Source organism: Actinomadura bangladeshensis (genome assembly GCF_004348335.1).
In the GTDB taxonomy this organism is placed as follows: domain Bacteria; phylum Actinomycetota; class Actinomycetes; order Streptosporangiales; family Streptosporangiaceae; genus Spirillospora; species Spirillospora bangladeshensis.
In genome coordinates, this window is the sequence record NZ_SMJW01000036.1 from 1 (window position 1) to 43,201 (window position 43,201).

General features: G+C 67.2%; 37 protein-coding genes and 4 pseudogenes. 13 read left to right on the forward strand and 28 right to left on the reverse strand.

What is annotated here, in order from left to right:
• From E1284_RS09795 to E1284_RS09820, 7 genes are all read right to left on the reverse strand, one after another.
• Window positions 1-195: superinfection immunity protein (locus E1284_RS09795; RefSeq protein WP_131938705.1), on the reverse strand; the 195-nt coding region annotated here is incomplete at its 3' end.
• 22 nt (window positions 196-217) lie between these two features.
• Complete coding sequence (locus tag E1284_RS09800) at window positions 218-1,099, reverse strand: hypothetical protein (RefSeq protein ID WP_131938706.1); 882 nt, start codon at window positions 1,097-1,099, stop codon at window positions 218-220.
• Complete coding sequence (locus E1284_RS09805) at window positions 1,096-3,087, reverse strand: toprim domain-containing protein (RefSeq protein ID WP_131938707.1); 1,992 nt, start codon at window positions 3,085-3,087, stop codon at window positions 1,096-1,098. The genes E1284_RS09800 and E1284_RS09805 overlap by 4 nt, the downstream gene beginning before the upstream one ends.
• Complete coding sequence (locus E1284_RS09810) at window positions 3,084-4,001, reverse strand: DUF2637 domain-containing protein (protein ID WP_165965199.1); 918 nt, start codon at window positions 3,999-4,001, stop codon at window positions 3,084-3,086. The genes E1284_RS09805 and E1284_RS09810 overlap by 4 nt, the downstream gene beginning before the upstream one ends.
• Entirely contained in the window at window positions 3,998-4,294 is a 297-nt protein-coding gene (locus E1284_RS41330; RefSeq protein WP_165965200.1) for a hypothetical protein, read from the reverse strand. Before E1284_RS41330 ends, E1284_RS09810 begins: the two co-directional genes overlap by 4 nt.
• 132 nt (window positions 4,295-4,426) lie before the next feature.
• Window positions 4,427-6,124 (reverse strand): relaxase/mobilization nuclease domain-containing protein, encoded by a 1,698-nt coding sequence (locus E1284_RS09815; RefSeq protein ID WP_131938709.1) that lies wholly within the window; start codon window positions 6,122-6,124, stop codon window positions 4,427-4,429.
• 114 nt (window positions 6,125-6,238) lie between these two features.
• Window positions 6,239-6,478 (reverse strand): hypothetical protein, encoded by a 240-nt coding sequence (locus E1284_RS09820; protein ID WP_131938710.1) that lies wholly within the window; start codon window positions 6,476-6,478, stop codon window positions 6,239-6,241.
• 315 nt (window positions 6,479-6,793) lie between these two features.
• Here E1284_RS09820 and E1284_RS09825 point away from each other — a divergent pair, with 315 nt between their 5' ends.
• Entirely contained in the window at window positions 6,794-7,318 is a 525-nt protein-coding gene (locus E1284_RS09825; RefSeq protein ID WP_131938711.1) for a hypothetical protein, read from the forward strand.
• Window positions 7,319-7,448: 130 nt separating this feature from the next.
• Here E1284_RS09825 and E1284_RS09830 read toward each other — a convergent pair whose 3' ends face one another.
• The 4 genes from E1284_RS09830 to E1284_RS09845 all read right to left on the reverse strand — a co-directional run bounded on the left by E1284_RS09830 (window position 7,449) and on the right by E1284_RS09845 (window position 12,637).
• A complete protein-coding gene (locus E1284_RS09830) occupies window positions 7,449-8,012 on the reverse strand; it encodes a hypothetical protein (protein WP_131938712.1) in 564 nt (187 codons plus the stop codon).
• 462 nt (window positions 8,013-8,474) lie between these two features.
• On the reverse strand, window positions 8,475-9,701 hold the full coding sequence (locus tag E1284_RS09835) for an MFS transporter (protein ID WP_165965201.1): 1,227 nt from the start codon (window positions 9,699-9,701) through the stop codon (window positions 8,475-8,477).
• Window positions 9,702-9,808: 107 nt separating this feature from the next.
• Window positions 9,809-11,605, reverse strand: a complete 1,797-nt coding sequence (locus tag E1284_RS09840; protein WP_131938714.1) for a S9 family peptidase — start codon at window positions 11,603-11,605, stop codon at window positions 9,809-9,811.
• 30 nt (window positions 11,606-11,635) lie between these two features.
• On the reverse strand, window positions 11,636-12,637 hold the full coding sequence (locus E1284_RS09845; protein ID WP_131938715.1) for a helix-turn-helix transcriptional regulator: 1,002 nt from the start codon (window positions 12,635-12,637) through the stop codon (window positions 11,636-11,638).
• 275 nt (window positions 12,638-12,912) lie between these two features.
• Here E1284_RS09845 and E1284_RS09850 point away from each other — a divergent pair, with 275 nt between their 5' ends.
• Entirely contained in the window at window positions 12,913-13,674 is a 762-nt protein-coding gene (locus tag E1284_RS09850) for a hypothetical protein (protein ID WP_131938716.1), read from the forward strand.
• Between the two features lie 52 nt (window positions 13,675-13,726).
• Here E1284_RS09850 and E1284_RS09855 read toward each other — a convergent pair whose 3' ends face one another.
• Window positions 13,727-14,269: an integrase core domain-containing protein gene (locus tag E1284_RS09855; RefSeq protein ID WP_207923663.1), complete on the reverse strand. Its 543-nt coding sequence runs from the start codon at window positions 14,267-14,269 to the stop codon at window positions 13,727-13,729.
• A gap of 23 nt (window positions 14,270-14,292) precedes the next feature.
• Window positions 14,293-14,655, reverse strand: coding sequence for a hypothetical protein (locus E1284_RS09860; protein ID WP_131938717.1), 363 nt, complete (start codon window positions 14,653-14,655; stop codon window positions 14,293-14,295).
• Between the two features lie 678 nt (window positions 14,656-15,333).
• On the opposite strand from E1284_RS09860, the gene E1284_RS09865 reads away from it, so the two are divergent.
• Genes E1284_RS09865 through E1284_RS09875 form a run of 3 tightly spaced genes read left to right on the forward strand, consistent with a single transcriptional unit; the run spans window position 15,334 to window position 18,112 of the window.
• On the forward strand, window positions 15,334-17,346 hold the full coding sequence (locus E1284_RS09865; protein ID WP_131938718.1) for a hypothetical protein: 2,013 nt from the start codon (window positions 15,334-15,336) through the stop codon (window positions 17,344-17,346).
• Window positions 17,343-17,813, forward strand: a complete 471-nt coding sequence (locus E1284_RS09870) for a RipA family octameric membrane protein (RefSeq protein ID WP_131938719.1) — start codon at window positions 17,343-17,345, stop codon at window positions 17,811-17,813. The genes E1284_RS09865 and E1284_RS09870 overlap by 4 nt, the downstream gene beginning before the upstream one ends.
• Window positions 17,810-18,112: a DUF7701 domain-containing protein gene (locus E1284_RS09875; protein ID WP_131938720.1), complete on the forward strand. Its 303-nt coding sequence runs from the start codon at window positions 17,810-17,812 to the stop codon at window positions 18,110-18,112. Before E1284_RS09870 ends, E1284_RS09875 begins: the two co-directional genes overlap by 4 nt.
• Window positions 18,113-18,401: 289 nt before the next feature.
• Here E1284_RS09875 and E1284_RS42440 read toward each other — a convergent pair whose 3' ends face one another.
• Together E1284_RS42440 and E1284_RS42445 are read right to left on the reverse strand one after the other, a co-directional pair.
• Window positions 18,402-18,725, reverse strand: a complete 324-nt coding sequence (locus E1284_RS42440; RefSeq protein WP_207923664.1) for an integrase core domain-containing protein — start codon at window positions 18,723-18,725, stop codon at window positions 18,402-18,404.
• A complete protein-coding gene (locus tag E1284_RS42445) occupies window positions 18,692-19,240 on the reverse strand; it encodes a helix-turn-helix domain-containing protein (protein WP_207923665.1) in 549 nt (182 codons plus the stop codon). Before E1284_RS42445 ends, E1284_RS42440 begins: the two co-directional genes overlap by 34 nt.
• Window positions 19,241-19,393: 153 nt before the next feature.
• Between E1284_RS42445 and E1284_RS41335 the strand changes: the two genes are divergently transcribed.
• The 4 genes from E1284_RS41335 to E1284_RS09895 all read left to right on the forward strand — a co-directional run bounded on the left by E1284_RS41335 (window position 19,394) and on the right by E1284_RS09895 (window position 22,761).
• Window positions 19,394-19,624, forward strand: coding sequence for a hypothetical protein (locus E1284_RS41335; RefSeq protein ID WP_165965198.1), 231 nt, complete (start codon window positions 19,394-19,396; stop codon window positions 19,622-19,624).
• Between the two features lie 121 nt (window positions 19,625-19,745).
• Window positions 19,746-20,132: an integrase core domain-containing protein gene (locus E1284_RS09885; RefSeq protein ID WP_207923666.1), complete on the forward strand. Its 387-nt coding sequence runs from the start codon at window positions 19,746-19,748 to the stop codon at window positions 20,130-20,132.
• 661 nt (window positions 20,133-20,793) lie between these two features.
• Window positions 20,794-21,762, forward strand: coding sequence for a hypothetical protein (locus E1284_RS09890; protein ID WP_131938721.1), 969 nt, complete (start codon window positions 20,794-20,796; stop codon window positions 21,760-21,762).
• Window positions 21,763-21,813: 51 nt separating this feature from the next.
• The gene (locus E1284_RS09895) at window positions 21,814-22,761 is read left to right on the forward strand and encodes a hypothetical protein (RefSeq protein ID WP_131938722.1); all 948 of its coding nucleotides are present in this window, start codon (window positions 21,814-21,816) and stop codon (window positions 22,759-22,761) included.
• A 459-nt stretch (window positions 22,762-23,220) separates the two neighbouring features.
• On the opposite strand, the gene E1284_RS43985 is transcribed toward E1284_RS09895, so the two are convergent.
• A complete protein-coding gene (locus E1284_RS43985) occupies window positions 23,221-23,535 on the reverse strand; it encodes an Arm DNA-binding domain-containing protein (RefSeq protein WP_424923480.1) in 315 nt (104 codons plus the stop codon).
• A 535-nt stretch (window positions 23,536-24,070) separates the two neighbouring features.
• Between E1284_RS43985 and E1284_RS41340 the strand changes: the two genes are divergently transcribed.
• Window positions 24,071-25,027: a GIY-YIG nuclease family protein gene (locus tag E1284_RS41340; RefSeq protein ID WP_165965202.1), complete on the forward strand. Its 957-nt coding sequence runs from the start codon at window positions 24,071-24,073 to the stop codon at window positions 25,025-25,027.
• A 276-nt stretch (window positions 25,028-25,303) separates the two neighbouring features.
• Here E1284_RS41340 and E1284_RS09910 read toward each other — a convergent pair whose 3' ends face one another.
• On the reverse strand, window positions 25,304-26,128 hold the full coding sequence (locus tag E1284_RS09910) for a hypothetical protein (RefSeq protein WP_131938725.1): 825 nt from the start codon (window positions 26,126-26,128) through the stop codon (window positions 25,304-25,306).
• Window positions 26,129-26,678: 550 nt separating this feature from the next.
• Here E1284_RS09910 and E1284_RS09915 point away from each other — a divergent pair.
• Window positions 26,679-27,539, forward strand: a complete 861-nt coding sequence (locus tag E1284_RS09915) for a PIN domain-containing protein (protein WP_131938726.1) — start codon at window positions 26,679-26,681, stop codon at window positions 27,537-27,539.
• 323 nt (window positions 27,540-27,862) lie between these two features.
• Here the strand turns inward: E1284_RS09915 and E1284_RS42450 are convergent.
• Together E1284_RS42450 and E1284_RS09920 are read right to left on the reverse strand one after the other, a co-directional pair.
• A pseudogene (locus E1284_RS42450) lies at window positions 27,863-27,973 on the reverse strand (sulfite exporter TauE/SafE family protein); the annotation flags it as partial.
• 129 nt (window positions 27,974-28,102) lie between these two features.
• A pseudogene (locus E1284_RS09920) lies at window positions 28,103-28,906 on the reverse strand (tyrosine-type recombinase/integrase); the annotation flags it as partial.
• A gap of 590 nt (window positions 28,907-29,496) precedes the next feature.
• On the opposite strand from E1284_RS09920, the gene E1284_RS09925 reads away from it, so the two are divergent.
• Window positions 29,497-30,036, forward strand: a complete 540-nt coding sequence (locus E1284_RS09925) for a hypothetical protein (protein ID WP_131938728.1) — start codon at window positions 29,497-29,499, stop codon at window positions 30,034-30,036.
• A 339-nt stretch (window positions 30,037-30,375) separates the two neighbouring features.
• Here the strand turns inward: E1284_RS09925 and E1284_RS09930 are convergent, their stop codons facing one another.
• The 8 genes and pseudogenes from E1284_RS09930 to E1284_RS09965 form a co-directional block, all read right to left on the reverse strand.
• Complete coding sequence (locus tag E1284_RS09930) at window positions 30,376-33,276, reverse strand: helix-turn-helix transcriptional regulator (RefSeq protein ID WP_243714375.1); 2,901 nt, start codon at window positions 33,274-33,276, stop codon at window positions 30,376-30,378.
• 741 nt (window positions 33,277-34,017) lie between these two features.
• A pseudogene (locus E1284_RS43990) lies at window positions 34,018-34,605 on the reverse strand (AAA family ATPase); the annotation flags it as partial.
• A gap of 69 nt (window positions 34,606-34,674) precedes the next feature.
• A complete protein-coding gene (locus E1284_RS09935; protein ID WP_131938730.1) occupies window positions 34,675-35,040 on the reverse strand; it encodes a hypothetical protein in 366 nt (121 codons plus the stop codon).
• Between the two features lie 354 nt (window positions 35,041-35,394).
• Window positions 35,395-35,586, reverse strand: a complete 192-nt coding sequence (locus E1284_RS09940) for a hypothetical protein (protein WP_131938731.1) — start codon at window positions 35,584-35,586, stop codon at window positions 35,395-35,397.
• 1,080 nt (window positions 35,587-36,666) lie between these two features.
• Window positions 36,667-38,013 carry a tyrosine-type recombinase/integrase gene (locus tag E1284_RS09945; RefSeq protein ID WP_243714376.1) on the reverse strand — a complete coding sequence of 449 codons (1,347 nt, stop codon included), beginning with the start codon at window positions 38,011-38,013 and terminating at the stop codon, window positions 36,667-36,669.
• A gap of 262 nt (window positions 38,014-38,275) precedes the next feature.
• Window positions 38,276-39,502: a site-specific integrase gene (locus E1284_RS09950; protein ID WP_207923668.1), complete on the reverse strand. Its 1,227-nt coding sequence runs from the start codon at window positions 39,500-39,502 to the stop codon at window positions 38,276-38,278.
• 323 nt (window positions 39,503-39,825) lie between these two features.
• Window positions 39,826-40,398: a hypothetical protein gene (locus E1284_RS09960; protein WP_131938733.1), complete on the reverse strand. Its 573-nt coding sequence runs from the start codon at window positions 40,396-40,398 to the stop codon at window positions 39,826-39,828.
• Window positions 40,395-41,798: a sensor histidine kinase gene (locus tag E1284_RS09965; protein WP_207923669.1), complete on the reverse strand. Its 1,404-nt coding sequence runs from the start codon at window positions 41,796-41,798 to the stop codon at window positions 40,395-40,397. Before E1284_RS09965 ends, E1284_RS09960 begins: the two co-directional genes overlap by 4 nt.
• Window positions 41,799-42,551: 753 nt before the next feature.
• Between E1284_RS09965 and E1284_RS09975 the strand changes: the two genes are divergently transcribed.
• The gene (locus E1284_RS09975; protein ID WP_131938735.1) at window positions 42,552-43,010 is read left to right on the forward strand and encodes a hypothetical protein; all 459 of its coding nucleotides are present in this window, start codon (window positions 42,552-42,554) and stop codon (window positions 43,008-43,010) included.
• Between the two features lie 6 nt (window positions 43,011-43,016).
• Here the strand turns inward: E1284_RS09975 and E1284_RS41345 are convergent.
• Window positions 43,017-43,201 (reverse strand): annotated as a pseudogene (locus tag E1284_RS41345) (hypothetical protein); the annotation flags it as partial.

Consider the following 43,201-nt stretch of genomic DNA (forward strand, 5'->3'; position numbering starts at 1 on the left):
GGGCCATGTGATGGCGGCGATCAGTGCGATGGGCCAGCCGAAGACGGTGGCGCAGCAGATTACGTTGACCAGGATGAGGTAGCCGATGTCGTCCGCGCCGCGGGCGAGCGCGATGAGTGTCGGTAGCACTGCGAGGATGGCCAGGAGGCCGATCGTTGCGAGCCAGAAGAAGGGGCTGTTGAGGAGGGCGGTCATCTTCTCGGTTTCCTTTCGGGGTTTAGAGGTTGCGTCGGCGGTTCCGCTCGGGCGTCTGGGGTGACGTTCGACGTTGAGCCGGCGCTTCGAAGGGTTGCTTCGCGCTCATCTCCAGTGCCTCGTTGATGGAGAAGGGGAAGTCATCGGCGGCCCGTTCGACGTCTCGGGTGGGACGAGGGCACGGGTCGGCCGGGACAGCTTTGGCGATGACGTGGTCGGGCAGGTTGGTGGTGATTTCCAGGACCACCCGCAACTCTTCCGGCTGCGGGTCGCGCCCTTGCGAGCGGAGATTGGTGCGTAGTTCGTCGGCGATCTGGGTCGCACGCTGTTCTTGGCGGGCCTCTTCCCATTCGGCGCGGTCGGGGCCGTGGACTCGCGCCGCCCACTCGGCGCCGGTGCCCTCGTGCAGTTCAGCGCGCTCGGGTGCCGGGTCGCCGGTGCGGACGTTGGGGTCTCGGCTGAAGAACGGCGCAGCCTGCTCCATCGCTTGGAGCGCGTCCGTGCCTTCGGCGCGCAACCGGTCGTAGTGGCTCATCGCGTGGGGGTGGAGGCGGCGCAGTCGCTCCTCGCATTTGCGGACGGCCAGGGCGGCTGAGGCATTGCCGTCGGCGTACGGGACGGCCGCTCCCCATGCTTCGGCGACGTCCAGCAGGTTCGCCTGGCGAAGCCACTTGTTGTCGTGGGCTCGGCCCCAACGTGAGCGGGCTTCGGCCAGTGCGGCCCGACGCAGTCGAGCTTGAGCCTGGTCGGCCTTCGCCTGTTTGGCCTGCCGGACGGCCTTGGAACGGCTCCGGCGCTGGGCGAAACTCTGCTGCACTCCGACGGCGGCGGACACGATCTGGACCATGCGCTGACCGCTGTGTTGGAGTCCTTCGGCGATCGGGTCGGGGTATTGCTGGCTCATGCTGTCCTCCGATGGGTGTCGGGGCGTTTGGACGGGGCTGCGTCACGAGGGCTGCGGACGTCGGGGGGCGGGGGTAACGAGACGTCCGGGCCCGTCGGAGCCGGATCCGGGCTGATCGCCGAGGCGACGAGGGCGGTGATCTCGGCTGGGGCCATGCCGGTGCGGGCGGCGACGCGGGTGACCTGGCGGCCGATCTGGTCGGGCTGGAGTTCGGCGATCATGGCGGCGGCCGCTTGGGCGGCGGTGACCCGCGATTCGACGAACTCCAGCGCTCCCCCGAACCTCTGGAGTTTCTCATCTACCAGCAGGTCAGCGAGGGGTGTTACAGAAAGTAGCGACTCGCGGACACTGGAGTGTCTCGTGGTGGACAGGAGTTCTGCTGGGTCCTGGCCTTGTGGCAGGACGGCCACGTCGACCGGGCCGGTGATGTTGCGGAGTGTGCGCCAGGCTCTGATCACTCCGGCTCGTCCAGCGGGGTCGCCGTCGAGCGCGATGGCCAACCCGGACGTTGGGAGGTCGGTGTGGGCGGCGAGCGTCTCGATGTGGGAGGTGGTGATGGCCGTTCCGCATGGTGCGATGGCGGCGTAGGTCTCCGGGAGGGTGGCGTTGACGGCGATCGCGTCGAGTGGTCCCTCGACCAGCAGCGGACGTGCGTTCCGTACGAGTTGAGCGCGCGCCTCGTGGAGGCCGAAGAGGACTACGCCCTTGCGAAAGACCTCTGTGTCGGGGGTGTTGAGGTACTTGGGGCCGGGGGCATCGTCGCGGCGGCGGCCGATGAAGCCGACGACCTCTCCGTCCTGGTCGCGGAGCGGGAACATGACTCGGTCCCGGAACAGGTCGAAGAGGTCTCCGTTGTCGCTTCGTTTGGCCAGGCCGGCTTCGACGAGCGTCTGCTCGTGGTGGCCCAGCTGCCGTAGATGGTGGAGCAGGGGTTGGCGGGCGCGAGGTGCGAGGCCTATCTCCCATTGCTCCTGCATGGTGGCGGTGAAGCCGCGGCGTATGAGGTAGCGGGCTCCCCAACTGCCTGGCAGGTTCCGTCGGAAGAAGTGGTGCGCGGCGGCAAGGGCAGCCTGAAGGTCGGCCCTAGCGACGTCTGGGTACTGTTGCGCGGACCGAGCGGGTGGTGCGTCGCCTTGCGAGTGCGCGGCCTTCTCGGGGATGAGTCTCGGGGATGCGTTGGCTGAACCGCTGTTGATCGCGGCGGCTTTTGTGAGTCGCCGTCTGATGCGTGTGCTCGTCCGGACGATCTGATCTCCGACTGCGCGGATCGCGGCGGACGAGTCTGAACGGACGTCCGTTCCGGCCCATTGCGATGCCGACGGGAACGACAGGTGCACGACCGGCAGTCCGAGCTCGGCGAGGACGAGGTAGGCGACCGAGTCGGCCATGACCCGCCGGACGCCATGGCAGGCGGCAGAGTCGGCGCTAACCGCATCAATGCGTCCCCCAGGGCACAGCGCGTGAGCGAGCTGGTGAGCGAGCAACGATGCCGCCGCCGACTCGTCCAGCTCTGGCGGGACCTGGATACGGCGGCCGGGACGCCCGAGATAGGTCCAGCCTTGACCCCGATCGACATAAAAATCGAGGTCGGCGGCGAGTCGGGACAGCCGGTGTAGCCCCTCGGCCGGAGTGCACTCGTTCCTCTCGATCGCCTGGCCGTTGGTCTGCTCGATGTCGAAGACGGTGCGCGGCTTTCCGCGCGTGGAGATGATGCGGATGTCGGTTTCGCCGCGGCGGACCTGCCGTCCCTGCTTCTGCCATGCGTCGTAGGAGCGAACGTCGGTCGCCGAGGGACGCTGGGCCGGGATCAGCAGGGTGTTGGTGAATCCATACCGTCCATGCCGGCTGGCGTGTGTCAGCCAGGTGTCCCATGGGAGACGTCCGTCGGCGAGGCTGGCGACAGCGTGGTCGGCTATCCCTTGGAGGACGCTGAGTCGGCGCCGCCGTTCTTCCGCCTGGGCGAGCTGCTCGTCCTGGGATGTGGTCATCGTGCGTCCCGTCCGGCCGACTCTTCGCGGACTGCCGCGATCATCTGCGTGAGTCGGTAGTTCGCGATCGTGAAGCCCGACTCGCGCAGGCGCCGGCCGAGCCGGTCCCGCCTGAGCTGGCCGCCTTCGCGTTCGACCTCGCGTTGGAGTTGCCGGGCGATGGCCATCATCTGGTCGTCCTGCCGGGCCTCCTCCGCGGTGTCGGAGTCAGCGGGCGGGCCCGGCGAGGCCTGGACGGGCATCCGGTTAAGGGCGAGCCGGTCGGCCAGCGGGGCACGCCATCGCCATGACCATCGCCCGTAGTCCTGCTGGAGTTGGGAGACCTCCAGCAGGTGGCGGTACTCCAGGTCGAGGCCCTGCCGGTACTCGGTGATGTGCCAGAGGATCATGCGCCGCCACAGCAGCAGGCTGGAGACCGGCGCGAGGAGCCATCGGGCGGTCGGGATCCGTTCCATGCGGCTGGCGGAGGTGAGCCCGACCCATCGGCGGATCAGGTGCCGGACGCCTTCGATCGCCGTGATGAACAGGACGGGCATGGCCGCGTGCATCACGCTGCCGACCAGACTTCCGTGCGCGGCGGAGACGTTCACCAGGACGGTGCCGGCGATGTAGACCCAGGCGACCCAGCGCAGCACGGGCCAGGGCAGGTCCAGGTACTCCATCAGCAGGTCCCAGGCCAGCAGGATCAAGATGCCGACGTCCATGCCGACCGGGACTATCCATGCGAGGTCGCCGAAGTGCGGCTCGGCCACCTGCCGGATGGTGGTGAACGACCCGAGGCCGCCGAGGACGGCCAGTGCTGCGATCAGCGGAGCGACTGCGGTGGTGACCCATTTGACGGCTGCGGGCTGCGCTGTCCGCCGATCCGCGTCCCTCGGCGCGGGCGGTGTCGGGAGTGCGGGCGGGGTGGTCACCGGGTGCGCCTTTGCACCATCCAGAGCAGCAGGCGGGCGACTTGCCGGGGCTCGTCGGTGCTGCCGAGCAGCCGTCCGTGGGCGGTGACGTAGGCGTAGGTGCCCTCGGCTCCGGCGCACAGGACGGTCTCGGACCATCCGTTGTGGCGGATGCGCAGGCGCCATCGTCCGTTGCGGGGTTTGCGCGCTCGGACGCGGACACCGATGCGCCGCAGTTCGTAGTGGAGCCGGAGGAGGCGGGCACGTCGTTCCGCCAGCTCAGCCTGTGTGGTGGTGGTCCCCTGCGTCGTCATCGTTCCCCCGGTGTCGGTAGTCGACGGAGTGAAACGTCCGTCAACTAGAATCCTTGATCAGGAAGATGCATCACGCCGAGACGTCGGTCAACTACAGGATGCAACTCGGCGTGCTGTCACTTGCGAGCATTCTTACGGGATGCGAGGACGGGGAGCCGGCGAGCGCCCTGTGCTGCGCGGCGGACTCGCCGGGCCAACGCTGGGGCCGGGAGCCCACGGGTTGGGGAACGCGGCCATGGCCAAGCGGACCTGCGACGGCACCTGAGATGCGTCCCGTTGGGATCCGGGCTGCGAGCCCGGGTCGGTCTGCGCCTGCTCAAGGTGGTGACGCGCGCGGCGCGCGGCATCCGCCTGCGCCTGGCGCTGTTGGAGCAGGCGGATTTGCGCGATCGTTTCCAGCAACGCCAGCAGGCGGCTGACCAGCAGGAGGATCGAGACCGTGGTGCGGTCCTGGACACCGGCAAGGGCCAGCAGCCGCGCCGCCGTACGCAGCGCGTTTCCTGCTGATGTGGGACGCGGGATGCGGCCGTACGGGGCGCGGGCCGCGCGCTCATAGGCATCGGCAGCCCGGCGCAGGTGCTGGTTGCCGGTGGCCTTGCCCGCGGCGTGCAGAGCGTCCGACGCCGCCCAGCACGCGTCCTCGGCGGCATAGGGGTCGGTGGCCAGGTGCCGGCGGATCTGCGACGTGGCGAAGGCGGCAGCCCGTGCCGCGTCGTCATAGAACGCCTGGCGTTCCTCATGCGTCAAGTCGTCCTCTGGTCGGACCTCGTCGCGCTCCGAGCCGTCCCAACGTCGTCGCAGGCGCGGCAGCGTGAGGTCGTCGGCGAGTTGGCCGCCGCTGCACCACAGTGGTTCGGCTTGGTCGGGCAGCGCGACGGCGTAGCCGGTGACCTCGTCCGGGTCGCTCTTGCTGTAGCGCGGCCGGACCAGCAACCCGTCCTGTTCCAGCCGGTTGAGGAACTCTGTGGCCGTCCGGGTGTCGTCCGCCGCGCGGCGGACGGCCGTCCGCAATACCGCCCGAGCCGTCCGCGGCGACATGTGCCGTCCAGACAGCGGACGAGACCCCGGGCCAGCGGCGCCGTCCGCGCTCCATCGGCGCCGCAATCTGGGCAGCGTCAGGTCGGCGGCCAGCTTCCCGCCGCCGAACCACACCGGCCGTCCGGACGAGGCGCAGTCGTCGGCCAGCGCGACGGCGTAGCCGGTGACCTGACCCGGTTCCCGGGTGCTGTGGCGCAGGCGGACCAGGACGCCCTCAGCCCTTAACGTCGCGAAGAACTCGGCTTCCGTCCGCGTCCCCGCCGCAGCCACGGCGACATGCCGCCGCAGCACGCCGCGAGCCGACTCACCACGCCCGACCCGCGCGGCCTTCTCGGACTCGCCGCGCTTGGGCCGCCGCGCCGCCGTCCGGTCCGCCGGAGCCGTCCGCCGCAGCCCGAACCGCCGCTCCACCTCCCGGCACGCGTCCCGGATCCGGTACCCGTCGTTCCACACCTCCGGCCGCGCCCCGTCCTCGCGCGCCAGGGTGGCCACGATGTGGATGTGGTCATCGGCGTGCCGGACCGCGACCCACCGGACGCCGTCGTCGTCCTCTCCCTCCGCCAGGCCCGTCCGCGACATCACTTCCTGCGCGACCTCGGCCCACTGGCGATCGCTCAGGATCGGGTCTTCCGGCGCCGCCCGCACCGACACATGCCACACCGGCTTGCGGTAGTTCCGCTCCCCCAGCAGAGCCAGCGGCTGCGTGAGCAGACCGTCCAGGCGGCGGAAGTCCCGACGGCCGTCCGCGCGCAGCGCCGGCTCCAGCTCGGCTGGTGTCCGAAAGCCCGCCACGATGTGCGGATCGCGGTGCTCCTCACAGCGGCCAGGCCCGTACAGGTACCGGACCAGTCCCTGTACTCGCCCGCCCCGCACCACCTTCCCGATCAACGCGCGCCGCCGCCCGCGCTAAGGAAGCCGCTGCCGCAGCTCGTCAGCGAGGTCATCCAGCTTCTCGACAGTCCGCGCCGCCGACTCGGCGTACCACTGCAACTGTGGCGGCGGCTCCCCCGAATGCAGCGCCGCGACCGCCTGATTGAGGTTCACCCCGACCCGCCGCGTCTGCCTCGCCGCATGCATGACCACCGCCAACGACTCCCGCAGCAACGCGTGCTGCGGCTGGACGCTGCCGCGCGCCGCAGCAAGCACCGCGTGCGCCGCGTATGCCCCGACCGCCAGCCGTTCGCCCCTCGCCGCCGAGGCGACCAGCGCGTGCTCCTCATCCGACAGCGAAACCTCACCGACCGCCTGCGCCTCGGCGTCCGATGGGCCCGCCGATTCACCCGCACCGACCTCACCACTTGCTGCGGCCCGTCTTCGTCGACCACCCTCACCTCCTCTGTCACTGGGATCGCGCTCGATCCCCGCCGAGCTGGACCGCGCCCGGTCCAGCTCGCACTATGTGCACGATTTCCATTTCTTGCTCCGCACGGGCAACGCCCTCCGGTAAGGGGCCCCTGCTCAATGGGCATGGCGAAGAATGCCTACGTGATCGCTTTGACCGACGAGTTCCTCAAGACCAGGCCGGGTGTGCTCTGCTACTGGCCGACCGACCTCGACAGCCCGGTCGCCGGTACCTGGAGCATCACGGCTCCTCTCGCGCCGTTCTCCGCCGATGACGAGTACGAGCCAGCGACCTTCCGGCCCGGTACGGCCGGCCCTGAAGTCGTCTCAACGGAGATCTCGCTCGACTTCATCCAGCTACCGGCCACCGAACCCAGCGGCCTGGGCGGGCTGACGTTCACCTTTCCGGAGTCTCCCGAAGATGGCTACATCGACGGTTCGGTGTATCTCATCGCGGCCCACTGCCCGGTCTACGTCCGCCGCATCGATTTCGGTCGGCTCGTCCGGGACCAGTTGGCCGCCACCCTTCATGTCTATTTCGACTTCGCCGCCGCTGGTGGCATCGGCATCCATAACCGCTCCGCCGTCCTGGACACCGCACTGCACTTCGAAGTGGGCAGGCCAATGCGCCCAGGAACGCGGTAACCCACTCCTCGCGAGCCGTCCGGCCCCGTCCAGGTGTGAAGACGGCAGTACAAGTCTTCAGGAGAGAGCGCGGCCGGTCGTTCACACCAACGGCGGCGGCTGACTCAGAGGACCGTGAGATGGCGCCAGTTCACCGACCGCGACGTGGATGCGGCGGTTGTGGTGGCGAGCGAAGTTCCGGCGGCACATCCACTGCAGGATCCGCGCTCGGGAGGACCTCACCGATCGTTCTGGGGAAGTCTTCGCCTGCGGAGCCCACTTGCGCATCGCCTCGTCCCACAAGAGTCACCCCCGCGTGTTCGTCGAGAGAAGCCCCTTCGCCCTTGTCCAAGGCGTGGATGGGCGCGAGTGCGCTCGCCGCTCGCCGGAAGCCGTCGCCGAGTTCAGCCGCCTGCTCGGTCGCACGCGCAAGCGCGTTGTGCACCGTTGTCACGGCGGGGACGGGGTCGTCGCTCTGATCGTGGGCGAGCCGTCCGGCATCGAGCTCTCGCGTCAGGAACACGTCGATCTGTTCGGCCGTCTGTGCCAGGCGGAAGGAGGTCTGAGCCAGGTTCCCTAGCACCGTGTACGCGGCGGCCGGCTCGGTAAGGCCCGGTGGGCCCTGCGCCAGGTGATTGAGGGCTCGGACACGCTCATGCAACTCACCTGCGAGTCGCTCGATGTCATCGTCGGTAGGGGTCTCGTGGTCGTTCATGTGATGTGATCTCCAACGTCGCAATGGATCCGACCATGCAGCGCTCCTCTCTGTTGACGTCACCTGCCTGCATGTGAAGCTTCAAAGCCTCTTGCACTCACCCTGTCAACTAAAAGCAACATGAGCCAGCTTGATCAGCGGTGTGTCGCGGTTCTACGGCTCAAGGTGGCATGTCCGACTGAGCGGAGGTCACCTGTGAGGACGGCAGAACGGAACAGATGGCCGAGTACCGCCTCGCCAAGACCGCCAACCGCAGCGTCGTCGGCCTGATGAGCGAGTTCACCTACCTTGCCGAAGTCCACCGGTCCGGGGAATCGGGACCTGACCTACTCGACCTTCCCCGCATCTGGCGGCCTCTGCGCGCCCCCTTTACGCAAGGCACGTGCGCCCCGACCGCGAACTGGCGCCCTGCTGCAGACCATCCCCCTTTTGGGACCGTGATCCGCCCTGGGCCGCAGCCCGTCACGAGGGAACCGGTACGTCTCCGACTGCCTTGGACGTGGTCACTGAGCCGAGTGGAGCTGCCCGGAGGATGAGGAGCGAACAGGCGACGGCAAGCACGGTGAGGACACCCGCACCGAAGACAATGATCTGCGGCCCGGCACCTTGGACGAGAGGGCCTGCAGCCAGGACGGTCACCGGCATCAGGACGTAGCTGGCGATGATGTTCCAGCTGTTCACGCGCACCAGTACCTCGGGCGCGAAGGTGTTCTGCAGGGCAGTCGTCCAGAACACGTAGTAGATCGCCGTGCAGGCGCCCGGAATGAAGGTCGCCGCCGCCAGGGCGACCCACGGAGCCTGAACTCCCATGAGGAACATGGGGACCGCCCCGGCGGCCGGGAGCACGGCCGTAGCCAGGACCAGCCGGGACGGCTTCCATCGGGTGCCGATGAACGCGCCTGCGAGCGCGCCGACGTACTCGCAGGCGGTGACGATGCCCCAGGCTCGTGCGCCGCCGTGGCCGTCATTCATGTAGATCGGGCCGGCGATGTCGGTGTAGCAGACCATGGCGACGATGACGGCGGTGTACTGGAGCGTCATGATCCAGACCCAGCGGATTGATGCGAACTCGCGCCAGCCCGCACGGAGCTCCCGCAAGAAGCTGGGGCTGCTAGCGCGCCAGCTCGGCGTGCGCAGGCGGCACAGGGCGAGCGCACCGACTGCGCACAGGATGCCGCGGGTGGAGGCGGCCCAGCCGGGGCCGACGACGCTGACGACCATTCCCGATGCCGACAGGCCGATCAGCAAACCGATCGAATCGGTTTGTTTGATAAGGGCGTTTCCTGCGAGTCGGCCGTTTCCGGCGAGGATGTCGGCGATGATGCCGCGGATCGTCGGCAAGAACATCGCCGTGGCGATCCCCGACAGGGTCGCAAGAGCGCAGAGCAGTGGCAGCGAGGCCTGTTCCGTCCAGAAGCACACGGCGAATGCCAGCCAGGCGACGCTGGTGATGATTTCGGCCGCTATCAGCACATGGTGGCGCCGGAAGCGGTCCCCGGCCACGCCGCACAGGACTATGAGCAGGGCGGGGACCGAGTTGCAGGCCAGCACGACCGACAGCCCGCCAGGCCCGTAACCGAGATCCATCACGCCCCAGGCCAGGGCGAGTTGACCGAACCCGGCGCCCGCGCTGGAGACCAGCCGCGCGATGAACAACGGCGCGGTCTCAGGGCTCTTGAAGAGACTCAAGGACGAAGGTACTTTGAGCACCGTCGCAACCTAATGCCCGACGTACTGAGAGTTGCCCACCCTTTCTCTTTCCTTGCCAGCCTCAGGCGAGGCCCTTACTCCAGAAGTCACTGGGCGAGCAGGTGACCGCGCAGGAATTGTGCGATCTCCTCGTAGGCGCGAAGTTCGTTCTTGCGGCTGGTGAAGCCGTGGCCTTCGTCGGGGAAGACTTCATAGCGGACGTCCACTCCCCTGTCGCGTAGATGTGCAACGAGTTGGTCGGCTTCGGCACGGGGTACGCGCGGGTCACGGGCGCCCTGCAGGACGAACAGTGGGGCCGTGATGGCACCGGCGTAAGTGATCGGTGAGCGTTGGGTCAGGTAGTCGACGTCGGTGTCGGGGTCGCCGAGAACGGCGGAGACGAAGTGCTTCCAGGTCGGCGGGCATGCTCGCGCCAGTGTGACCAGGTTGGTGGGGCCGCATAGGGAGACGCCGGCGGCCCACGGGTAGGGCAGGCGCGCCAGGCAGGACAGTGCGGCGAAGCCGCCGTAGGAACCGCCCATGACGGCGATGCGGTCGCCGTCCAAGTCGGGCATGGAGCGCAGGTAGCGGGCGGCGTGGTCGAGGTCGTCCAGGTCGCAGCCGCCCCAGTTGCGGTAGATAAGTTTCTGGTGTGCGGCTCCGTATCCGGTGGAGCCGGCGATATTGGGGGCGAAGACCGCGATGCCCTGGTCGAGCAGGTGCTGGTAGAGACCCGAACGCAGGTAGGCGGGGCGCTCCTGGGCCTCGGGGCCGCCATGGATCGACAGCAGCACCGGGTTCGGGCCAGGTGCGTGCGGCCGGTAGAGCAGGGCGTGGATACCACGCCCACCCGATGCCGGATAGACGACCGGTTCGGGCTCGACAGGCTCGATCACGCGAAGTGCGGGCGGGCGAGCGTCAGTGAGGTACCGGAACCCGTCCTTTGCGTCCAGGACGGCGATCTCGTTGGGGCGAGTGGCTGTGTCCAGCAGCAGGACGACCGGATCGGCGCCGGGTGCGAGAGCAAGCGCGTTGATCACACCGGACGGTATGTCCGGGAGCGCTTGGACGGTGCCGGCCTGGAGGCCATGGAGGATGGAGCGGCCGTCCACATTGACCGACCACAGCAGCGTGTCGTCGGCGGCCTCGATGCCTTCGACATCCCATTCATGGTGTGAGATGGGTTCAAGGCTCTCGTCATCCAGGCTGTAGCGGGCGGCGGCGATGTACTCGCCCCAGATGTCGGTGCGCAGATAGAAGCCGGAGGAGTCGGGGATCCACGGGCCTGGCTCGAAGAGTCCGTCTCCATATGTCGCGGTCACGCACTTCGCCTCCGCATTGGCCTCTTGGAGGTCGATGAGGTATGCGGCGACCTGAGTATTGGATCGAAATCCAGCGGTCAGCAGCCATCGGCCGTCCGGCGAGATGCCCGTTGGTTCGAACACCACTCCGGGCGGTGGTGTGATGCGCCGCTCGGAGTTATCGGCCAGATCGCGGACGAGGACGTCTTGAACCGTCGCGTCTCGGTCGTTGGCGGCGTAGGTCAGGTAACGACCGTCAGCGTCGAAGGGCGAGGCCGCCAGAACTCGCTGGCATTCGGGGCCGGAGCTGATCTCGGTGGGGTGCTCGTCCTCCAGCCCCATCCGGTAGAGCCGGTACTGCTCGTCGCCTTCTCGGTCGGCGGTGAACACCAGGCTCTTGCCGTCCGGCGCCCACGCGATCTGCCGGACGGCCTGATCGGCGAGATCGGTGACCCGGCGAGGCTCGCCACCAGCGACCGAGACGATCCACAGGTCGAACCGTCCGCCAGCGTTGCTGGAATACGCCACCGTGCCGGCGTCTGGGGACAGGGCGAGGGTGGGCTGAAAACCTTGCCGGGGAACGAAGTCGCGGTATTCAGGCATGCACGCCTCTCTGATGAGGTCGGGGGGTGGTCAAGGGATCCAGCCGCGTCGCACAGCAGCGGCCCCGGCAGCGAAGTGGTGATGGTAGAAGCCGAGCTTCTCCCGGATGGTGGCCGCGTCCCGACGCACCGTGGTGACGCTCACGCCGGTTCGCTTGGCGATGCTCGCCTCGGTGAGTCCTTCTGCGAGCATGCTCAAGACCTGCCTCTCGCGCGGCTTCAGCGGGCTCTCGGGGTTCGCGGCACCGAAGGGAATCGCACGCTCCCACAGCAGCTCGAAATACTCACGCAGCGCCGCGGCGATCACCGACGATCGGATCAGCAACGCGCCCGACATCCCGGTCGGTGTCAACGGGAGCATGGCGATCGCCTCGTCCGCCAACTTCATCTTCATACCGATCCGCGGCAGCAACCGGGCCTCTTCCCCGGCTTCAACGGCAATCTCGATCGTCCTGACGCCGACGGGATGCTCGGCACAACTCGTCTCGTACAAGGCCCGGCACCGGACGTGCCCCTCAAAGGACGGTGGAGGCGGAACAGCGGTCAGCTCATCCATCGGCCGCTCAACAGACTGGTTGTCCATCGTCATCCAGTCGTGCCGCGCGGCCGTGATCAACGAACGCGACACGTTCCCGATCTCCTCGCGATCAGTGATGATCCGCACCAGACGGTCGCTCGACTCGTCCACGATCGGGCTTGCCCACGGATTTGTTTCCGCCATCCGTCGCTGTCCGGCCAGCAGCCGTTCCTGATCGGCCACCAGCCTGCGGGTCAGAGCAGCGAGGGTGCCCTGTAGGGCCAGGTCCGGCGGGACGGGCGCCAGCCGCGGCGGCAGCGCCGGCCCAGACGACTGCACGTGCGCCATCCCCGCGGCGATCAAGGCCTCGACGCGCTCGGCACCGCCCAGCAGATCCGCCCCATCGCTCTCCGAGCACCACCCCTGTGCCAACAGCCGGGTGTAGGACGCCAGCAGCTCGTCCGGGACGAGGTCCTTCAGCAGCCGTTCGGCCGCCTCCTTGGCCTCAACGACCATCCCACCACCTCCGGACACAGAGAGTAGCGATAAGGGGCGGAAGAGTTACATGACCGGCGGGTGAGTGTTTCGCGCCAATGAGCAGATGTGATCACCACCTGAGGCACGCACCGGAACCTGCTATGCCATCGAACCAACGGCTGGCAGGGTGCCCCACCAGCGGCTCTCCGGCGTTGATCACTTCTGTCCAACGCGGGTTTCGCTCACTCCCTCACTGGCCGCTGCCCGGTTCCATCGAGCTCACCAGCAAGAACCGAACCGACACGGGAGCCACGATGACGAGCATCTCCATCCCCACCTGCCACGGCTGCGACCAGCTGACCACCCGCAGCACCCAGCAGGCCCGCCGCCCACGAATCGCCATCGCACGGAGCAACAACGGCCACCGCACCCTCTGGCCTTCGCTACGGACGCTCGCAACTCAACTCCGCGCCATCTTCGGCACCTGCGGCGCGAACAACCGGCCCAGCCGACAGGCGCCTCCTCATGACAACACCAGCAGCAAGGCGAACATTCTGGCCCGAGCCTTCGGACACCCCGACGGAGCCGGCTTCATCGGCCCAGGCGCCGACGCTCTCCTCCGCGGCCTGTTCACCGAGGCGCTCGCCAGCCAATCCGAGGTCGCACAGGTCATCACGACGCGCACCGACCTCGACCGCCTATTCGGTGACGCCTTCGACGAATCTTCGGCCAGCGCCCATGCCCCTCGCCTGCACATCATGGACAGCCTTGAGGACGCCATCGAGCACCTCGAACTCGAAGCCGAGATGGTCAAAATGATCAGCGCAAGCAGCGCCGCGTCCAGCAACGCCCCCGCGTTCGTCTGGCTCGCCACCCCGGGTCCAGACGCCGACGTCGTCCACGAAACCCTCCGTCACTGGCCCGACAAGAACCTCCTGGCACTCCTGTCTGGCCCATGGCCCTACGGCCCAACCCACCTGATCGAGCAGACCGGGCCCCGCCCTCGACCCAACAGCCCACTCCCTCTACCGACACCGCAGGAAGCGATCAAGCGACTCACCACCGGGCGCCGATAGCTCACAAAGTCCGGACATGCCGACGAGCGGATGTTCCAGACCGGTCGCGTGTTTAACAGAGTTTGCAGTAGTCGGGGCAGTCGGTTGAGGGCACGCCCTTGCCATACATGGCGCCCACGATGTCCTGAACGTCCTCTCTTCGGATGTTCAGGTGGGCGATCTGGTCTGGTTCGGTGATCGGTGGAGGCAGCGGCTTCAGCGGGCGGGCGTTGGCGATGCCCTGATGCGGGCGATGCTCGTTGTAGAAGGTCTCGACCTCGCGGAGGGCGTGGAGCAGGTGCCGCTGGTTCCAGATCAGAGTCCGGTCGAGGAGTTCGCGGCGGCAGGTCTGCACCCACCGTTCCATCACCGCGTTCATCCTCGGCATCCGTACCCCGGTCAGCACCGTCTGGATGCCAGCATCGGCCAGGACGGCGTCGAACAGGTCGGGGAACTTGCCGTCGCGGTCGCGGATCAGGAACCGTGTCCGGCAGCAGGCGTCTTCTAGGTCCATGACCAGGTTCCGGACCGCCTGGGCCACCCAAGCCGCGTTCGGGTGGGCGGTGGCGCCCAGAACCCGGATGCGCCGGGTGTGGTGCTCGATGACTGCGAACACGTACATGCGGGCGCCGGTGAGGGTTACGGTCTCCAGGAAGTCACACGCCAGCAGCACTTCGGCTTGGGAGCGCAGGAATCCGGTCCAGGTGGTGAGGGCACGCTCGGGCGCCGGATCGACGTCGGCGTCGTTGAGACCTCGTCCGGGCCGGCGGCCGAGCCGATGATCCTTCCCAAGGTCGCCTCGTCGGGATCGAGCGGCGGGAACTGTGACACGTCTTTGAAGGCGTCGCTGCCGACGTCGGTGACCTGACTCCGATAGAGGATGATGTGGTCCTTGCCGGGGATGATGTGCTGATCGCCATGGTCAAAGCCGCCGAGGAGCTGCTCGATCTGCTCGCCGCGGCGCAGTGCTCCGCTCGCAAAAGACGGGGTCAGATGCCGCATTCAGGGTCTCCGTTCGTCGTCGGGCAGGCACCCCGCATCGACGCGGCCAGCCAGATGAATCATGACGCCTTCGGGATCCATTCCAAGGCAGCCGCCTGCCCACAGCACAAGCGCTGTCCTCCACGCCTACGACGCCAGCGGCCTCAAAGTCACTCGCACCTCCGCCCCACGAACTCCCAATGTCCTGGGCGTGGCCGTCCCACGCACTGACCGTGCTGGCCGCGGAGGCGACACTAGCCACTCCAGCTCCGCAACACCGAACTGCGGGTCGCGACGCTCCGTGTTATCAGCCAGGCCGTCCTCACCGACGTCAGTCATCCTGCGTCCCGGCGGTATCTGGCCATGCCACCAGCATGCGCCCGCCCAACAGCCAATTTTCCCTGGTTAGCGAGGACGGCGCATTCCTGGCTTCCAACTGCTTTCATCCTGTCCGTGAAAAGACTGGCTTCTAGGTGAGCTGAAAGGGAGTTTTCCCAGGTAGTGACGCGTTCAGCAGTATGGCCGATTCTGGCCTGGGGGTGGCCGCAAAGCCAGTAGGTGGTTCACCTTTAGAGAGCCGCAGTGGCTCCCCTGGCGACGTCGTTCACCGTCGCACGGGCATGTGCGGAAAGCGTGTCCATAAGGTCGCCGGAACTTGCAGGCTCCAGGCGTTCCGCGTCCGCGATCGGGAGGAGCCCGATGAGTCGACAGAACGACATCGAAAATCCTCTCGAGGGAAGCGGAGCCCTGGTGCCGACGCCGCCCGCAGAGGGGGAGCGGCGGGGACGCTTGCTGCGCAGGGGGCTTGTGTACGGCAGTGTTATCTGCCTGCTGCTCGTCCTCTCGGCAGCGGGGATCCTCACTGCTCCCGAACCGGACCGGCCTGGTCCCTCCGAAGACCGGTTGATCCTCGATGGCAGGGCGGTGCGGGCTGGGCGGCCCTCTCCCGACCGTGTGGTCACCAGCCGACCCGTGTCGATCAGCAAGAGCGCGCCCGAGAACCGCTGCAGCCAATCGGCCCGCGGGTGGACGAAGAGCGCGGGCACCGACGATCTGCTCGTCGTCATCGACCGCTGCACGCCGTTTGCCTGGGCTGCATACGTTCAGCACCTGATGCTCGACGGCGCACGTGAGAACAGCCGCGTGCAATTGCGGTCTCTGCCAGGAATGCATGGCGCGACGATGGTCCAGGTGGTACTTGCCGCGCCCGAGCGGCTGAGCAGTGTCAGGGCGTACACCTCCGTGCTGTGGCGCAAGGGCCAATACGTGGCACGGGTACGAACGGGGTCCCGGTCATCGACACCGCCGCCTCTCACGCCCGACGTTATGCGTCTGGTGCACGAACAGAACGCGAAGCTGCCCGGCACTCCAGGGCCTGGGCTGCGGTCCGTCGACACCAGCGCCGACAGCGCCTTCCTGAGGTCGACAGAGAGATGGATTGTTCCGGGTGCACTGTTCTTCTACGCGGTAGCGAGCCTGATCGGCTGGGGCCGCGACCGGTCGGCGCGGCAGAGAGCGGATGGGTGGCCACCCAGCCTGCCGGGGGTGCGCGCGGTGGAGGTGACACAGCGCGCACGACGGCTGGCCACGGGTTCCGGTATCCAGCGCTGGATCGTCACAGTGTTCTTCTTCGCCACGTTCGCGACGGTCGCGAACAACATTCTGTTGGGCGTGGTCCTCAGTGTCCTGGGCTCCTACGGCCTCAAGCTCGGGCGCCTCTACCGTCCGGGCCGCGAGGATGTATGGGGCAGGCAGGCGCAGGCCAAACTCCTGACGGGCAAGCGCTCGTCCCAGGCGATGGGGCTCGCGATAGCCGCAGCGCTCCTGCTGGCGGTGAGCATGATCGGGTTGCTGATCATCCCGCCGCTGGTCGTCCAGTTCGCCCGAGCGGGATATGTCGAGTCGTTCTGGCGCTGGAACCCCGTCATCGTCGCCGACAGCGGCGGGCTGGAACGCCTGGTCCGTGTGGTTCCGGTGCCGATCACGCTGGGTTGGCTGGCGGTCGCCGCCTTCGCCCTCTTCCAGGTGAACGAATGGTCGTTCCTCGCCGCGCGCCGCCGCTCTACTCTGACCGTCGAAGAGAGACAGAACAGAGACCCTCGTCCCCCGATCGTGTACCTGCGGAACTTCGCCGACGACAGGCTCACCATCCGCACCGCGCCGCTCACCCGGCTCAGTTTCCTGGAGAAGCTCAGCCTGCGGCAGCGGGAGTCGTTCGAGGAGGTCATCGTCCGCTATCTCCAGGCCTACGGACCGGTGATCGCTGTCAGCGACCCGGACCGGCCCAGCACCGTTCTGGGCGCTGCTCATGTGGTCCTGCCCCACGATGGCTGGAAGAAGACGGTGGCGGGCTACATCGAACGGAGCGCTCTCGTCGTCGTAGGGGCCACGCCGATCGGCGCGACGGACGGACTCCACTTTGAACTCGGCACCATAGCCCGCAGCGGAGCCCTCGACCGCACGCTGCTGCTGCTCGCGCCGCGCGGGCTGGCCGAACGGTTGCGGGGGTGGCGGCGGTTCCGCCGCAGCGCCGCGGCGTTCGGCATCCCGGAACAACTGGAAGACCAGGCGGGCCGGCTCCTAGTGGTCCGACACGGCGCCGATGGCTGGACGGCCTACCACGCCGACCGCCGAACCGACTGGTCGTACGCGGTCGCGCTGGCTCAGTCCGCCGATGACATCCTTCTCCCACAGGCCGGTGGTCAGCGGTGACCGCGCCTTCCGATCCTCACCCGTCTTTACTCGAGCTCTACAAACTCGCCGTCGAGATGGCGGACCGGGTCTCGGCCCGGCGCGGGCTGTCCAACTCCTTCTTCTTGACCGTCCAGACCGCCTTCATCGCCGCGACCGGGGTCACCGGGAGCAGCATCGCCAAGTCGCTGTGGACGTCCCTAGTATTCGGGCTCGCGGGTGTCACCTTGTCGTTGGCCTGGTGGGTGCAGCTCCATAGCTACCGCCGACTGAACGGCGCCAAGTTCGCGGTCATCAACGCCCTCGAGAGGCAGCTCCCGGCCCAGATATTCACTGACGAGTGGACGGTGCTCCAGCAGACTGCTCAAGGTCCGCGGCGATCGCGCTACGCCGAACTCGGGTTCAGTGAACGGATGGTGCCGCTGGTCTTCCTGGTGCTGCACCTGCTGCTTCTCGCGGCCCGGCTCGTGGGAAAGTACCTGTCGTGAGCTACATCGACGATATCGCCGACCTGGTGCGCGGCTGCCTCCCCTCTGAGGCCCTCCCACCCGAGGATGCAGCGGCATTGTTCCTGATCTACGCACTCCTCGTCCGCGCCAAAGGCCAGGCGACCACAGCGGAGGATGTCCACGACGCCTGGTCCGCATGGATGGCCACCGTCAACCCCGAACACGACGCGCTGCTCCCCTTCGACGAACTGAGCGTCGAGGCGCGCGCTCAAGACGCCGCGTACGTCCGCGCGATCCACGACGCCGCCCTGAGGCTGGAGAAGAGAGGACACCTTTGACCTCGTCTGAGGCTCGGCCAGCTGTCGGCCAGGCCAAACTTTAGTATTTGAGAAGCTTACGTACTGGAAGCGCAACTCGTCGGAGTCTCGCCTGTGCTGGTCCGAGAGACACCTGAGGGGAGACCAGGTGCCTGTCCTGGCTTTCCGCCCCCGGAGCAGCGCCTTGGTTCGGTATCGACTGCGATACTGCCGCTAGCCGCAGGAATCGCATGCGATTCCGCAAGGTCGAAAGGCGGCATGAAAAGAAGCAGGCCAAGGTTGCACTTGCCGAAAATTACGTCCGCGCAGGTCAAGCGGCATGTTCGTACTCGTTGAGGATTCCGCCCAGCCGTTGCGTTCTTCGGATGTTCAGGTGGGCGATCTGGTTCGGTTCGGTGATCGCTGGAGGCAGCGGCTTCAAGGGGCGTGCGTTGGCGATGCCTTGGTGAGGTCGATGCTCGTTGTAGAAGGTCTCGAACTCGCGGAGGGCGTGGAGCAGGTGCCGCTGGTTCCAGACCAACGTGCGGTCCAGGAGTTCACGGCGGCAGGTCTGCACCCGCCGCTCCATCACCGCGTTCATCCTCGGCATCCGCACCCCGGTCAACACCACCCGGATGCCGGCATCGGCCAGCACCGCATCGAAGACCTCAGGGAATTTGCCGTCCCGATCAGGATCAGAAACCGTGCCCGGCAGCCCACGTCCTCCAGATCCATGACCAGGTTCCGCGCCGCCTGGGTCACCCACGATGCGGTCGGGTGGGCGGTGGCGCCCAGAACGCGGATGCGGCAGGTGTGGTGCTCGATGACCGCCAGCACGTACATCCGCGCACCCGTGAGCGTGACAGTCTCCAGGAAGTCACACGCCAGCAGCGCCTCGGTCTGGGAACGTAGGAAGCTGGCCCAGGTGGTGGCGGAACGCTCGGGCGCCGGGTCGATGCCAGCGTCGTTGAGGATCTCCCAGACGGTAGAGGCCGCGACCTTGACGCCGAGCACCAGCAACTCGCCGTGCACCCGCCGGTAGCCCCAGCCCGGGTTCTCCCGCACCAAGCGCAGTACCAGCAGCCGGATGGAGCGGACGGTCGGCGGGCGGCCCGGCCTCGTGGGTCTGGATCGGGCGGCGTGCTGGCCCGCGATCAGGTCCAACAGCACAACCGCCCATCATCCAGGGGCGAGGGCGATGTCGTGGCCTGTCCCACGACGGTTCCCGACCCTGCGTCGCAACCCGCCGGACATTACGGCTCTCACCTGCACGGACGTACTTTTCGGCAAGCACAACGTTCCATCCGCACGCTGGTGCTGCGCATGGGCCACGAGAACCCGAGCTGGGGGTACAGGCGGGTGCACGGCGAGCTGCTGGTCCTCGGGGTGAAGGTCGGCGCCTCCACGGTGTGGGAGATCCTCAAGGACGCCGGGATCGACCCGGCACCCCAATGCGCATCCGGCACATGGGCGTCGTTGCTGCGGTCCCAAGGCGACGCCCTGTCGGCTTGCGACTTCCTGGAGACCGTCACCCTGACTGGGGCGCGCATGTAGTGCTGGCCGTGATCGAGCACCGCACCCGCCGGATCCGCGTCCTGTGCGCGACCGCCCATCCAACGGCCGCGTGGGTGACGCAGACCGCAAGGAACCTGGTCATGGACCTGGAGGACGCCGGGTGCCGGGCGCGGTGGGCTGGTCCGGGACCGCGACGGCAAGTTCCCTGAGCTGTTTCGACGCGGTCCTGGCCGACGCAGGCATCAAGATGGTGCTCACCGGGGTGCGAATGCCACGGATGAACTCAATCATGGAACGTTGGGTGCAGACCTGCCGCCGCGAACTGCTGGACCGGGCCCTGATCTGGAACCAGCGCCACCTGCTCCACACGCTGCGCGAGTTCGAGACCTTCTACAACGAGCACCGGCCGCACCGGGGCATTTCCAACGCCCGCCCGTGCACTCCGCTGCCTCCACCGATCACTGCCCCCGACCAGATCGCCGATCTGAACGTACGAAGACACCAACGTCTCGGTGGAATCCTCAACCAGTACCAGCATGCCGCCTGACCTGCATGGATGGGGTTTTCGGCATGAGCAAGGTCGGACTCCATGTGTTGGAAAAGGCGGCCACATCGCCGAAGAGGCGGAGCCGACGGGCAGCGCGTGGTTCGGCGGACTCGGACATCTCCAGCGGAACCGCGTCGCCGGCTTGCGTACAGGCGATCGGCCCGCTCGCGCAACCCCGCGGACGCCCGCTCCTGAAAGTCCTCGTAGGACGCCTGGACTCGCCTGATCCTCTTCACGCCGCTCGATCTCAGACCCGGGCGATGGCGCAGCTGGCGAACCCGCCGCACAGGGGGCCGCCCCCGCAAGGACGTTCGCGCCGTCGGCGGCGTCACGTGACGATCCGGACGTGTTGGCCCCGCCCGTCGTCGACCAGATCCGCAGCCTCCACGCCTACAGCGACAACGAGATCTCATCCAGCTCTAAAGGCGGCCGGAGCGCCAACCGTCGAGTCCCGCCGGCGAGAGGCTCCGAACGCCCGAAAGCCTTTGACGCTCTCGAGCGTCGGCACGACAATGAACCATGACACCGTACTCGAGGAGAGCGGCTTGCCATTCTCTGTTCCGCGCCGGCGCTGACACCGACCGGATCGATCACGAGTGCCGACCGGCGATGCCAGCGAGCAGCGCAGGGCCGTCCGGCCGCAATAGGCCTTTATCTTACAATGGTCACATATCGCCCGCTGTGGCTGCCGCCGCTGGTCACTGTCTTGTCCTCCAACTTGAGGGCCCTCTCGTGGGCCGGCCTGGTGATCGCGGTCGTGTGCGTGCTTGCCTTCCTGATCCTCTACCTGACCGGGTGGCGCGCCTGCGTCGGGCTCCTTCGTCTGGACGGAAGCGGCGGCACACCCGGCCCGGACGACCTCACCGAAAAGATCACGGTCTCCGGCAAGGCGATGCACGCGCTGACCGCGATTGACTACGGTGTGTCGCCCGGTAGCCCCTTGGAGGGAGAACTGCACCGACGCTGGAGACAGTCCGAGAACCTCCATTCTGCCTACCTGCCCCGCCGGCACCGGGCGAGTCACTGTCGGGTCAACGCGGGCGGCGTCGGTTCGTGGGAAGCACCGAGGCGATTGCCGGTGATCGCCGACTGCGTCGCCCAGACGCTCGAACCGATCACAGCGGCCCCCCATCTCAAGACCGGCCACTCTCTCACCGGTATCGGGGGAGCATCGGCCCTGCGGCGAGATCCTGATCCCGAGGCGTTCCGGCCGGGGTCGGGCCTCTCCATCTGGAAGCGCGCTGACGCGATATGGGCGCTGGTGATCACAACACTGATCGCCGCCGTCAGGGGCTTGGTCGTTCAGGAGGCGCCGTGGGGATCACGTTGGACGACAGTTCCCGCGTCGGGGATTGCGGCCCATCCGACAGCGGCCCAGGCTGTCGACGCGGCGACTCAGCCGGACCGTCCGGTACCTGGACTCAAAGCCGCAGGCCAGGTGATGTTCCTGTCTGCCGTCATCACACGGATTCACCCTCATATCCCCGGAGGCCGCCTTCGCAGCGGCTATGATGGTCGCCATCACCTGCACCGTGCCGCGATCGAAAGCCGCCGAATAAGCCGCAGAAGACGAGGGCGGAGCACAATGAGCTCGTTGACGGTGAGAACAGCCCCAATCGGACGCCGGTAGGCGGTCATGAGATCGTCCGTCGGAAAACGTGTTCAGTTCGTGGCGTCACTGATGAGGTACTACACAATAGTCACCTCGACCTGTTTCTTCGGCGAGTGGGCCCTACTGTTCGTACTGGGGGTGTTCGGATGGTCTGGCGTCGACGAGGTCGCAGACGGAACGTTCACCTGGGCAGGACTGGCCGCTTTGCTGGGTTGGATCCTGGTTCCGATCAGGCGCCGCCTTTCCCGTCTCGGGCGCCGACTCGCGACCGAAATCCTGTTGTCGCCGAGCCAGCTCGGCGACGCCGACTATGTGCTGTATCTCCGGCCGTTCGACGCAGACCGCCGCAACTACCGCCTGCCGAAGGCGAAATATGGCATCACGTACGTCGACCCGGGGACGGGCCAAGTGGAATCACAGATCACCGTCGAACGTCATGATCTCACGCTAGAGGAGGAGTTGGCCAGCATATTCAAGCGCTTCGGCAGGCCGATCGCCGTCGGACGCCCGGGGGAGAAGGTTCCCCTTCCAGGAGCCGATCGGATGTACCTTCCTCGCGATGGCTGGAAGCCGGTCGTGAGTGAACTCATCCGCGGTGCCCGGCTCGTGATCATCGTCGGGGCGACGACCGAAAGCATCCTGTGGGAACTGATTGAGGCAAGACGTCTGCTTCCGCTTCCTCGGCTTGTCATCCTGGCGCACGGCGACGAAAGCTCCTATGAACTATTCCGGACCGCGGTCCGGAACGAATTCGGTCGACATATCGCTCGACAGGGAGTAGATTTTCCGGCGGCACCTGAGCTTCCGGACCCTCCGCCACCGGACCACAGGGATTCCCAGGGGTTCTGGAATTCATTCAGCAGCGCGCTCTGGGGAGCGGTTCGTTTCGAGTTCGACGGTACGCCCCATTTCTTCAGGTTTGATGACAAGCGTGACCTGAAGTGGGGTTCATGGCCGTTCATCGGGGATCTCACCGACGAACTCTCGCAACTTCGCCGCCGGAAGCCTGAGGAGTGAAGGCCTGAGCCGATGATCAGACGGGCCGGTGGTGAACGACGGCTTGCCGCCCGGCTCGCCCCCACCGAGAGCGGCACCTGCACACTCCGACGGGTCGGTTATCGGGACCGGCCACGCGATCGTCGCCTCGGCACCGAGCCGACCAGGGCCGGCGCCAGGATACCGGTGAACAGCCAGCCGCCTTTCCTGGCTCCGTGGTAGGACGGCCGCCGTTGCGCTGTCGAAGGGCAGACGGAACCTCTTGGCGGGGGCACTGCGGACGCTGACCTGTCGGCGATATCGGAGGCAGTGTCTGTGCTGCGCCGCGAGATCGACGAAGGAATGCCATGGGAGAGAACCGGAAAGGCGCTAACGCCTCGATCTTCCGCAGACGCGACGCCGCTGTGACCGGCGCCGACTGCGAGCACGCCACGGTGTCCATGCTCGCCCTGCATCTCCTCCGGTCCTGCCCGGCGTTCATTAACACCCATCTCCTCCCGACGGTCCTGTGTCCAGCCAACGCTGCAGCCACTGGGCCACCGTGAGCGGACTCCCGGCCGAGCCACGCAACCGCACCAACGCCGCTTCTGCGGACTTACGGGTCCGGAAACCGCCACGGCGGACACGTCGACGGCGACCATCCGTCCCGGTCCCCAACTCCAGTCGCAGGTACCAGCTGCCGTGGCTGCGCTCGGCCGCCAACCGCGGGCACCTACTGCCCAACGCCCAGCCGCCGCCCGGATCCTCACAGCCGCATCGCCGGTACACACCACCGGCACTCCTCGCTCTTCTCATGAGGTCAGGGTGGGCGGCCTGCCGATGCCTCGACCATCACGGACGGCGACAGACTGGTCTACCGAGCACGACAGCACCGCCTCGGGCTAGGGATCCCATCCCACCTACACAACCTCGTCCCGATCCGCACGATTCGGTAGGCGGGACCCACGGGTTTCGTCGACTGGGCCGCCAGCCAGCCACTGGAGCACTCGATCGGGTTCAACATGGCCGGCGACCTCTGCGCCGTGACCTTCGCGCCACCCGAGCATGTGCGAAGTGCGCGACACTCCGACTATCAGCCGCGGCCAGACATATTGGTGCCCAAGCTGACCGGCCCGGTGGCCGAAGGGGATGCAGATCATCATCCGACGCGAACGCACCCACGCCGGTGCCCAACTGCGCTTCAGACCTTGACTGCCGCGTTCACCTCTGGTTCAAGGGAAGGACGGCGGAACGTCGGAGAGGGCAGGAGACTGTCCGACCCACTACGCAGGTCCATCAAGAACGCATCCAACCTCACTTGCCGACTCCGACCTCCCTGAAGGAGACAGCATTGACAAGTCATACGGTTGGTTTTGTCTACGTCCTCAGCAATGGCGCGATGCCGGGGATCGTCAAGGTCGGCATGACCACCAAGCTTTCTGAGGACCGCGCGAAGCAGCTCCAAGAAACGGGCGTCCCTCTCCCCTTCGATGTGGAGTTTCGTTGTGCAACTTCGCATCCCAGAGCTGTCGAAGCAGAGGCCCACGCCCGGCTGGCTTACTGCCGGGTTGCCCCTAATCGGGAATTCTTCAAATGCCCTCCGTCGCTGGCCATAGAGGCGGTCAAGGCCGCCCTGCTGGAGACTTCCAGCCTCCCCGCCTGGAATGTCGATCACCAGCACTATGTCAAGCGTGGTGATCGCATCGCGGTTACCATGAAGGCCGACGACCTCTTCGTTGTCCTGTCCTATCCGAGCCTCTTCGCGCAGCAAGCTGAGCCAATCGACTTCTGGCAGGCGCATAGCGACGGCGATCTTTTGGAGCTGATGGGTGCGGATGACCCCGGTCATGTTGCTGGGTTCAGTGACGATGACCCCGGCGGCGAGGCAGACCCTGTTCCGTTCCTCGACCGTGCAGGCACAACGCCCAACGGTGCCATCAACGGTCGCGAACGCCTGATGTCCGGTGAACGCCTCCTATGGCTTCGGTCAGCGCCTGACGGCCAGTTCTGCGCCAGCGCGATGTTCGAGATGCACAGCCACTGTCAGGCCATAAGCCGCACCTGGGACGTGAAGCTGACTCCGGATGGTTTTCCCCTTCTGCTGAACATTCCAACCTTTGAGGAACTGCCTCCAAGTTTTGTCCGCACAGTCCGGGCAGCGATGCAGATGGGCATCCCGCGCAACTGGGCGCCGCGCAACCCAGATCCGGCAGATGGATGGGCGACAGTAGCCAATGATCCTCAACCTCCCGAATACTGGCTCACCCAACTAGAGCCTCCGAAACGCCACCGCAGGAGCCAAAAGTAACCGACACCATCGTGGGATGCTGGGGCTGAGCGGAGTGCCTGCAGGTGATCACAAGGTTCATGCGAGGAGCCGAACCGTTCACCTCAGGAACTGGGGTCGAGCTTCACCGGCACGTCGCCGAACTGGGCGCACAGGTCGAGACGTTGACGGTCAGCCAGGCGGAGGGGTCCGACACCCTAGCCAGCTAGCCCACACCCGGGGGTCGCCCTCGGACCCACCCTCGATGCGGACCGTGGGGCCGATGGCTGCGGCTGAACCTCGGCCGTTGAAGAGAGGTCAGGCGTATGGGGTTCGGCGTGCCTGGTAGAGCCGGAAGCCTTCCTCGACCATCCACATGGCGGCGAAGGTGGTCCAGTACAAATTGCTGATGTTGCCGGTGACCCGGGTCATCGCCATGTCCCGGCCCCGCACGGTGGCGCGGGCCATGACTTCCTTATCCAGCAGGCCCAGCGTGCCATACTCGTCGCCGTGGGCCAGCGAGCTACAGCCGCTCCAGACCACCTCGGCCAGATCGGCGCCGATTCCGGCAAGGTCGCCGGCTTCGCGGACGATGAGACTGTAAGTCGGCGCCTGCTTCAGCTTCTGGTGAGCCTCATCCACCGTGATGCCAAGGGCGGCGACGAGTAGGTCGTTCACCCGCGTGAGCGCCTCCTCTTTCGTTCTGGTCGCTGGCTGGTTCACCAGCTCCCGCATGCGGTAGGAGCCCCTGACCTCCTTGCGCTGGAGCGCGAGACGGCGGGTCACCCGGGTGGGCCGGTCCTTGGGACCGAGCAGCCACACCGCGCGGGCGCCGTTCTCGATCGCACCGCGCACCAAGGAGGACTGGGCGTGGGTCTGGATGCGGGCTTCGATGCAGCCGTTGACGGGCGGGCCGAAGACCGAGGTTCGAAGGCACTCGAGGTGGTCGGTGGCGACCGTGAGGGCGTGCCAGGCGTAGCCGGACAGCTCGAACGGGTGGGTCTTGGCGTCGTCACCGGCCAGCGGGCTGCGAGCGGCCACGTTGGAGGCGTTGGGGTCCGCGCCCGTCTGCTCGCCTCGTTGCTGGGCTTTTTCGAGCAGGGTGCCGAGTTTGCGCAAGTCCCGCTCTTCGTCGGTATCCACAGAAAGTAACCGTACGGAGGTCAAGACCAGCACAGCGACCCATTTACCGTCCAAGTGGGATCCGGCGTGGACTGCCCCTTCAGTCGCGCGGTAGGCCTCACCGGAGCCGGGTTTTTCGACCTCGCGAGGCCACGGTCCCGACCGCCCATGGTCCCCGGTAGTGAGGGCAGGGGTTCCCATCTGCGGGAACGGTTCTCCGATCATGGAGCCCTAGCCATGACGTGGCCAGGGGCCACCCGGGACCCGGCCGGAGAACGGGTCCGGGGAACCGCACCGCTGCCGCCGGAACCGGTCTGGGAACCCGGCACCCGGATCGTGCACAGCCGGGCTCTACCCGCCTCGCCTGTCGAGGATCGTTCTCGTCGTGCTAGCACCGCAGCGCGGCAGCGTTTGCGCAGGTCGCTTCTCCCGCTTCCGGAGAAGTTGGTGGCCATCTCGGGCAACTGCTGGGCGCCCGGCAACCCGGTTACGCCGTTCCACCGGCATCGCAGCCACCGGCTCCACGCAAAAGAGATGACGTTAAGTTCGTCGGCCTGCCAGGGTCGCTGCCATGTATGTGAGTCTTCTGCCGGGGGCAACCTCGGACGATCTTCTCGACCGGCTGGGCAAGGTCCGCACCAGCCTGGAGAACCTGTCGAACGGGCACCACTCCTCGGCCAACGACCGCCGCAACGACTACATCCGGTGGGTCAGCGAGTCGGTCGCCCAGCTGCGGCACATCCTGCCGCCCGAGGAGCTCGACCGGCTCCTCATGACACCAACGTTCTGGCACATCCACACGATCGACGCCGTCGACCTCAACGTGAACACCGAGACCATCAAGGTCGAGCTCGACTTCCGCAGCCGCGAGCTCGAACTCATCCACAAGACGCTTAAGGCCCAGAAGGAACGCTGGGCGACACCGCGGATCGTCATCCCGGACAGCTCGATGTTCTGCGAGCACGTCGACAAGCTGGAGGAGTGGGACCTCGCGGTTCCCCTGCGGCTGGCCGAGCGCGAGCCCCTGCACATCGCAATCCCGCTCGTGGTGGTCGAGGAGTTGGACCGCCTCAAGGAGAGCAGCAAGAAGCACACCCGCTGGCGCGCCGGGTATACCACGGCGGTCATCAACCGGGTGCTGCCGGACTCCGACGAGACCGGCGTCCTGCGGGAAGCGGGCTACGCACCCGGCCGCGGCACGATCACCCTCGAAGTCCTGATGGACCGGCCCGGCCACGTCCGCCGGGCGAATGAGGACGCCGAGATCGTCGACCAGGCATTCGCCGTCAATGGGCTGGCGGGGCAGGCCGTGACGGTGCTGACCTACGACACGGGCCAGACCAGGCAGGCTCGGGTCCGGGGGCTGGACGTCCTGAACCTGCAGACCGAACCTGCCGAGGCAGAGCCGCCTCGCGAGGCGAAGGGAAGGTAGCTCCGCCGGGCGCCGCCCCGCTAGCAAAGGGGGCGGCGCCGAGGCCTCGGACGATCACTGCGACGGCGTAGAGCCGGCGTTTTGCCCCGGGCTGCCCAGGGCGGGTGCCCTTGACGTCAGGCGCCAGGTCGGTCCGTGCTTCGTTCGCGGGGCGGCCACGTCCCGAGGGTGGGAGTTGTGGTGCACGGGGTTCCCTCCGCCGGGCCGCCGGAAGCGTCGATTCCTGCGCTTCAGAAGGACGGCTGCCACGGCCCTGAGTTCGGAGGCGGAGGCCGCTCAGCCGGTGGGGGTGACGAGTACGGCGGCGCCCATCACCGTGAGGTCAGCGGCCAGTCGATGGCGACGTCCGCGAGGTATCCGGCCAGCCCGGCGGAGGACTTCCTCGCGATGACCAGGAGGGACGTGCCGACCGCGGCGGGGACGGTACGACCACCAGTAGGCGCGACCCGATGATCCCACGGACACCTGTACATGGTCGCTGGCGGAACATGTCCGCTCGTTGTCTGCTCGGCGGTTCCGAACCGGACTGGCACGGAGCGGAATGTGGCGGGATCGTGCGACCGGATCGGCGGGATGTCTTGCTCGGCGATCAACCGCTGGAACTGATGCGTCAACCACCCCGGCGACACCGGCTCACCGTTGAGATTGGTGAACACATAACCGCTGTCGCGGTACCCCTCACCGAACGCCTCCTGCTCGGCCCGCTGCCGACTCCGGTGCACCCGCAACGCTGCCATAGTGGTGCGGTCCAGCGCGATCACCCGGTTGCTGTGCGGCGTCTTGGGCGCGCACACGGTCAGTCGACCGTTCCTGCGCTGCACCTGCCGGCAGATCACCGCGGTTCCTCCGTCAAGGTCGACCTCACACCATCGCAATCCGGCCGCCTCGCCGCGCCGCAGCCCGCGCAGCGCGATCAGGTGGTAGACGGCGTACAGCCGATGGCTGCGGATGCCGTTGAGGAACTGCGCGGTCTGCGCGACCGTCCACACCGCCACGCTCGGGCGCTCCCCCGTCCGCCGCCACTGCTCGACCCGGCCCGCAGTCCACACCACCGCACGCGGCCGCCGCGCCGGGGCAAGGACCACCAGCGACGCCGGGTTCTCCTCGATCAACCCCGCCCGCAGCGCGGCATTCAACGCCGCACGCAACGTCGCCCGAATCCGGTGCAGCGTCGCCGCCGTAACCGGCCGCCCCCGCTGTTCGTGGTCGTGCGCGATCGTGGCCAGCATCCGCTCCACATGCCCGACCGACACCTCCGCCACCAGCAGATCACCCAGCAACGGCTCCAGATAACGCTCCACGTGATCGGCATAACCGGCAACCGTCGACGCCGCACCCGGATGGTTCGCCAACCACCGCCCAGCCACTCCGCCACCGTCAACGCACTGCCCGTCGGCCCACGCAACCGACGCAACTCCTCCTCAGCCGCCTTCCGGGTGGGAAACCCGCCCCGCCGGACCCGCCGACGGATCCCGCCCGGACCGCTGCCCAGCTCCAGCCGCAGATACCAGCTCCCATGGCTCCGCTGCATCGCCAGCCGAGGGCATCTGCCACCCACCGCCCGGCCCGAAACCCGATCTTCACACCCACACCGGCGATACACGCCACCGGCACCACGAACACGTCCCATCCGACCATCGTGCGCTCCACCGCAACACCCCGGGCGAGACAACACCACCTCGACCAAGCCAGATGTCACCAACGCCACCCGCTACGTCCATTCCTGCACGACAGCCTTGAATCTCGTCACAGAAACCAGGGCACCTCAGTCACGCCCTCATCAGCCGCGGACCTCGCCAGGGCCTCGGCCGAGGACGCACTACAGGGCCGCCTCGACTCTGCCACGCGACAGCCCACCTCCTAGGTGGCCGTGTACGACGAACTGCTGCAGCGGGCCGATCACTCTTGGAACGAAGTTCAGCGCAGGTTCCGGAGGTGACAGGAGATCATGGGCGCCATGACGGATGCCATCCTCGCGCCGCTGCTGATGCCTACCGGCCCCGGCCAGAGCGACCTTCTGATCCACTTCTGCGGCCGCCGACCGAACTCAAAGTTCACCCCTGACGTCCCCCCCGAGATCAAGGAGATGACTCCTCAACAGCGCCTCGATGCCATCCTCACGAACCAGACGCTGCTTGGTTTCACCCCCTTTCGCGCCCACGGACCGGCCGTGTGTCTGTCGGAAAGCCCCGGCGACCACCTGGTTCACATGCTCCGCGACCGGGGGATGGCACCTTGGGGTGTACTGCTGCGCCGCGCGGACGTCATCGCCGCTGGAGGCGGTGGCATCGCCTACCCGCCCGAGGCGGTCCACGACCAATGGCCACCAGAGATCAAGATCTGGGGCAACCCCATCCGCAACGACGGCCAAGCCATCATGGACTTCAGCTGGGAGCGCGAATGGCGGATCCCCTCGCCAAACGGGGCATGGGGATTTCAGCCTCATGCGGTGGCCGCAGTCCTCGTCGGCGACCCGGCCTGGGAACCCACTCCCTAGCCACCGATTGGATCGACGGCAGCACAGGCGAGCCCGTCCCGGATCCTGCGTTCACTATCGGCGGAGCACACCCGTGGCACCACTACCCCGCAGCTTGGGCCAATGCCGATCATCTCTACTGGGACGGAGCCACTCTGCGATCACTCCCATAGGGCCCGTTCAGTGGCCATGGCGATGACTGGACCTCGTTCTCCCCACATGCCCATTCTGCGCGCGAGCGGCAAGTCCATACCGTCTCGAACGCTGCGCGGAACCGACGTTTCGGTGACTGACCCACTGAATCATCGAGATGATCGACTTGATAACCGAGGGCTAAGTCGCGAGCCGGTACGCCCACACCTATCCTGTGCGGTTCATAGCGGTCGCGACGCCGACCCGCGAGGACACGCCGATCTTGGCGAAGACGCGCGACAGGTGCGTCTCGACCGTCCGGACGCTGAGGTAGAGCCGCTCGGCGATCTGCTGATTGCCGAGGCCCTCGGCGACCAGCAGCGCAATCTCGTGCTCGCGCGGCGACAGCCCGAACGGCAGGTCCGGCCTGCCCTTGGCGCCGCCCGCGGCCGTCCCGGCGGAGGGCACCCGGACGCCGAGGCGGCGCTGCTCGCGGGCGACCTGGGCGTGCAGCCCCTTCATCCCGCAGGACCCGAAGACCTCCGCTGCGGCGCGCAGCCGCTCGCGGGCCGCGGTGCGGTCGCCGGCGGCGGCGTGCGCGAGCCCGGCGGCCAGTTCGGCGCGCCCGGCCTCGGGCCGCCGGCCCGCCTTGGCGAGCAGGGCGGCCGCCTCCGCCGCCAGCGCGGCCGACGCGGCCGGGTCGGCGGCGCGCAGCACGTGCGCGCGGGTCAGCCGGGCCAGGCCGACGTCTCCGGCCAGCGCCGGGTTGGCGATCGCCTCGGCGATGTCGGCCCAGTTCGCGGCGCTGGCCGCGTCGTCCTGGCCAGCGCGGGCACCCGCGAGCGCCTCGGCGCAGATGCCGAGCGTGCCGAAGTCCAGGCCGCCGGTGTCGTCGCCGCACGCGGCGATCAGCGCAGTGGCGCCCTCCTCCAGCCGGCCCTCGTTGACCACCGCGATGGCGCGGGCGACGTGCGCCATGTGCGTCCACCACTCGCCCGAGCCGGTGTCGTTGGCGACGGCCTCGTCCCCGGCCCGCACCGCCCGCTCGTGGTCGCCCATCCAGGACGCGGTCAGGCACTGCTGGATCAGCCCGTAGGCCAGCACCTCCTGCGAGCCCAGGTCACGGCCGACCGCGGCGGCCTCGTCGGCGACCGCGGCGGCCTCCTCCAGCCGCCCCACCTGCGCCAGCACGCGGGACTGCCCGGCCAGGAAGTAGCCGAGCACGAACGTCTGCCCCGTCCGGCGGGCGATCGCCACCAGCCGCTCGGCGTGCCGCAGCGCCTCGTCGTACATGCCGAGGAAGCACTCGGCGAACACCAGCCAGGCGAAGCAGTCCAGGCAGTCGGCGAAGTCGGTGTCGGACGCCGCCGAGAACAGCCGGTCGGCGGTCTGCGCGTAGGCGATCGCCTCCTCGACTTCGCCACACGCATAGGCCACGATCGGGCGCATCGCCGCGACGGCCACGGTCAGTCCCGGCCCCCAGCCAGGATCGCTGTCGGGAATGGATTGTAGAATCGCATCGGCTCCGCGGGTGTCGAACCGCTGGAACCTGTCGGAGATGAGTCGAAGTCGTAGGAGCATCGCCTCGGGGGTCTGCCGGTCGGTGATGCGGCGCAGCTCGTCCAGCACCAGGGCGCGGGCCTCGTGGATGCGGCCGAGTTGCCGCTCCATGATCGCGTACAACCGCAACGTCCGCGCACGGTAGGTGGTGTCGTCGGGCGGTAGCAGCCCGAGCAGGGTGCGGGCGGTCTCGCGGCCCTCCTCGGCGTGGCCGCTGACGGCCTGCATGAAGGTCAGTTCGACCAGCAGCTCGACGCGGTCGGGGTAGGCGCCGCCGGGGGTGTCGGGCATCAGGTCGAGCGCGGCCCGCAGCCAGTACGCGGCGGTGCCGGGCGCCTGCGGCGCGACGACGCGGGCGGCCTCCACCAGCGTCCGGATCGCCTCGGCGTCGCCGAACCGCGCCGACCGCACCACGTGGTGGGCGCGCACCGCCGCCGGGGCGCCCAAGTCGGCCAGCCGCGCCGCCACCCGCGAGTGCGCCGCGATCCGCCAGCCCGCCGCCGTCGAGGCGTAGGCGACGTGCCGCACCAGGGGGTGCCGGAACCGGAACCGGCCGCCCGACGCGGCCCGCACCACGTCATGGGCGGTCAGCACGTCCAGCGCGGCGAGCGCCTCACCCGGCTCCATCTCCGCGGCCACCGCCGCCAGCTCGGGCTCGAACACGTCCGCCGCCACCGCGGCGCCCCGCGCCATCCGCAGCGCGTCCGGCGGCAGCGCGCTCAGCTCCACCTGCAAAGCCGCCCGCACCGCCGGCGGCACCTCGGTCAGGTTCGCGACGCCCTTCTCCCAGTGCCGGTCCAGGCCGTTTCCGGCCACCGGCGCCGTGCCGCCCGCCATCTTGGCCAGCGCCTCCAGGTAGAACGGGTTGCCGCCGCTGGCCTTGAACAGCGCCTCGCACCGCGACCGGCTGATGTCGGGCCCGAGGAACTCGCGCACCTCGCCCTCGGACAGCGGGTCGACCGTGACCCGCACGCCCTGCGGGCCGGCCGCGTCCACCAGCGCCATCAGCCGCGGCGACGCCTGCGCCGGCCGGTAGGCGACCGCGACCAGCACCCGGGCGCGCGGCGGATGCCGGACGAGATGGTCCAGCAGCTCGATCGTCGCGTCGTCGGCCCAGTGCAGGTCGTCCAAGATCAGCACCAACCCGGACGGCTCGGCCAGCTCCTCCAGCAGATGCCGGACGGTCCGGTGCAGCTGGTACCGCGCGACCTGCGACTCCGGCGAGGCGAACGGCGGCTCGCCGGTCAGGTCGGCCAGCGCGGGGAACACCTGGCCGAGCAGCCGCCGCGCCCCCGCCGGCAGGCCCAGGGTGTGCTCATCGAGCCGGTCGTCGAGCGCGTCGACCACCGCGCCGAACGGCATCTCCTGCTCGAACTCGGCCGCATGCCCGGCCACGAACGGCAGCTTGCGCGCGACCGCCCGGTCGGCCAGCTCGTTCAGCAGCCGCGTCTTACCGGCACCGGGCTCCCCGACCACCGCCAGGAACCGGTAGCCGCCCGCGGCCGCGTCCAGGACGCGCTCGATCTCTCGCAGCGCGTCCCGTCTCCCAACCAGCGGGGCACTCGACATGCCTTCGGCCGCCCAGCGGTTTATTACATCGGCTTTGTCCCTAGGTGACACGTCTACTGGCATCACAGCCGAATCTGCGGGGGCCGCTGACTTGCCGTGATCTGAAGAAGGTGACTTCTGGCCGGCTACCCGAGGGACGTAGGCATCAGCGTGGCGGCCTGTCACCTCTCTCCAATCCACGCGACTGGCGACATAAGCGGCACAACGTACTAGAGAATGCCGGAATTGAAACTGACCACGGGCGGTGGGCCGGATGAGGTCAAATCTGGCCAAGTCCTCTAGAGTTCGCCGTGTTGCATCACGGGTCGTCCCGGCAAGCGCCGCAACCTGCGACACTCGAAACTCCTGACCGACCTTAGCGGCAGACCACATTACATCGAGCATCGTATGGGGAAGTGCACTGAATTCAAGAGTCAGCAAAGCTGCCAACTCTAGAGGCAATTCCGCCTTCCAAGGAGAATGAACGATTGATTCTATGAATTCTGCCACATCTTCACGGCCTTGAGCCATGCGCCCCAAGGCTTCCAGATACAACGGGTTCCCCCCACTGGCCTCGAACAGCCGGGAGTGCCGAGAAATGACCCCATCATCTTCCAAGTACATCAGGAAGGCCATGGCCTGCTCGCGCGTCAGCGGGGGAAGCCGAATATGCATCCCTGAGGTATTTGCGACCGATACCATGGCTTCAACCTGCGGAGACGCCTGTCGTGGCCTGTACGCAACTGCAAGCAGCACTCCACCCCTCGGCGGATGACTCGCCAAGTGGGTCAGGAAATCGACCGTCATTTCATCGGCCCAATGCAGATCATCCAGTATGAGCACCAGCCCGGAGGGGGCGGCCATCTCCTCCAGCAAGTTCTTGAACTCTCGGTACAGAACGTGCTCCTGGACTGGCAAGGCACGCCTGGCCAGGCCTTTAACCGCCTCTGCTGGCAGGGATTCAGGAACAATACTGGAAGCCAGACTAGGAAGCGCCATCGCGAGTGTCTCTCGCGTTCGCCGGGGCAACTTAGGAAGCAATGTTGCCACCCAGCCGTCAACCATGTCGACCACTGGACCCAAACTACCGGATCCCTGCTCGAACGCTTCTGCTCGACCTGTCAGAACCAATCGATTTTGAGACCCCCTGTTAGCCAGAGCCTTTAGAAGGCGGGTCTTACCGACTCCCGGATCGCCGGCAATCGTCAAGAACGCGAAGCCACCTTGACTCGTGGCTTCCAAGAGTTCTTCGAACATATCGAGTGTTTTTCCGTGGCCTATCAGCGGCAGGCGCCCGAATGGCAGTGCCGCGTGTTTACCGTCCGCGATGGCGGCACCTCCCGATCGCATTTTGCGTCTGGTGCGCTTTCCTGGCGGACCAGGCAGGGGAACGCAGCCATTCGCTTCTGCTAAGGTGACTCACCGGTCAACGTTCGTCTCGTTGATGCGGCGCCACGCGGTCACCCATCGACGCTGATCTTCGCTACTGCCACCGCACGCCGCAATAAAAGCCCTGAGGTAGAACTGATTCGCGGCAAACGGCTGAGTTGTCGGTGTATTCGAATCTCCCGCCAGGCCGCGCTCTCGGTGGGCCTTGAAGAGCCTTCTATGGATGGTGGCGTGCGAAAAGACTCCATTGGAACGGTCAGCCAGTTTGCGCGTGCTCAGACATCCCGCCCATTTCCAGTACTTCACCGCCCAGTCGTCCAGTTCCTCGAAAGACCGTGGCCGACTCTCCCCCTTGAGAGGATCAGGTTTGCAGTCATGACCGTCAACGTCCTCCACAGCTGGTTGTTGGGGGTCGCGGGCGGATTCGAATCGTTGCTCACCCGATGGAGGACGAGGCGGTGGCACCGAATGGGGCTGTGGCCTGCTCGGCCGCCGTCTGACAGCAGCTTCGTTGTGCGCCGCTTCCATGATCAGCAGGAGCGGTGCCGGCGTTCCGGCCTGCTGCAGTGTCGCACAAGCTTCTTGCCATTTTGGCAGCGGCGCATGCGGGTCTACGAGCTGGCGAAGGGCTGAGAGTATCCGCGGAGGGAGACTGTTCGCACGTCTATCGATGCGGTCGCGAACGACATGGCCGACGAGTTCCTCGAACGACGCGCCTGTCGGTGGGGTGTTCATCGACATAGGCCACGCTCACGACCGACGCTGCTGGGTCGAGGCCGCAGCAAGTTGCCCCAGAGACGCGCCGATCGCCAAGGTCACGATCGTCGCGAGGACCCCAGTGGCGCCTTGAAGCAGATATGCCAGGCCACCGCCAGCATTGATCACGTGCGCTACGGGGACCGGCCAGGTCGGTGGGTTATCCAGTTGCAGTGTCAGCTTCATCTTGCCTTCCGCTCGGTCTTGGGATCCATGCCCGGACGTCCGCGTTCGCAGCGTTCGTCAACCCGGTCTCCCACAACAGGGCCAAGCGAGGCTGGCGTCCAGTACAGATCGTTGCCTAAGCACGGTGATGGCGGAAGGTTCGATCCAGAATTTTACGTACCAACACACGTACATCCACCTGGCCGTTGTAAGAAGACGTTTCAAGTTGTATTAGTCTGTATCTGGCTGTAACAATGCTCGGCGACCGAGCAGAAGCAGTTGCGCAGTCTGCACGATGTCACGGCTCCGTCCGATCCGGCATCTTGGATGCAGGCCGTTCATATGCCTCACCCGGTCTTGGGATCCGGCAACAGCATGACAACGGCGATGGCGGGAAGACCCGGACTCCCACCCGGGTCTTCCACCCGGGTCTTCCGCCTAATGCACCCCCTCCACCTGTCTCATGGAGTTCCTCGTTCGTCGATCCCCACCCCAGTGCGAGAGCCTGGCGACGGCGCCGCATCAGGGCTGATGCGTTCCCGGATGGCAAGACGATCGGCCGGTGACCTGCAGTCCTCGCTAGGCTAAGCAGCCTCGCACCTATACTTCGGCTGGTGATTTGGAGCTCGTAGGCGGCGCTAACGTGGACTGCTTGTGGCCCACACGGCCTCTGCCGTTGCCTCGGCCTCAGCCCGAAGTTTGCTGCGAAACGCCGGAGCCGACCTCCATGACTCGGGCCTGCGCTGCAGGGAACCTGCGGGGCGCGAACCCTGCAATTACCGAAACTCCGTCTGTACGGGTCAGGCGAGGCTGCCGCCGGGTAAGCTACGTGATCACCAACAGCCATGGCGGCTCGTTGTCGGCTCGACGGTTCTGAAACGAATCGGCATGCAGCGACATTGGACGGCAAGGAAATCGGGCGGAACACGGACGATTCGGCATACAATGACACTGTGAGACCCGTTCCGACACGACGATTTCGGACTTTTAATCCGGAGGTTGCGCAACCCAGCCTCGCCGCAGGAGGACACAGACATATCGGATGATCGCTTCCGATGATGCCTCCTTGCCTGACCAGCTTCGAGTGGAACGCCCAGTTCGTCAATCGGTGCGGCGGCGGCTGCGGATCTTGTCGAAGGCGGCGAGGGCGGTGTCGTCGGCGTCGTCGAGGGTGTGGAGGTAGCGCTCGGTGGTGGAGATGGATCCGTGGCCGAGGCGTTCCTTGACGACCTGGAGGTCGACGCCGCCGGCCAGGAGCCAGGACGCATGGGCATGGCGGAGGTCGTGGATGCGGACCTTGGCGTCCAGGTCGGCCTTCTTGAGGGCGGGCTTCCAGATCCGGTTGCGGAACCGGTTGGCGGGGACGTGGCCGTCGGTTTCGCGTCGGCGGGGTTCGCGGGGGTTGTCCTTGCCGTCGGCTCGGCGGCGGGCCCGGTATTCGGCGAAGGCTCGTCTGCAGTGGTCGCAGCGGCATTTGGCGGCGTTGTAGGCGCTCAGCGTGCCGTGCCGGTATCGGCGCCCCTTGGCGTTCTCTTCGGTCCAGCCGAGTGCTTCGGGGTCGAGCGGGGCGGGTCGCTCCTCGGCCGCGGTTTCCGGCTGGTAGACGAACAGGAGTCCGTCGGTGCCGAGTTTCTCTTCGATGATGTGGTCTTCGAGTTTGGCGACGATCTGGTCGCTGAGCTTGAAGCGGCGCCACTCTTTGTCTTTGGGGTAGTCCTTGACCAGGAAGCGTTTGCCCTCGGGGTGGAACTTCGGGTTGAGCTCCACGACGACGCGGCTGACCGTCAGGAGGCGGGAGCGGGTTTTGAGGTCGCGGCCGCGGAGTTCGGTGAGTTCGCCCCAGCGCAGGCCGGTTTCGATGGCCGTTTCGACGAGGAGTTTGGAGTCGGCGTCCGGGAGGGCGTGGTAGAGGTCGTCGAACTGCTCGGGGCTGATGATTTCCAGCGGTTTCTCGGGGACGGTGGGGGTGCGGACTCCTTTGCAGGGGTGGATGTAGGTGACCTGGTCGTTGAGGGCGGTGGTGAAGATGGCGCTGAGGACGACCTTGTTGTAGCGGATGGTGGCGGCGGAGACGCCGTTCTTCTTCATCTGCCTGATCCAGGCGCGGACGTGCTCGGGGAGGATGTCCATCATCCGCATCGCGCCGAACTCGGGCATGACGTGCTTGTAGATCGAGTAGTGGTAGCTCTGCATGGTGGTCGGCTCGACCTCGTGGTTGGGCAGCCAGGTCTCCTCGACGTACTTCTGGAAGGTCTGCCGGCCCCGCTTGAGGTTGAGGTCCCGGCCCTTGCCGACCTCGGCCTCGGCGCGCTGCCAGGCCCTGTCGGCCTCCTTCTTGGAGGAGAACGTCCCCGCCGATGTGATCTTGCCTTTGAGGTCTTCGTAGCAGGCGGTGTAGCGCGGCTTGCCGTGGCGGTCGATGCGCTTGAACGCGTACCCCAACGTCACTCCCCCGAATGATCGTTTGTTAGTGGCTCGTTAGTGGACTCTGCCCCACGGGACGGGATTCAGGATGACTGCATGTCATGCACTCTAGGCCTCTGACCTGCATGTTCTCATGGATTCGGCTGATCGCAAAGGAGGCGGGATGAACGCTTTCAGGGCACTGGGGGTCAAGGGGTCGTGGGTTCAAATCCCGCCGTCCCGACAGGACAACAAGCCCTGTCGACCACGGAGTTCACCGAGGTCAGCAGGGCTTTTGTGCTTCCGATCAGCTCCGCCAGGACGAGCTAGACGACCCGGAGTCGGGGACCATCCGGGGACCTACGGTTAGCCAGATGCAGGCTGAGAGCCTCTCCGGCCGCGTTGATCGAAGCGGCATCGGGATGCAGGTGGGCTGTGTCGTACTGAGCGATCCGTGCCCGGCGATCTTCCGGAGCACATGCACCGGGACACCCGCATCAGCCAGCCACGTCAGGCCGGTATGGCGCAGGTCGTGACGCCGGAGATACTCGTATCCGAGCCGGGTCACCACCTCGTCCCAGTGTGTTGCGTCCCGCAAGACCGCCGTGGTGATGCGGCCGCCCCGAGGGCCGGTGAACAACCGAGCGGCAGGCTTGCCACTGAGAGCGTCCAGGCGCCGGGCGACCATGGGCCGGATTTCCTCGATCAGCGGCACCGGCCGGGCCCGCTTGCCCTTGGTTCCCTTGTCGACCAGGCCGCCGGGGCCGGGGGTGGTCTGCCGGCGAACCGTCCAAGTCCAGGTGTCCCGATCGATGTCGCTGACGCGCACCCCGGAGACTTCCCCGATGCGAGCGGCCGTGCAGGCAGCGAAGATGACGACCTCTCCCCATTCTTCGTAGTGATCGGAGGACCGCTCGACGAGGGCGGCGGCCAGCTCGACCAGCGCGGCCCAAGTGGGAAGCGCAAGCGCGCGAGGGTCATCAAGCTCGTCTTCGGCCCGCTTGTACTGCTGCTGCCAGCCGGTCACGCGCGCGGGGTTATGGGTGATGATGCCGTCCCGTACGGCCTGTTCCATGACCCGCACGAGGATGGCCAGGCTGTTCTTGACGGTTGACCGCCCGCATTCGTCGGAGATCCAGGCGTGAACTGTCCGGTCGACAGCACCATTGGTGATCATGCGCACGGGCAGATGCCCCAGCGACGGGACCACTCGGCGACACCAGCCTGCCAAGTACGGATCAAGCGTCTTGCTCTCCAGGCTCCGCGTTGCCAGCGTCATCACGCTCTGGCCGTACTCGGCGAGGGTCATCGTGAAGGTGGCCGGGTCGATTCCCGCCCGCGCGCCTTTCTGGATCTCCTCGATCCAGGCTTGCGCCTGTTGCTCTGTCTCCACCGACTCAGACACCGAGCGTCGACGCCGTGTCGAGGGGTCGACCCAGCGCACCCGCGCGCGGTACGGACGGGGCCGCCTAGCCCGGTACTCGATATCGGCAGACAGCGAGACGCCGACCGGGATCTGTTCGCGTTGACTCACCGGCTCTGCTCCTGGGGGTCGATCCGACGGCTCAGCAGCCACCGCTGCACGTCCATGGCGTTGTACCGGGTGACCGCGCCCGACAGCCGAACGAACGGAGGCCCCTGGATGGGGTCGGCAGCGCGCCAGCGGGGACTGTACGTTTTTCGGTGTAACTCCTGATCAAGGAGTGACACCATTAACTGGACAGCCCCCCTGGTCCAGGGGCTACAGGCGCAGGCGGGGCCTCAGCGAACTCTGGGGTTGTTGCTTAGCAGCGCCGGCTTCTATTTGTCGGCTTCGGTCGGGCACTGCGAGGAAGCCCAGGTGCTCCAGCACGTGGATCAGTTGGTCGCGGTGCTGAGCAGGTCGCGATAGTCGGCGCATCGGACGGTGTGGCCGGGACGGCCGTCGAAGATGTTCAGCTCGACCTTCTTGACGCCGGGGATCGCCTGTGCGGTGCAGGCGAGCTGCGCCTGCCACAGGCGCGGCCATTTCTCGGGCCGGATCGTCGTCTGCAACGCGACGGTGACGGTCCCCGAGTCGTCTGTTTTGCGGATGGCCGCTGGTGGCGCCCCAGGTGGAGGGATGCCGTCCGGTGACGGGTCGGGCAGCCCGGCGACGATCCCGATACCGGGCAACGTGCTGTCCAGGCCCGCTTGGCGTTCGTTGTCGGTGACGCCGTACCCGAGTTGCCACAGCGGCATCAGCGGAGCCTCGGGCAATCCGGGCCGGACCACTGGCACCAGCCGGCCGTCCTTGACGAAGTAGATGGTGTTGTTGACGACCGGGCCCTGTCCGGTGGGCAGAGCTCCAACCCTGGTGATGCCGGTCGGCCGGACGCCGCAGCCGCTCACCAGGACCACAGCCGCGGCGAGCACGGCGCTGAGCACCGTCACGAGGTGCCTGCCGCTCATCGTGTCCCCGCCACGGGCAGCCAGAGGGTGAACACCGCGCCCGCCTGGGGACCGGCGGATGCTTCCAGCGTCCCGCCGTGGAGCGATGCGTTCTCTCGCGCGATCGCCAGGCCCAACCCGCTGCCCGCGCTCCGCGAGCGGGCCGCCTCGGCCTTGAAGAACCGGTCGAAGATCAGTGGCAGCAGGTCGTCGGGGATGCCCGGTCCCGAGTCCGCGACCGAGAGCTCGAACCCCGGCACGCCGTCGCGCTCGGCACGGCGGACCTCCAATCGCACCGGCGGCCGCCCGTGCCGGAACGCGTTGCCGACCAGATTGGCCACGATGACGCCGAATCGGCGCGGGTCCACCCGGACCACCAGGTCACCGGGGGCCGCGACCGCGACTTGTCCGGTCCAGCCGCGCGCGTCGAGGACGGCCGCAACAGCCTCGGCCACGACCACATCGTCCAGGACGAGCGCGGCCGCACCAGCGTCGAACCGGCTGATCTCGATCAGGTGCTCCACCAGCGCGCCGAGCCGCCGCGTCTCGGCCACCACCAGCCGCGCCGCCGTCGGATCCGGTTCGGCCTCCAGCACGTCGGTGAGGGCGGTCATCGCGGTGAGCGGAGTGCGCAGCTCATGGGAGACGTCCGCCACGAACCGCCGCGCCGCCTCCTCCAACGCGCGCAGCTCGGTCACCGTGATCTCCAGGGCGCCCGCCGCCCGATTGAACGTGTGGGCCAGGTCGGCCAGCTCGTCCCGGCCCCGGACCTGCACTCGCGTCGTCAGCTCACCCTCGGCGAGCGCCCGTGCCCCCGCGCCAAGGCGCCGGACCGGCCGCAGCAGCCCATGCGCGGCCGCCAGTGCCAGTCCTAGCCCGAACAGCAGCGCAGCGGCATCCGCCATGACCATCGCCCGGATGAACGACCGTAGGTCAGCGGCTTCCCGATCCAGGCTGACGCTGACCAGGACAATCGGTGGGGAAGTGCGCTGCGCGCCGACCGCCGAGGCGCGATACACGGTCACGGACGTCCCGACCAGCAGGTACGGCCGTCCCAGATGCCGTACTCGCTGAACGACCATGGCCCGCACAGCCCGCGCCGCGAACACGGCGGGCACCGGCACGTGCAGGCAGCCAGGGGCAGGCGAAGGCACCGGCCGGCCCGGCGGTGACGTCACCACGCAGGCCCGCTGGCGCCGGTCGGCAGTGCTCAACGCCGCCTGCAGGGTCGCCTGCAGGGTCCTGTCCGCGTTCGCCGGCATCTGGACGGGCACCAGCCGTTCGACGGTCTGCCGGACCTGGGTCGCCACGGCGTCCCGGGTGCGTTCCAGCATCGCGTCGCGCACCAGCACGTACCCGACGCCGGATGCCAGCACCGACGCCAGCAGCGCCACGGCGGTGAACGCCGCTGCCATCCGCATCCGCAGGCTCGTCATCGAGTCGCCGACCGGCACTCGGCCCCGAGCCTGCCGTGGCGCCGCGCTCCGATACCCGACGGCACCAGAGCTGCCGCCGGCCTTGTCGAAGGATCCCCCTGCCAGTGGAAAATGCTCAGCACCGGATCAGTATGCAGTCGGCCGTGATCATGCAGCGGCTATGTCTCGAAATCCAGACGCAGAGCGAAGACGAACCGGCGCATCCATGGGCGTGTGGTCGCGGTGCGGGTTCCCGAACCGGGCTGTCTCGGTGTGCCGCCGATTTTGCGATTGACCGCGCGACACGCGGGGCCGGTCCCGGCTCCCGCCGATCCGCACCCGGCACAGCTCGCTCCTTGCCCGCATGGATCTCTTGAGGACCTCCGGAGTCGGGACCGGCGCCAAGGCCATCGCCTCGACCTAGACGTCGATATGCGCCTGATCGACGTCCACCTTCAGGAACACGTCGCCGACGCGCAGAGTCGCACGCTCGGAACGGGCGACGACGACCTCGACCTCATCCATGGGCGACCACTATCCCGGAGATGATCACAGACGTCGCCCGGGTTTCGCGTGCGATTACGCAGTCGGCCGGCTCCCGCCATCCAGCGGCCTGGTGCATGACACCGACCCCTGAGCAGGCCAAGCCCACCAAGTTGTTAGGAGTCCTTAGTGCGGGCCTGTCCCCCGGACGGCTGGACAAGAGTGGGGCGGTCGCTACGGACGCGAGAGCCGGGCGATCGTCGGCATGGACACGAGTTGATTGAAGGCATCGTCCTTCGACAGCGGCGCCAGACAGTCGATGCCGGACAGAGCGACGGCGTGTGGGGCCTCGTGGTCGCGAGCGCCCACCATGGGCGTCTCTGTAGGGGAGGACAGCGAGATGACCGCGACTGGTCGAACCACCCGGATGCAACATCGGCGCTGCTGCCGGTGGGTCCTCGGTACCCCGGGCGGGGGCGCGACTCAATCACGGTCACCACCTTCAACGATGCGCAGAACTACTTCCCGCCCAACTTCAACGGTGACGCCAGCAACGGCATCAACAGGCTTTACGCACAGTTGCTCGCCGCGAAGCTCAACATCAAGAGCGGCGCGAACGGCTCTGCGGTGGCGACTACCATCGCGTCCGCCGACTCGTTCCTGGCCACGCACTCTGCCGGCGACTGGAGCTCGCTCACCCTGGCCCAGCGCAACGGAGCCTGTCAAACTCGTTGAGACAGTTCAGGCTGCGGGTTGGGCCTGGTTGTTCTCCTGGTTCTTGTCCTTGGGTGGTTCGTTGATCCAGGCCTTGTCGGGCAGTTCGGGCGGGACGGGCCTGGTGTGGAACCGTTCGGGGTTGGCGGTGTAGGCGGCGGCCAGTACCTTGCAGCGGCGGTCTCGGATCTTGGTCGCGGTGCCGTCATGGA

What these genes read in the sequence shown, in the direction of transcription:
- E1284_RS09840 (WP_131938714.1), bottom strand. Translation starts at nt 11,605, where the DNA reads ATGCCTGAATACCGCGACTTCGTTCCCCGGCAAGGTTTTCAGCCCACC.
- E1284_RS09965 (WP_207923669.1), bottom strand. Translation starts at nt 41,798, where the DNA reads ATGCGGATGGCAGCGGCGTTCACCGCCGTGGCGCTGCTGGCGTCGGTG.
- E1284_RS09940 (WP_131938731.1), bottom strand. Translation starts at nt 35,586, where the DNA reads ATGAAGCTGACACTGCAACTGGATAACCCACCGACCTGGCCGGTCCCC.
- E1284_RS41335 (WP_165965198.1), top strand. Translation starts at nt 19,394, where the DNA reads ATGGGCCACGAGAACCCGAGCTGGGGGTACAGGCGGGTGCACGGCGAG.
- E1284_RS09890 (WP_131938721.1), top strand. Translation starts at nt 20,794, where the DNA reads ATGGTCACATATCGCCCGCTGTGGCTGCCGCCGCTGGTCACTGTCTTG.
- E1284_RS43985 (WP_424923480.1), bottom strand. Translation starts at nt 23,535, where the DNA reads ATGAGAAGAGCGAGGAGTGCCGGTGGTGTGTACCGGCGATGCGGCTGT.
- E1284_RS09865 (WP_131938718.1), top strand. Translation starts at nt 15,334, where the DNA reads ATGAGTCGACAGAACGACATCGAAAATCCTCTCGAGGGAAGCGGAGCC.
- E1284_RS09825 (WP_131938711.1), top strand. Translation starts at nt 6,794, where the DNA reads ATGGGCATGGCGAAGAATGCCTACGTGATCGCTTTGACCGACGAGTTC.
- E1284_RS09800 (WP_131938706.1), bottom strand. Translation starts at nt 1,099, where the DNA reads ATGAGCCAGCAATACCCCGACCCGATCGCCGAAGGACTCCAACACAGC.
- E1284_RS09845 (WP_131938715.1), bottom strand. Translation starts at nt 12,637, where the DNA reads ATGGTCGTTGAGGCCAAGGAGGCGGCCGAACGGCTGCTGAAGGACCTC.
- E1284_RS09960 (WP_131938733.1), bottom strand. Translation starts at nt 40,398, where the DNA reads ATGAGCGGCAGGCACCTCGTGACGGTGCTCAGCGCCGTGCTCGCCGCG.
- E1284_RS09915 (WP_131938726.1), top strand. Translation starts at nt 26,679, where the DNA reads ATGTATGTGAGTCTTCTGCCGGGGGCAACCTCGGACGATCTTCTCGAC.
- E1284_RS09930 (WP_243714375.1), bottom strand. Translation starts at nt 33,276, where the DNA reads ATGTCGAGTGCCCCGCTGGTTGGGAGACGGGACGCGCTGCGAGAGATC.
- E1284_RS09895 (WP_131938722.1), top strand. Translation starts at nt 21,814, where the DNA reads ATGAGGTACTACACAATAGTCACCTCGACCTGTTTCTTCGGCGAGTGG.
- E1284_RS09925 (WP_131938728.1), top strand. Translation starts at nt 29,497, where the DNA reads ATGACGGATGCCATCCTCGCGCCGCTGCTGATGCCTACCGGCCCCGGC.
- E1284_RS09850 (WP_131938716.1), top strand. Translation starts at nt 12,913, where the DNA reads ATGACGAGCATCTCCATCCCCACCTGCCACGGCTGCGACCAGCTGACC.
- E1284_RS41330 (WP_165965200.1), bottom strand. Translation starts at nt 4,294, where the DNA reads ATGACGACGCAGGGGACCACCACCACACAGGCTGAGCTGGCGGAACGA.
- E1284_RS09860 (WP_131938717.1), bottom strand. Translation starts at nt 14,655, where the DNA reads ATGCGGCATCTGACCCCGTCTTTTGCGAGCGGAGCACTGCGCCGCGGC.
- E1284_RS09805 (WP_131938707.1), bottom strand. Translation starts at nt 3,087, where the DNA reads ATGACCACATCCCAGGACGAGCAGCTCGCCCAGGCGGAAGAACGGCGG.
- E1284_RS09830 (WP_131938712.1), bottom strand. Translation starts at nt 8,012, where the DNA reads ATGAACGACCACGAGACCCCTACCGACGATGACATCGAGCGACTCGCA.